50 protein-coding genes, 9 tRNA genes and 1 pseudogene are annotated in these 57,671 nt (G+C 41.6%); 15 read left to right on the top strand and 45 right to left on the bottom strand.

Annotated elements, in window-relative coordinates; genetic code table 11:
• Nucleotides 1–402 precede the first annotated feature (402 nt).
• A pseudogene (locus OTG27_RS23415) lies at nt 403–836 on the top strand (ABC transporter ATP-binding protein); the annotation flags it as partial.
• A gap of 331 nt (nt 837–1,167) precedes the next feature.
• Here the strand turns inward: OTG27_RS23415 and nagE are convergent.
• The gene (gene nagE / locus OTG27_RS23410; RefSeq protein ID WP_048688745.1) at nt 1,168–3,078 is read right to left on the bottom strand and encodes an N-acetylglucosamine-specific PTS transporter subunit IIBC; all 1,911 of its coding nucleotides are present in this window, start codon (nt 3,076–3,078) and stop codon (nt 1,168–1,170) included.
• A 305-nt stretch (nt 3,079–3,383) separates the two neighbouring features.
• Between nagE and nagA the strand changes: the two genes are divergently transcribed.
• The 4 genes from nagA to OTG27_RS23390 all read left to right on the top strand — a co-directional run bounded on the left by nagA (nt 3,384) and on the right by OTG27_RS23390 (nt 6,819).
• Nucleotides 3,384–4,562 carry an N-acetylglucosamine-6-phosphate deacetylase gene (gene nagA / locus OTG27_RS23405; RefSeq protein WP_268938288.1) on the top strand — a complete coding sequence of 393 codons (1,179 nt, stop codon included), beginning with the start codon at nt 3,384–3,386 and terminating at the stop codon, nt 4,560–4,562.
• The gene (gene nagB / locus OTG27_RS23400) at nt 4,562–5,296 is read left to right on the top strand and encodes a glucosamine-6-phosphate deaminase (protein WP_034304857.1); all 735 of its coding nucleotides are present in this window, start codon (nt 4,562–4,564) and stop codon (nt 5,294–5,296) included. Before nagA ends, nagB begins: the two co-directional genes overlap by 1 nt.
• A 14-nt stretch (nt 5,297–5,310) precedes the next feature.
• Nucleotides 5,311–6,033 (top strand): GntR family transcriptional regulator, encoded by a 723-nt coding sequence (locus tag OTG27_RS23395; RefSeq protein WP_034304859.1) that lies wholly within the window; start codon nt 5,311–5,313, stop codon nt 6,031–6,033.
• A 63-nt stretch (nt 6,034–6,096) separates the two neighbouring features.
• Nucleotides 6,097–6,819 (top strand): SIS domain-containing protein, encoded by a 723-nt coding sequence (locus tag OTG27_RS23390; protein ID WP_063574513.1) that lies wholly within the window; start codon nt 6,097–6,099, stop codon nt 6,817–6,819.
• A 656-nt stretch (nt 6,820–7,475) separates the two neighbouring features.
• Here the strand turns inward: OTG27_RS23390 and OTG27_RS23385 are convergent.
• Together OTG27_RS23385 and OTG27_RS23380 are read right to left on the bottom strand one after the other, a co-directional pair.
• Entirely contained in the window at nt 7,476–10,592 is a 3,117-nt protein-coding gene (locus tag OTG27_RS23385) for an MMPL family transporter (protein WP_268938287.1), read from the bottom strand.
• Nucleotides 10,589–11,056: a MarR family winged helix-turn-helix transcriptional regulator gene (locus tag OTG27_RS23380; protein ID WP_057276336.1), complete on the bottom strand. Its 468-nt coding sequence runs from the start codon at nt 11,054–11,056 to the stop codon at nt 10,589–10,591. The genes OTG27_RS23385 and OTG27_RS23380 overlap by 4 nt, the downstream gene beginning before the upstream one ends.
• 169 nt (nt 11,057–11,225) lie before the next feature.
• On the opposite strand from OTG27_RS23380, the gene OTG27_RS23375 reads away from it, so the two are divergent.
• On the top strand, nt 11,226–11,750 hold the full coding sequence (locus OTG27_RS23375) for a hypothetical protein (RefSeq protein WP_063574515.1): 525 nt from the start codon (nt 11,226–11,228) through the stop codon (nt 11,748–11,750).
• 357 nt (nt 11,751–12,107) lie between these two features.
• Here OTG27_RS23375 and OTG27_RS23370 read toward each other — a convergent pair whose 3' ends face one another.
• From OTG27_RS23370 to OTG27_RS23325, 10 genes are all read right to left on the bottom strand, one after another.
• Entirely contained in the window at nt 12,108–12,998 is an 891-nt protein-coding gene (locus tag OTG27_RS23370; RefSeq protein WP_268938286.1) for a peptidylprolyl isomerase, read from the bottom strand.
• 321 nt (nt 12,999–13,319) lie between these two features.
• Complete coding sequence (locus tag OTG27_RS23365) at nt 13,320–14,393, bottom strand: ABC transporter substrate-binding protein (RefSeq protein ID WP_057276338.1); 1,074 nt, start codon at nt 14,391–14,393, stop codon at nt 13,320–13,322.
• A complete protein-coding gene (locus OTG27_RS23360) occupies nt 14,390–15,193 on the bottom strand; it encodes an ABC transporter permease (protein ID WP_034304873.1) in 804 nt (267 codons plus the stop codon). The genes OTG27_RS23365 and OTG27_RS23360 overlap by 4 nt, the downstream gene beginning before the upstream one ends.
• 1 nt (nt 15,194) lies before the next feature.
• Nucleotides 15,195–15,998 carry an ABC transporter permease gene (locus OTG27_RS23355; protein WP_268938285.1) on the bottom strand — a complete coding sequence of 268 codons (804 nt, stop codon included), beginning with the start codon at nt 15,996–15,998 and terminating at the stop codon, nt 15,195–15,197.
• Nucleotides 15,988–17,097 (bottom strand): ABC transporter ATP-binding protein, encoded by a 1,110-nt coding sequence (locus tag OTG27_RS23350; protein ID WP_063574518.1) that lies wholly within the window; start codon nt 17,095–17,097, stop codon nt 15,988–15,990. The genes OTG27_RS23355 and OTG27_RS23350 overlap by 11 nt, the downstream gene beginning before the upstream one ends.
• Nucleotides 17,098–17,160: 63 nt before the next feature.
• The gene (locus OTG27_RS23345; protein ID WP_034304877.1) at nt 17,161–17,703 is read right to left on the bottom strand and encodes a helix-turn-helix domain-containing protein; all 543 of its coding nucleotides are present in this window, start codon (nt 17,701–17,703) and stop codon (nt 17,161–17,163) included.
• A 170-nt stretch (nt 17,704–17,873) separates the two neighbouring features.
• Entirely contained in the window at nt 17,874–19,259 is a 1,386-nt protein-coding gene (locus tag OTG27_RS23340) for a protoporphyrinogen oxidase (protein WP_268938284.1), read from the bottom strand.
• A 178-nt stretch (nt 19,260–19,437) separates the two neighbouring features.
• On the bottom strand, nt 19,438–19,950 hold the full coding sequence (locus OTG27_RS23335) for a GNAT family N-acetyltransferase (protein WP_268938283.1): 513 nt from the start codon (nt 19,948–19,950) through the stop codon (nt 19,438–19,440).
• A gap of 120 nt (nt 19,951–20,070) precedes the next feature.
• Nucleotides 20,071–22,104, bottom strand: coding sequence for a Na+/H+ antiporter (locus OTG27_RS23330; protein WP_268938282.1), 2,034 nt, complete (start codon nt 22,102–22,104; stop codon nt 20,071–20,073).
• Between the two features lie 234 nt (nt 22,105–22,338).
• The gene (locus tag OTG27_RS23325) at nt 22,339–23,229 is read right to left on the bottom strand and encodes a diacylglycerol/lipid kinase family protein (RefSeq protein ID WP_268938281.1); all 891 of its coding nucleotides are present in this window, start codon (nt 23,227–23,229) and stop codon (nt 22,339–22,341) included.
• Between the two features lie 480 nt (nt 23,230–23,709).
• On the opposite strand from OTG27_RS23325, the gene yhfH (OTG27_RS23320) reads away from it, so the two are divergent.
• From yhfH (OTG27_RS23320) to yhfH (OTG27_RS23300), 5 genes are read left to right on the top strand one after another with little or no spacing between them, the layout of a single operon-like run.
• Complete coding sequence (gene yhfH, locus OTG27_RS23320) at nt 23,710–23,844, top strand: protein YhfH (protein ID WP_255294699.1); 135 nt, start codon at nt 23,710–23,712, stop codon at nt 23,842–23,844.
• 43 nt (nt 23,845–23,887) lie between these two features.
• Entirely contained in the window at nt 23,888–24,025 is a 138-nt protein-coding gene (gene yhfH, locus OTG27_RS23315; RefSeq protein WP_082162914.1) for a protein YhfH, read from the top strand.
• 30 nt (nt 24,026–24,055) lie between these two features.
• Nucleotides 24,056–24,193, top strand: a complete 138-nt coding sequence (yhfH, locus tag OTG27_RS23310) for a protein YhfH (RefSeq protein WP_082196596.1) — start codon at nt 24,056–24,058, stop codon at nt 24,191–24,193.
• A gap of 25 nt (nt 24,194–24,218) precedes the next feature.
• Nucleotides 24,219–24,356 carry a protein YhfH gene (gene yhfH, locus OTG27_RS23305; RefSeq protein WP_134784280.1) on the top strand — a complete coding sequence of 46 codons (138 nt, stop codon included), beginning with the start codon at nt 24,219–24,221 and terminating at the stop codon, nt 24,354–24,356.
• Between the two features lie 28 nt (nt 24,357–24,384).
• A complete protein-coding gene (yhfH, locus tag OTG27_RS23300; RefSeq protein ID WP_082854479.1) occupies nt 24,385–24,525 on the top strand; it encodes a protein YhfH in 141 nt (46 codons plus the stop codon).
• 126 nt (nt 24,526–24,651) lie between these two features.
• Here yhfH (OTG27_RS23300) and OTG27_RS23295 read toward each other — a convergent pair whose 3' ends face one another.
• From OTG27_RS23295 to OTG27_RS23240, 12 genes are all read right to left on the bottom strand, one after another.
• Nucleotides 24,652–26,286 carry a PucR family transcriptional regulator gene (locus OTG27_RS23295; protein WP_098866078.1) on the bottom strand — a complete coding sequence of 545 codons (1,635 nt, stop codon included), beginning with the start codon at nt 26,284–26,286 and terminating at the stop codon, nt 24,652–24,654.
• Nucleotides 26,287–26,443: 157 nt separating this feature from the next.
• Nucleotides 26,444–26,662, bottom strand: coding sequence for a hypothetical protein (locus tag OTG27_RS23290; protein ID WP_034304894.1), 219 nt, complete (start codon nt 26,660–26,662; stop codon nt 26,444–26,446).
• Nucleotides 26,663–26,678: 16 nt separating this feature from the next.
• Nucleotides 26,679–28,163, bottom strand: coding sequence for an NCS1 family transporter (locus OTG27_RS23285; protein WP_053537075.1), 1,485 nt, complete (start codon nt 28,161–28,163; stop codon nt 26,679–26,681).
• A gap of 41 nt (nt 28,164–28,204) precedes the next feature.
• Nucleotides 28,205–29,623 (bottom strand): dihydropyrimidinase, encoded by a 1,419-nt coding sequence (hydA, locus tag OTG27_RS23280; protein ID WP_034304900.1) that lies wholly within the window; start codon nt 29,621–29,623, stop codon nt 28,205–28,207.
• Nucleotides 29,624–29,637: 14 nt separating this feature from the next.
• On the bottom strand, nt 29,638–30,924 hold the full coding sequence (gene preA / locus OTG27_RS23275) for an NAD-dependent dihydropyrimidine dehydrogenase subunit PreA (RefSeq protein ID WP_034304903.1): 1,287 nt from the start codon (nt 30,922–30,924) through the stop codon (nt 29,638–29,640).
• 27 nt (nt 30,925–30,951) lie between these two features.
• Nucleotides 30,952–32,310, bottom strand: coding sequence for an NAD(P)-dependent oxidoreductase (locus OTG27_RS23270; RefSeq protein ID WP_372464603.1), 1,359 nt, complete (start codon nt 32,308–32,310; stop codon nt 30,952–30,954).
• Nucleotides 32,311–33,015: 705 nt separating this feature from the next.
• Complete coding sequence (gene hflX / locus OTG27_RS23265; RefSeq protein WP_098866076.1) at nt 33,016–34,281, bottom strand: GTPase HflX; 1,266 nt, start codon at nt 34,279–34,281, stop codon at nt 33,016–33,018.
• Between the two features lie 270 nt (nt 34,282–34,551).
• Nucleotides 34,552–36,675 carry a heavy metal translocating P-type ATPase gene (locus OTG27_RS23260; protein WP_268938280.1) on the bottom strand — a complete coding sequence of 708 codons (2,124 nt, stop codon included), beginning with the start codon at nt 36,673–36,675 and terminating at the stop codon, nt 34,552–34,554.
• Nucleotides 36,668–37,039 (bottom strand): ArsR/SmtB family transcription factor, encoded by a 372-nt coding sequence (locus OTG27_RS23255; RefSeq protein ID WP_230134312.1) that lies wholly within the window; start codon nt 37,037–37,039, stop codon nt 36,668–36,670. Before OTG27_RS23255 ends, OTG27_RS23260 begins: the two co-directional genes overlap by 8 nt.
• A 484-nt stretch (nt 37,040–37,523) precedes the next feature.
• Nucleotides 37,524–37,724 (bottom strand): cold-shock protein, encoded by a 201-nt coding sequence (locus tag OTG27_RS23250; RefSeq protein ID WP_034304915.1) that lies wholly within the window; start codon nt 37,722–37,724, stop codon nt 37,524–37,526.
• Between the two features lie 530 nt (nt 37,725–38,254).
• Nucleotides 38,255–39,949: a methyl-accepting chemotaxis protein gene (locus OTG27_RS23245; protein ID WP_268938279.1), complete on the bottom strand. Its 1,695-nt coding sequence runs from the start codon at nt 39,947–39,949 to the stop codon at nt 38,255–38,257.
• Nucleotides 39,950–39,962: 13 nt separating this feature from the next.
• Complete coding sequence (locus OTG27_RS23240) at nt 39,963–41,132, bottom strand: ATP-grasp domain-containing protein (protein WP_268938278.1); 1,170 nt, start codon at nt 41,130–41,132, stop codon at nt 39,963–39,965.
• Between the two features lie 354 nt (nt 41,133–41,486).
• Between OTG27_RS23240 and OTG27_RS23235 the strand changes: the two genes are divergently transcribed.
• Genes OTG27_RS23235 through OTG27_RS23225 form a run of 3 tightly spaced genes read left to right on the top strand, consistent with a single transcriptional unit; the run spans nt 41,487 to nt 44,973 of the window.
• Complete coding sequence (locus OTG27_RS23235; RefSeq protein WP_268938277.1) at nt 41,487–43,244, top strand: ABC transporter ATP-binding protein; 1,758 nt, start codon at nt 41,487–41,489, stop codon at nt 43,242–43,244.
• 23 nt (nt 43,245–43,267) lie between these two features.
• Complete coding sequence (locus OTG27_RS23230) at nt 43,268–43,942, top strand: response regulator transcription factor (RefSeq protein WP_057276352.1); 675 nt, start codon at nt 43,268–43,270, stop codon at nt 43,940–43,942.
• On the top strand, nt 43,939–44,973 hold the full coding sequence (locus OTG27_RS23225; RefSeq protein ID WP_268938276.1) for a sensor histidine kinase: 1,035 nt from the start codon (nt 43,939–43,941) through the stop codon (nt 44,971–44,973). Before OTG27_RS23230 ends, OTG27_RS23225 begins: the two co-directional genes overlap by 4 nt.
• A gap of 311 nt (nt 44,974–45,284) precedes the next feature.
• Here OTG27_RS23225 and OTG27_RS23220 read toward each other — a convergent pair whose 3' ends face one another.
• From OTG27_RS23220 to sigW, 10 genes are all read right to left on the bottom strand, one after another.
• On the bottom strand, nt 45,285–46,145 hold the full coding sequence (locus OTG27_RS23220; RefSeq protein WP_268938275.1) for a CPBP family intramembrane glutamic endopeptidase: 861 nt from the start codon (nt 46,143–46,145) through the stop codon (nt 45,285–45,287).
• Nucleotides 46,146–46,222: 77 nt separating this feature from the next.
• The gene (locus OTG27_RS23215) at nt 46,223–46,459 is read right to left on the bottom strand and encodes a hypothetical protein (protein ID WP_268938274.1); all 237 of its coding nucleotides are present in this window, start codon (nt 46,457–46,459) and stop codon (nt 46,223–46,225) included.
• On the bottom strand, nt 46,456–46,899 hold the full coding sequence (locus OTG27_RS23210; RefSeq protein WP_268938273.1) for a hypothetical protein: 444 nt from the start codon (nt 46,897–46,899) through the stop codon (nt 46,456–46,458). The genes OTG27_RS23215 and OTG27_RS23210 overlap by 4 nt, the downstream gene beginning before the upstream one ends.
• Before the next feature lie 229 nt (nt 46,900–47,128).
• A complete protein-coding gene (locus OTG27_RS23205) occupies nt 47,129–47,500 on the bottom strand; it encodes an iron chaperone (protein ID WP_268938272.1) in 372 nt (123 codons plus the stop codon).
• 314 nt (nt 47,501–47,814) lie between these two features.
• A complete protein-coding gene (gene glmS, locus OTG27_RS23200; RefSeq protein ID WP_034304927.1) occupies nt 47,815–49,617 on the bottom strand; it encodes a glutamine--fructose-6-phosphate transaminase (isomerizing) in 1,803 nt (600 codons plus the stop codon).
• 465 nt (nt 49,618–50,082) lie between these two features.
• Nucleotides 50,083–51,432 carry a phosphoglucosamine mutase gene (glmM, locus tag OTG27_RS23195; RefSeq protein ID WP_268938271.1) on the bottom strand — a complete coding sequence of 450 codons (1,350 nt, stop codon included), beginning with the start codon at nt 51,430–51,432 and terminating at the stop codon, nt 50,083–50,085.
• Between the two features lie 56 nt (nt 51,433–51,488).
• On the bottom strand, nt 51,489–52,856 hold the full coding sequence (locus OTG27_RS23190) for a CdaR family protein (RefSeq protein ID WP_268938270.1): 1,368 nt from the start codon (nt 52,854–52,856) through the stop codon (nt 51,489–51,491).
• The gene (gene cdaA / locus OTG27_RS23185) at nt 52,849–53,673 is read right to left on the bottom strand and encodes a diadenylate cyclase CdaA (protein WP_034304935.1); all 825 of its coding nucleotides are present in this window, start codon (nt 53,671–53,673) and stop codon (nt 52,849–52,851) included. Before cdaA ends, OTG27_RS23190 begins: the two co-directional genes overlap by 8 nt.
• A gap of 220 nt (nt 53,674–53,893) precedes the next feature.
• The gene (locus OTG27_RS23180) at nt 53,894–54,517 is read right to left on the bottom strand and encodes an anti-sigma factor family protein (RefSeq protein ID WP_048685729.1); all 624 of its coding nucleotides are present in this window, start codon (nt 54,515–54,517) and stop codon (nt 53,894–53,896) included.
• A 16-nt stretch (nt 54,518–54,533) separates the two neighbouring features.
• On the bottom strand, nt 54,534–55,097 hold the full coding sequence (gene sigW / locus OTG27_RS23175; RefSeq protein ID WP_048685727.1) for an RNA polymerase sigma factor SigW: 564 nt from the start codon (nt 55,095–55,097) through the stop codon (nt 54,534–54,536).
• Between the two features lie 172 nt (nt 55,098–55,269).
• Between sigW and OTG27_RS23170 the strand changes: the two genes are divergently transcribed.
• Entirely contained in the window at nt 55,270–55,455 is a 186-nt protein-coding gene (locus OTG27_RS23170) for an aspartyl-phosphate phosphatase Spo0E family protein (protein ID WP_268938269.1), read from the top strand.
• 137 nt (nt 55,456–55,592) lie between these two features.
• Here OTG27_RS23170 and rocF read toward each other — a convergent pair whose 3' ends face one another.
• The 10 genes from rocF to OTG27_RS23120 form a co-directional block, all read right to left on the bottom strand.
• A complete protein-coding gene (rocF, locus tag OTG27_RS23165) occupies nt 55,593–56,495 on the bottom strand; it encodes an arginase (protein ID WP_268938268.1) in 903 nt (300 codons plus the stop codon).
• 207 nt (nt 56,496–56,702) lie between these two features.
• Nucleotides 56,703–56,778: transfer RNA gene (locus OTG27_RS23160), tRNA-Ala, on the bottom strand.
• 21 nt (nt 56,779–56,799) lie between these two features.
• Nucleotides 56,800–56,871, bottom strand: a tRNA-Gly gene (locus tag OTG27_RS23155).
• 3 nt (nt 56,872–56,874) lie between these two features.
• Nucleotides 56,875–56,949: transfer RNA gene (locus tag OTG27_RS23150), tRNA-Gln, on the bottom strand.
• Between the two features lie 103 nt (nt 56,950–57,052).
• A tRNA-Tyr gene (locus OTG27_RS23145) sits at nt 57,053–57,136 on the bottom strand.
• A gap of 18 nt (nt 57,137–57,154) precedes the next feature.
• Nucleotides 57,155–57,230 (bottom strand) — tRNA-Thr (locus OTG27_RS23140).
• Between the two features lie 15 nt (nt 57,231–57,245).
• Nucleotides 57,246–57,321 (bottom strand) — tRNA-Val (locus tag OTG27_RS23135).
• Nucleotides 57,322–57,338: 17 nt separating this feature from the next.
• A tRNA-Glu gene (locus tag OTG27_RS23130) sits at nt 57,339–57,413 on the bottom strand.
• A 32-nt stretch (nt 57,414–57,445) separates the two neighbouring features.
• Nucleotides 57,446–57,518 (bottom strand) — tRNA-Thr (locus OTG27_RS23125).
• A 3-nt stretch (nt 57,519–57,521) separates the two neighbouring features.
• Nucleotides 57,522–57,596 (bottom strand) — tRNA-Asn (locus tag OTG27_RS23120).
• Nucleotides 57,597–57,671: the final 75 nt, after the last annotated feature.

Genomic DNA, 57,671 nt, shown 5'->3' with positions numbered 1-57,671 from the left:
GATAATCATTATCAATCATAATCTACAGGTAATGATATATATTTATAACTTACTGGTCAAGTGCCTTCCGTGGATTTACTGAGAAAGTCCTATTTCTTACCAGTCACATTTCTCTTCAAAGCAAAACGCAAAGCCTGTTAATCAAAGGCGGCAAAACTGAAAGATGCCCTTCCCCTTCAGACTCGTTGAATTGAACATTCACTCTGCTGTCCTTCAAGGATTATCGTTTTGATAATTCCAAAGCATTTTCATTCGTGCCGCTTTTATGGGTGCCTTCAAGCTCCCCCTCGCCAAGCAAAAAGGAAATATCACCATCCTTTCCTTGATTCAATCGGGAAAGAAACTTCTCCTCCTCCTCACGGAACCACTTTTTGTTTCAATGGAGAGATGGGCTTCCAGCCATTTCGAAACCGGCAAATCGCCAATCTATCCGGTGGTCAAAGACAAAAGGTTTGGCTGGCAATGGCTTTAGCACAGAAAACGGAGATTTTATTATTGGATGAGCCCACCACCTACCTTGATGATATGGCTCATCAACTAGAGGTTTTGCAAATAGTTGAAAAGCTTAATAAAGAACAAAAAAACAACGACTGTCATGGTATTGCATGATATTAACCATGCGTCCCGGTTTTCACATGAAATCCTAACGATGAAGGAAGGGGAAATCGTTAAAATCGGTAACCCGGGGGAAATCATCACACCTGCCGTTTTAGAGGAAGTCTTTCGTATTCATGCAAGGGTTATGATAGATCCCGGCCAATGGGGCACCCGTTTGTATTGGTTATGACAATTTATCACAGCAAGAAGTATATAAAGAAGCCGTTTTATCCAATTGAAAGGTGTGGTTCGTAAAACGTATAATTCATCAAATGATATTCCCGAATCAACTGATTCAAACCAACACCTCCAAATCCTCGGGTATGGTTTCCACCTGAATTTTATAACATAGTTGATTGGAACTCCTGCTTAGAAAAGCGTGTCTAGGGGAGACCCCGCAGGTGCAAGCCGAGGAGGCTCCCCGACCGCCCGCGGAAAGCGAGTTCCTGGATTTGGAAATCAACATCCAAATTGTACAAGTCATAAAAAAACTGCAGGCAAGCTCACTTTTCTTTGAGTTTGTCTACAGTCTAAAGGGATGTCGACAAGTCGACATCCCTTTTTACAAATTTATAGTTTTTCCAACTGGATGATATCTGGTGTATTTTGTTTCTGGATCCCTGACTTTTGCAACTTCACTGCCGTTCCTTCAGGTAAGTTAGTGAATATAATAGGAGTGACCGTTGATGGTGCATTCCGTTTAATGAAATCTAAATCAATTTCCAAAAGAGGTGTTCCCTTTGTTATTCTTTGACCTTCTTGAACAAGAGCTGTGAACCCTTCTCCATTTAATTTAACTGTATCCAAACCAACATGGATCAGAATTTCCAGACCATTATCCATTTTCAAGCCCAGTGCATGATTTGTCGGGAAGATACTTAGCACTTCCCCATCGATTGGAGATACTAGTTTTCCGTTTACTGGCTCGATAGCAAAGCCATCCCCCATCATTTTCATGGCAAACACTTGATCGGGAACTTGTTCTATCGGTAAAATGGTTCCTTCAATTGGAAGGACAAAGTCATTTGCACCCAAAGCTTGGTTTTCCTCTACTATATCCTCTGCCACTTGTGCAGATGGACTTGTTTTCACTTGGCTTGGGTCGACTCCATCCTTGACAAGCTGTTTCATTGCATTTGCAACGAATTCAACATTCGTTCCAACAATGACCTGTACACTCGATTTATTCAACTTCATGACACCGCGGGCACCATGCCGTTTTAAGGCTGCTTCATTCACATTTCCTGAATCGGCCACTTGTAAACGCAAGCGTGTTGCACAGTTATCAATTAGCTTTATATTCTCTTTACCGCCAAGATCTTGAATGAAAAGCGATCCCATATCGGTATATTTATCCCCTGTTTTCACAATAGTTTCTTCTTCCACTTCTTCCTCATCGTCTTCACGGCCAGGTGTTTTTAAATCCATGATCTTGATGACAAAATAGAAAATCACGAAGTAAACTGCCGCGTATACCAATCCAATCGGGATTAACCATAGCGGTTTTTGCGCAATACCAAAGTTCAAGAAATAATCAATGGCTCCTGCAGAGAATCCAAACCCATGATGGATATCCAATATAACAGCAAGTGCCAGAGAGACCCCGGTTAAAAGGGCATGTATTACATATAACACCGGTGCGATGAACATGAAAAGAAATTCAATCGGTTCAGTGATTCCTGTAAGGAAAGAAGTGAAAGCCAATCCAACAAGCATCCCCGTCACCAATTTACGTTTCTCTTTCTTAGCAGCTGCAATCATCGCTAATGCTGCAGCTGGAAGACCGAACATCATGATCGGGAAAAAGCCGGTCATGAAGGGCCCAGCAGTCGGGTCCCCTGCGAAGAAACGATTTATATCACCTGTCGCTCCATTGTACTCACCAAAGACGAACCAAACCATACTATTCAAGACATGATGCAATCCTACTGGAAGCAATAAGCGATTCAATACGCCGAATACGCCGGCACCCAATGCCCCTGCACCTGTAATCCAGTCACCGACACTATTTATTACATCTTGAATCGGCGGCCACACAAAACCGAATATTCCCGCAAGTATGATCATCGCAAGCGAAGTGATGATCGGGACGAATCGTTTCCCTGAAAAGAATCCAAGCCATTCAGGGAGTCTTATGTCGGAGTATCTATTATATAGAAGAGCGGCAACTATCCCCGATATAATACCGCCTAAAACAGCCATGTTGATTTCTTTATCAATCGCTTGTGTACCATTCGTTAATACAAAGTATCCAACAAGGCCTGATAATGCCGCAGCGCCACTTCCATCTTTGGATAATCCAATCGCTATTCCCAAGGCGAACAATATCGCAAGGTTATCGAATATCGCCTTTCCAGCTGCGGCAATAAAGGCAATATCAAGTAAATCCGGTTGCCCTAAACGAAGCAATAACGCGGCTGCTGGTAAAACGGCAATCGGTAACATTAAAGCTTTCCCAATCTTTTGTAAAAAATTTAACATCGAACTCATCTCCCTTGTACCTAACTTCTTTGATCAACAACAAGATGTATTAAGCGTTTTCATTTTATCAATATAATAACTTTTCTTTGGGATTATACTAGCACAGAAAATATATAGATGTCTATACCAATTTACTTGTAAATATACTATATTCTTCGAAAACTAAGTAAAAATATCATTTTTGTTCTTGATACTACTTAACTGGTCTAGACAACTTTTAATAAAAACGATAAAATGAGGGCAAAATATATGAGACCACTTCATGACTCATTCATTAAGTTTTACTTTCATAAAGGAGATTATGTATGAAAACATTCATTATTAATAATCTGATGGTTCACAGCGAAAAGGAAACATACAAAAATGGGTACATTAAAGTCGTGGATGGAAAAATTGCCGAAGTTGGTCCAGCCAGCCAATACAAACAGGACGATGATGCCAAGGTGATTACTCTTTCACCGGATTATCAGGTAATTCCCGGTGCCATCGACATTCATATTCACGGAGCATCCAATTCCGATGCAATGGATGCCACACTTGACGCATTATCCACAATGGCAAAGACCCTTCCTAAAGAAGGAACCACCAGCTTTCTGGCCACTACAATGACCCAAGCCACCCAAGCCATTGAATCAGCACTTCTTAATGCTGGTAAATATATCGAAAATCAAACTCAGGAAAATGCTGAAATAGTTGGAGTACATTTAGAAGGTCCTTTCATTTCACCGGCCCGTAAAGGAGCACAGCCTGAGGATTATATCGTTGATCCTGATGTCACTCTATTTAAAAGATGGCAGGAAATGGCCGAAAATCAAATCAAGCTTGTAACGCTTGCTCCTGAACAACCGAACGGATTAGATCTTGCCGCCCACTTAAGGGGAACTGGCGTCGTCGCCTCCATCGGCCATTCAGATGCAACATATGACCAAATAGATGAAGCAATCCAGGCAGGGACTACCCACGTTACACATCTTTATAACGGAATGCGTGGACTCCATCATCGCGAACCTGGCGTTTTGGGAGCTGCTTATCTTCGAGATGAGCTATATGTTGAACTTATTGCTGACGGCATTCACTGCAGGTCGGAAATGATCAAGCTCGCATATGACCAAATTACCAGCGAACGAATGATACTGATAACGGACTCACTTCGTGCCAAATGGCTTGAAAAGGGAACCTATGATTTAGGTGGTCAGCCTGTTAATGTTGACGAAACGAAAGCAACGCTTTCAGACGGCACACTAGCCGGCAGTATATTGAAAATGAACGATGCCATCAAGAACACAATGAAATATACCGGTTGTTCCATGACTGACATTATAAAAATGACGGCGGAAAACCCTGCCAAACAACTTCGGATTTTTGACAGAAAAGGAAGCATCCAAGTCGGCAAAGACGCGGATCTTGTAATATTGAATGACCGCTTGGACGTTGAAATGACTTTCTGCAGAGGAAATTTAGCTTTTAAAAAGGAGAATGTATAATGAATATCATACAAGTGCAGGACTACACGGAAATGAGCCGGACAGCCGCAGAAATAGTGATCGGAAAAGTCAAAGGAAATCCGAATATAAAATTGGGCCTTGCAACAGGCGGCACCCCTAAAGGAATGTACGATAATTTGATTGAAGATCACGTGCGTAATCATACTTCATATGAACATGTTACGTCTTTTAACCTTGACGAATATATCGGCTTAAAACCAAATGATCCAAACAGTTACCATTTTTATATGGATGATTCCTTATTCACTCACATCAATATAAATAAAGAGCGTACTCACCTGCCTAATGGCACAGCCGATGACACGAATGGAGAATGTCAACGGTATGACGAAATGATTGATTCCGTGGGCGGGATCGATCTTCAGATACTTGGCATTGGACAAAATGGCCATATTGGTTTTAATGAACCTGGAACTTCCTTCACATCCGGTACACATGTCGTGACACTTGAAGATTCGACGCGCCAAGCGAATGCACGTTATTTCGACTCCATAGACGAAGTTCCGACACATGCCGTTACGATGGGCATTTCAACAATCATGAAAAGCAAAGAAATTCTGCTGCTGATTTCTGGTGAAGAAAAAGCCGAAACACTGAAGAAATTGATACACGGTGACATTTCAGAGGAATTTCCTGCATCTATCCTAAAAAAACATAATAGTGTTACAATTATCGCAGACCAAAAAGCGTTATCCGGAGTGATAATACCCTAAAGGAGCGAAAGTTGATGATTGATAAAAACTCACCACTTCCGATTTATTTTCAAATCGAAGAACAAATAAAAAGAAAAATAGAAAACGGTGAGTTCCAAGCGCACGATGCCCTTCCATCTGAACGTGAATATGCCGAGCAATTCGAAATTAGCCGGATGACCGTCCGCCAAGCCATAAATAATTTGGTGAATGACGGATACTTATACCGTCAGAAAGGAAGGGGAACCTTTGTCGCCGATAAGAAATTGGAGCAGCAGCTCAATGGACTGACCAGTTTTACCGAGGACATGAAGGCCAGGGGATTAAACCCAAGCAGCAAGCTGCTGAGCTTTGAAATCATTCCGGCTGATAAGAAGATTGCCAGTGAATTGCACATTTCCCTTTATGCTCCCGTTTATGAAATAAAACGCATTCGGTTGGCTGATGATGTTCCAATGGCGCTCGAGACCGTGTACATGTCTGCCAATTTAATTAAAGGATTAACGGAAGAAATCATTAACCTTTCCCTTTACCAATATGTGGAGAACTACGTCAAACTAAAGATAGACTATGCTTCACAAACGTTGGAATCATCGATTGCTTCTGAATTGGAAGTGACCCATTTAGCAATTCCAAAGCACTCACCCATATTATTCATTCAAAGGAATACGTTCTTAATAGACGGAACTCCCCTTGAATATGTTAAATCGGCTTATCGTGCGGACAGGTATAAGTTCACTATCAACATAAGCAGATAAAATGGAATATTTTCATCACTATAGTCTTTTAATTGCCAAAGGTAATCGGAGGGTGTCACATATATGAACTCATACTTTGAAGAAGTGCAGGCTTTACTCACAATTGTGGGAGAACAGGAAAAGCAATCAATTAAGGAATCTGTGAAACGTATCTCAAAAGCAGTCATGTCGGATGGGATCATCCATTTATTCGGAAGCGGACACTCCCACATTTTGACCGAAGAGGTATTCTACCGGGCTGGTGGGTTAGCCGCAATTCGTCCAATTTTCGTTGAAGATCTAATGCTTTTTAAAGGAGCTTCAAGATCATCCCAACTTGAACGCCAAAATGACCTATCAGAGAAATTCATGAATGATGAAGATATCCGTCCTGGTGATGTTTGTATTGTCATTTCGTCATCCGGCGTAAATCCCGTTCCGATAGATGTAGCCACTATCGCAAAAGAAAAAGGGGCATTCGTTATTGGACTAACATCACCGGAGTATGCAAAAAGTTGTTCTTCACGGCATAAACAGAAGCATTATCTCCACGATGTCGTTGATTTGGTCATAGACAATCATATTGCCAAAGGTGACACATTACTGAAATCAAATAATATACCTTTTGGTTCCGGATCGACCGTGGTCGGGGCCGTTCTCCTCAATATGGTTTTCACGCAAGTCATCCAAACGATTATTGAATCAGGGGAAACCCCTCCCGTATTCCTTAGCAGTAATATCGAAGGGGCAGATGAACACAATCAAAAGATCATCGCGAAATATAAAACAAGAATCCCCCAATTATGAAATGGAATACATATTTTTTTGTTTCGGTTGTTTATTTCTTACTGTAGGCAAACTCCATCGAGTTGGTCTACAGTTTTTTTGAGAGTTTGGAAGTTGAGCGTTGAATTCCACTGCAGGCGGTCCGGGGTCCGCGGAGAGCCTCCTCGGCGTTTGCGCCTGCCTGCGGTGTCTCCCCTGCACTCGTATTCCCGCAGGAGTCTCGCACCTTCCGTTCCAGTCAACAGAGTTTTAGTAATTAGACAGAACTCCATGGGTCAACAGTCTTTCTGCAACTTTTATTCAAACGCTTTTCCATCCCCTCTTAACTAAATGTTTCATTTTAACGAATGAGTGCAGGGCATGTATTTGTTGATCCCACACATTCGTTTCATGCACCAGCAGACCATAACAAATTTGTGTTGTGGACGAGAGTAACACCGATTGAGAAAGTTGGAAAACCGGAAGCTGTTGAAGATGCAGCTTACAAAACCAGTACGCCTGATTATGTGTATGATGGAACTTATGATTGTCATTCTTCCTCCACCGGGCGAGCTTTTAAATCCATTTCCCATTTTATAATCATTCAAAAAGGGTTTCGGAATTGGAGCATTCCGAAACCCTTTTGTCTACAGTCTGGAGGCATCCGAATGGAGGCCTTCTTTATTTTATATTCCCTTTTATTCCTTATTTTTTAAAAACGGCCACCAATTCGCGTTTCCAAACGTTGCAACCATCACCGGAATAAACAATGGCAAGATGACAAACGCATATAAAGCAAGCCCCACCAATATTAATGTGGCTATCTCCAAGAGCGATAAAACTCCTGCTGGCATCATGGCAGCAAAGGTTCCGCCCAGAATGACAGCCGCCGAGATGATCACCGTTCCCATTTTTCTCATGGACAGCAACATCGCTTCCTTGACCGGCTTATCTTTCCACTCGTTGAAGCGATCCATCAAGAAAATGCTATAGTCAATGCCAAGAGCAATCAAGATGACGAAGGCAAAGAAAGGAACTGCCCAGCCAATGCCGGCATAACCGAGAATATTAACAAAAATCAACTCTGTAATGGCTGCCGCTGTATAATAAGTCAAAACGAGCGACACTATCAAATAGACAGGCATGATCAAGGATCGCAGCATGAAAAAGAGAATGATTGCAATACCCGACAGCATCAAAACGACCGTCCTTGAGAAATCCTCCCCAGACATCATGCCCAAGTCATGATGTGTACTTGTGATTCCCCCTATCGCCACCTGTGCGTTTTCAAGCTTTGTATCTTTCGTTACTCTTTCAACGGTTGCCTCAATCGAATCAATTTGCTCGATTGCATCATTGGAATAAGGATTCGCCTTGAATACCACATCCATGGTCATGGTTTTACCATCTTCAGATAAATACGCGTTTAATGCTTCCCCGAATTCTTCACTTTCCACTACTTCTTTGGGAATGTACATGCCTGTTACCGTTTTATCCGTTTTTGCCAGCCTCGATAAATAACCCTGTGCGGACGATAGTCCTTCATGGACTTCATTCAGACCATCCGCACTTTCATTTAAGCCATCAGTCAAATCAGTAAGCTGCCCGCCCAGGCTTGAAAAACCATTTAGGAGTTCTTGCTGCCCATTACTTAAGCTAGTAAGGCCTCCTTTAAATCCTGACAGATTATTTATGACTTCCCCCTGACCATTAGCCATGGTGCTTAGACCCTTTTGTAAATTGTCAACGCCTGAAATCAATTGGTTCAGGCCCTCCCCAAGAGAATTTTGACCCTTTACGATTTCTTCCATATTTTCATTCGCCGTATTCAAACCGCCGGACACTGAACCAAGATTCCTATTGAGCTCTGAAAGGCCTGCTGCCATGGGCTCCAAGCCCCTCTGTGCCCCTTGCACTGTTTGCTTGATCGTTTGATAGGACTGATCAGCCTGTAATTCTGGATGAGTGGCTTCCATTTGCTCAAAAGAAGGATTTAAACCGGCAAGGCTTTGTGATACACCCGTAAGGTTAGTTTGAATTTCTTTATATTGACCTGTGAGCTCACTTAACCCATTAGCTGATTGTTTATAGCCTTCGAGAAGCTGTCCGCTTCCGGTGGCGAGCTTATCCAAGTTAGCCTTGACCTCATTCAATCCGTTTTTTATGTCCCCGGTTCCTGAGGACCCATCACGAATGCCTGCTTCAATGCTTGTTAACGCCTTCTCCACCTGACCTACGCCGCTCTTTAATTCATTGGTCCCGGATATGAGTCCCCCTATTCCGTCCGTCGCTTGCTTCAATCGCGGTCCTGAATCGGAAAGCTCACTGCCTGCCGTTTTCAATCCATCGCTGATTTGTTTAATGCCTTCATTTCCTTCCCCGATTCCCTTTTCCAAGGTTTCGGCCTGGTTCGCTACAAATAAATCCTTAATCGGTTCACCTGTCGGGCGGGTCATGGATCGAACTACATCGACTACATCCACCTTGACTACTTCCTGGCTGATTTTTTCAGCAAGTGCGACGTACTCTTCCGAATCCATGCGTTCGTCATTCTTTATGACAATCTGTGTTGGCATCGATTGTCCCGGTCCGAATTCATCGGAAATGATATTAAATGCCATGATGGAAGGAACATCATCACCCGCTTCTTCAAGGGAGTTATATGAAATCTTCCCATCATACATAAACAAAAAGGGAACACAGACGATTGCGACGATCATAAGCGCCAATAATGGGCGGTTCAAGGAGAAGTTACCGAGAACTCCCCATAGTTTACTTTCACTATGCTCAAGTTTCCCTTTTGCTGGCCAGAATAGCTTTTTGCCAAGAACCGCCATGAAAAATGGAACGATCGTATAAAGGGCGATCATTAAAATGAAGACCCCTATGGCAACGGCCGCCGCAGATTGATAGAGCTTAAAAGTAGAAAAACCAATTGCCGCAAAGCCAATCATTACGGTCAGCCCGCTGAAGAAGACAGTCTTACCGGCAGTTCGGTACGTCTCAACGATCGCTTCAGGCAAGGACTCCTGTGACGTTAGCTCTTCCTTGAAACGACTAAGCAGCAGGATGCAATAATCAGTCCCTATTCCAAATAAAATACCTACCAGGAATATTTGGGTGTAAGACGAAATCGGAAAGTCCCATTTATCCACCAGGAATGAGACGATGGATTGGGAGCATAAATAAGTGAAACCTACCGTTACCAACGGAATGACCGGTGCCACCACTGAACGGAAGACTATCAGCAATACAGCCAGAATGAAGACAACCGTGATGCCTTCAGTTTTCTTCAGCCCTTCTTGGGAATTGGCATTAAGATCTTCATCGATCATCCAGCTGCTTGTGTAATAATGCTCGACATCCACTTGCTCCAGCTCTTTATAAAGGGCATCGATCACTTCCTTAGCTTCTCGGTCCCCCTTAACCATCGTGATGGATGTCAAAACCGTTGTTTCGTTCTCCGAGACCAACTGACCTTTTAGCGAGGGCTCTTTAAAATGGGTCATGACCTCTTTGATGCCAAGCTCCGCTTTATTCTTTTCAAGGTTTTGGATCGCTACCTCGATCTCTTTCAATTCCGGGGAAGAAAGCTTCTTATCACCATGAAATACGAGAGCCACTTGTGACTCATCCTTATCCTGGATCTCTTTCATTAGCTCATTGGCCATCCCAGAGGAATACTCTGCCGGTACATCCAGCTGGCCCTTATTCCGGACAAGCTCCGCCATATTCGGTGCCGCAAACAATAAACCTGCCGTAATGGCAACCCATACGATAATGACCAGCCATCTTCCCTTTATGATCCCCCTCATTTATACTCCTCCCATTCCTCATTCTTCATTTGAATGAAAATTTGTGAAAGCTTCTCATATGTATCAAGGAATTTAACAATCTCTTCATAATCGAATTTCGTCATGATGCTCTCTACCAATTTATGAATCTTATTTTCCGTTTCCTGTAACAACGCTTCCCCCTCTTTGGAAAGCTTCAAATGGAAGACCCTTCGGTCAACCTGGTCCTGTTCCCGTTCTATCAATCCTTTGCCTTCCAGCCTGTTGATGTTGGACGTGACGGCACTCTTATTAATATAAAAGGCATCACTGATTTCCGTCGATGTACACAACCGCTGTTGTTGAATGAACCGTAAAGTATAGTATTGTTCGTTCGTCAGCACATCACAAATCTGATCTTTTATTAAAAGCTCCCCCATCTTATTGACATAGAAAGAAACCTTCATATATCGATCAATCAATCCAGAAACTTTTTCATTCGTCATCGTTGCACCTCTCAAAAAGTAGTTCAGTCATTTAACTATATGTAGAGTACTATTGTTTTATTTATCATGTCAATCCCATGATAGTTTATTATTTCCAGTTTAACTTATGGTAAATAAGGGAAAACCCAAAATAAGCAAACAATCTACCATTCTAAAGGAGGAAATATAAATGACTCAAACAACTATCGAAACTCAAACGAATAGCAAACTTTTAAAAGGGATTCTAATCGGGGGGCTTGTCGGCGGTGCATTGACCTTGCTCGACTCCAACACGAGAAATAAAGTAAAGCGATCTGCCGTCCTTTTAAAAGACAACTCCATGAATATGATTGAACAGGTCAAGGAAAATCCCGGCGAAATGAAGGAACAGATGGTATCAGGAGTCAAAGGGGCAACGGAGACGATTAAAGAGGCAATCAATGACGTTGAAACACTATATGAAACCGTCAATGAAGACGTGGTGGGTAAAGTATCCGAAGTAAAGGATATCTCCACTGATGCCCTTGGTACAGCGAAGGACGCAACAAGTGAATTAAAAGACATCAGTTCAAAAGTGGTCGTTGCCGGTAAACAGCTGAAAGAAACGCCAGCACAATCATTGAAATCCAATAATGATAAAGGTGAAAAAGAGAGTGATGAAATCGTTAAAAAATCAGGATTATCCAATCAAAAATCTATCTCATCCAACTTCTAATATATAAAAAAGCTGAGGCATAATGCCTCAGCTTTTTTTGTAGAGAAAATGGCCCGGAAAATGTGCGTTTCATCAAATGAAGTTCCCGAGCAACCAAAACAACACCTTCAACTAAATAAGGATGGTTTTATCTAAATTTAAAAACAGAGTTGATTGGAGTGAAAGGTACGAGACTCCTGCTTAGAAAAGCGCGTCTAGGGGAGACCCCGCAGGCGCAAGCCGAGGAGGCTCCACGACCGCCCGCGGAGAAAGCGAGTGCCTGAAGCGGAAATCAACATCCAAATCGTACAAGCCATAATAAAAGCTGAGGCATTTTGCCTCAGCTTCTTTGTTTCGGAATATCCTTCACTTGATACCTTAGTTAGAGTCCTCCAATTTATTCGTTATATCATGGTCTTTTTTCACTTCGGCTAACCAAACTGGATATTCCTCTTGTAATCTTTCAGAAAGAAGCGTTTCTTTAATTACTTCTTTACTGTCTTCTAAATTAGCTTTTTTTGCTTCCTTCTTACCGGTTACTTTTATGATATGGTACCCATATTCGGTTTTGACTGGATCACTGACTTTATTTATATCAAGATCAAAGGCAACATCTTCAAACTCTTCCACCATATCACCTTTTCCAAAATACCCCAGACTCCCACCGTTATCCGCCGTTTCAGTATCAGTGGAATATTCAGATGCCAACTTAGCGAAATCACCGCCTGCCGCAAGTTCTTTCGCAACCTTTTTAGCCGTTTTTTCGTCTTCGACTAAAATATGACTAGCTTCCACTTGTTCCGCTTGAGCAAATGTATCTTTATTATCTTCAAAATACGTACTGATTTCATCGTCCGTTACGGTAATTCTCGGTTCGACCAATTTTTTCGTTTGCAGGTAAACCACGATGTCCTTTTTTAAAGCATCCATTGAGGAACCGCTTGCTTCCAATTGTTCTTTTAACGACTTTTCATCACCATAGGACTCAACCATAACATCGATTTCTTTCTGGATTTCTTCATCCTTAATTTTGATTCCTGCTTTTTCCGCTTCCAATTCCACCAATTTATTCGTAATTAGCAGGTCTAAAGTATCTGCTCCGTACCCTGCAACAAGCGCGTCATACAGCTCATCCTCATTGATTTTCTTGCCATCGATACTCGCAATTGTCTTATCCATGGACGAAATCATCGCAAATGCCATGATCCCGGCAATGATTAAAATGCTCCCTGCCCATATATATGCCTTCGTGCTTTTTAATAGTTTCATGAATAGTCTCCCTTAAGTTTTCTATTATGATAGCTTGTAAATATTAATTAATCCTTAAGACTTTAACTTAACCTTCCATATGTATGAACTCTATCATTATACTAACATACTTATATCTCTGCAGATATTTTAGAGCGTTTCATTCTGTTATGGATTTACATTAAATTTTGGATGATTATAACCAAAAACGGTATTATACCGTTATATCAACTCTTGATATATAGGTAACAGAGTGTAATTCGGCTTTCACTCGTAAGTTTCGAGCAAACGAAAAAGCATGGTGTACGGAGGGAATGCCTACACCATGCTTTATTTATTTTGTTATTTACGATGCATCTTGAATTCAAGGAAGAGTTCATTGTAACGGGCCAAGTTTTTCTTCCCAAGGTTTTCGTACACTTCCAGTTTCTTCGTCAGTTCAGGTGATGGATAGAAACGTTCATCCTTAACCACTTCTTCAGGCATATATTTAAGTGCTTCTTTATTAGGTGTCGAGTAACTTACATATTCAGCATTTTGAGCTGCAACTTTCGGGTCCAGCATGAAGTTGATGAACTGGTGGGCCGCATCGACATTTTTCGTTGTTTTCGGGATGACCATATTATCAAACCATAAATTGGACCCCTCTTTTGGAACAACGTATTCGAGATCTTCATTTTCAGCCATGATTTCAGAAGCAACTCCCGACCAAACAAGGCCAATCGCCGCCTCCTGGGCTTCCAATAGCATGCGGCTTTCATCTCCCACTATCGCTTTAATATTCGGGGTGAGGGCATCAAGTTTGGTTTTTGCCTCTTGAAGGTGTTCTTCATCTGTATCATTCAATGAATAATTCAAAGAGTTCAGACCCATGCCCATCACTTCTCTAGCGCCATCCGTCAAAAGGATTTCATTTTTTAAATCTTTATCCCATAAATCCGCCCAGGCCGTTATTTCTTTGCCACCGAGCATCTTGGAGTTGTAAACAATTCCAACCGTTCCCCAGAAGTACGGGACGGAATATTTATTCTCCGGATCGAATGGCAGATCGATGAATCGCTCATCGATATTTTTCAAATTCGGAAGCTTGGAATGATCCAAGGGAACCAGTAAGTCTTCTTGCCTCATCTTATCGATCATATACTCAGACGGAATGGCAATATCATAAGTGGTACCGCCCTGTTCAATTTTAGTCATCATGGCCTCATTCGAATCGAACGTCTCATAAATGACCTTTATACCTGTTTCTTCTTCAAAACGTTCGATTAGATCCGTATCGATGTAATCGCCCCAATTATAGATGGTAAGCGTATTGCTACTCGTAAATCCCTGCGCTGAATTCAATCTTGAAATCGCATATAGCAGCAAAGCGGATACGAGGGAAATGAGCAAAAACATTTGCAGAAGCCTTTTCATCGTTTCCCCCCCATTCCCGTTTGCCTAACACGTTGAGTTATAAAGTAATAGACGACAACCAATAGCAGTGTCACGACGAACAGCAATGTCGATAGTGCATTGATATTCAATGAAATTCCACGGCGGGCCAATGAATAGATTTCCACGGAAAGAGTGGAGAAACCATTACCGGTCACAAAGAACGTTACCGCAAAATCATCAAGTGAATAAGTCAATGCCATAAAAAAACCAGCAAAGATACCTGGCAAGATGTATGGAAGGATGACTTTCGTCAATACATCCCACCGGCTGGCCCCTAAATCCCGGGCGGCATCAATTAAAGTAGGGCTCATTTCCTGAAGTTTCGGAAGGACCAGCAGCACAACGATTGGGATACTGAAGGCGATATGTGACAACAGTACCGAGTAGAATCCAAGCTTGATCCCGGCCATTGTGAATAAAATCAGGAAGGAAGCACCGATGATAACATCGGGACTGACAATCAATACATTATTCAATGACAATACCGTATTCTTAGCTTTACTGCTCGTAAAGGAGCGAATTCCAATTGCCCCTATCACTCCGATGATCGTTGCGATCAGTGCAGATAATAAAGCTATCACAAGTGTATTCAATACAATGATCAACAGCCTCGTATCTTGGAACAGCTCCTTGTACCACTCCATCGTGAACCCTTTAAAGTCATACATCGTTCCACCGCTGTTAAAAGAGTAAAAGACTAAAAAGAAAATCGGTGCATAGAGAATGAGAAAAATCAAAACGAGAAACGCTTTTGATATTGGTGATAATTTATTGCCCAATTTACACACCCTGCTTTCGGTTACCCGTTACAAACATAATCAGGAACATTATAATAATCAAAAATACCGCGATCGTGGAACCCATTCCCCAATCCTGTGTTACAAGGAAATGCTGCTCGATAGCCGTACCAAGCGTAATGACTCGGTTACCGGCAATCAATCTTGTAAGCATGAACAATGAAAGTGCCGGGATGAAGACTACTTGGCATCCCGTCTTTACCCCATCTAACGTCAATGGAAAAATGACACGGCGGAATGTCATCCATCGGGACGCTCCCAAATCATTGGCCGCATCCAAAAGGGTTGGATTCATTTCATCAAGCGCATTGAATATCGGTAAAATCATAAACGGGATGAAAATATAAACCGAAACGAATATGAAGCTGAAATCCGTAAAGAGAATCTGCTGCTTTCCGATTCCTACCGCCTCCAGAAATCCATTCGCCACACCATACGTGCCAAAAATTCCAATGAAGGCATAAGCTTTCAAAAGTAAATTGATCCAGGAAGGCACGATAATCAGCAAAAGCCACAACTGCTTATGCTTGGTTTTCGTTAACAAATAGGCTGTCGGGTAAGCGACTAAAAGGGATATTCCCGTAATCAGGAATGCATACCAAAATGAGCTCAATGTCATTTTTAAATATACTGGCGTAAAGAACTTTTGATAGTTAACCAATGATAAATTGCCTTCAATGTCAAAGAAGGAATAGTAAAGGATTAACAAAATGGGTGCGATCACGAATAAAGCAATCCATAAGACATAGGGTATGAAGTAAATATTACGGGATATTTTATTCTTCATGACTTTCCCCATCATGATACGCTTCCAGACGCTTATCGAATTCTTCTTCAGTTTCACCCAATCGCATGACATGGATCGATTCCGGTTCGAAATAAAGACCTATTTCATCTCCGACTGCCACTTTTTTCGTTGATTGGACAAGCCATTCATTTCCATCATGGTCATAACAGCTGATTTCATAATGAACACCGCGAAATAGCTGGGAGTCCACCCGAACTCGCAGTTTTCCGCGATCGACGGAAGTAATCTCTAAATCTTCCGGGCGGATGACAATATCGACAGCTTCATTACTGTTCAATCCTTGGTCAACACATTCGAACTGTCTGCCGACGAATTCCACGAGGTAATCTTCAATCATTTTTCCTTTTACAATATTGGACTCACCGATGAAATCGGCAACGAATCGATTCAGCGGTTCATCATAAATATCAGTAGGGGTCCCGCTTTGCTGGATTTTCCCTTTGTTAAGGACAAAAATCTCATCTGACATCGCTAATGCTTCCTCTTGGTCATGAGTGACGAAGATAAACGTGATTCCCAGCCTCTGTTGCAGCTCCCGCAATTCATATTGCATTTCTGTACGCAATTTCAAATCGAGGGCAGATAGCGGTTCATCCAGGAGAATGACTTCAGGTTCATTAACAATAGCCCTCGCAATCGCTACCCGTTGCCGCTGACCGCCGGACATTTCCCTAATCTCCCGTTTTTCATACCCTTCCAAATTAACAAAGCTGAGGGCTTCCTTCACCTTGATTTCCACTTCCGAATTCTTCATTTTTTTGATCCGAAGACCAAAAGCTACATTTTCAAACACATTTAAATGCGGAAACAGTGCATAATCTTGAAATACCGTATTCACTTGCCTTTTATTGGCTGGCACATCATTGATCTTTTTCCCTTCAAAATAAATATCACCTTTGGAAGCTTCCGTAAATCCGGCAATCAAACGAAGGATCGTGGTCTTCCCACACCCGGAAGGACCCAATAGCGTATAGAACTTCCCTCTCTCGATTTCAAAACTAACATTATCGAGAACCACCGTTTCATCATCAAATTGCTTCGTAACTTGATCGAAGCGTATTATATTCCCATTTGCCATAGCTTCTTCCCTCTCTCCATTCCCTTACTCATCAATCTTCAACGATTGCATTTTTTTTGAATTCTATAAGTATGATTCCGTCACCACGAGTAATAACTCGGACGGACCTTCAAAATCATTGATGATTTGATGTTCATCTGAAGCATGAAAATAAATCGATTCCCCTGCCTTGACGAAATACGTATGTGTACCCAGCTTTACAATGACTCTTCCGCTTAATACATAACCGAATGTTTCCGACAAGGATGGTTCAAATTGTTTGAACTCCCCTTTTTCCTGGAGAGTCAGGCGAATAGGTTCCATTTCCTTTTCATTCGATTCAGGCACGAGCCACTGAATTTGGTATCCCCGTTCTTCATCGATGAAAAATGTTTGTGCTTCTTCTTCATACACTACTTTTTGGACTTGATCCTCATCATCGAAGAACTGTTTCGGCTTGCAGCCGAGTACTTCTAATATATTGAAAAGAGTTTCAATTGAAGGGGAACTAAGATCCCTTTCTAACTGTGAGATATACCCTTTGCTTAAATCCGTTCTTTCGCCCAATTCTTCCTGGGTCAATCCTTTTTTCAAGCGAAGGTTCTTTATTTTTTTTCCAATTTGCATTCCATAACCCTCAATCGGTTTACTTATAGTAAACACAAAGTAGATAAAGTTTTATATAAGTAAACTTTCAGTTTAATTTTACGAATATCATTATACAGGAAATGCCGGAAACTTCAAACGGAATTTCCGGCATTCATTAAAAAAAGGACTGCCGCCTGGCAGTCCCCCTTTTACAACTTCAGAAATATCTCCTCCGCTTTCTTTTCCCCATCAGCAATACAATCCGGGATTCCGACTCCATTGTATGAACAGCCCGCAAGTAAAACATTCGGATAATTCTCGGAGATTTTCGCCTCCAGTGATTGAACGATTTGAGGATGTTTAATATGGTAGTTCGGCATATTTTCATGCCATTTCGTCACTTCACTCGTAATTGGATTCCCAGAAATGCTTAGACTGTTCATAATGTCTTGTAAAGCCACAGAGATCAATTCCTGTTTTGTAAGGGACTGTAATCGTTCATAGTCCGGACTAGAGCTTTTATAAAAAAGCCTTACCAAAAGCTGACTGTTTTCAGAAGTATGCTCCCATTTCCGGCTTGTCCAGGTGCATGCATTACAGATCAAATCACTATTATCGCCTGCAATGAAACCTGTCCCGTCTTTAGGAAGCATGCTGTCCGGGATATCGAATCCAAGATAAACGCTAATCATCGAACTATTGATCAAGCCGTTGAAATCCTCATCCAACTCCCGATCCCCCAATAATTTCTGGGCAATTGTATGCGGTGTACTCAATACGATAAAGTCCGTTTCAAGCGTTTCACCGTTTGCCAATGTAATGATGTACGCCTCATCATTTCTTCCGATTTTATCTACACTGACCCCTTTTAATATCTCGACCATATCGAGGCTTTCCTCTATTCTTTCTACCAATGTTGATAAGCCATTTTTAAACGAAAGGAACTTCTTATTTCCCTTGCTTTTATATTTCTGCTTATTTTCCGATAGACCTCGTATTATACTGCCATATTCATTTTTATAATCCAGCATCTCTGGCAGTGTTTTGGCAATGGTCAATTCATTTAATTTTCCTGAGTAAACACCTGATAGGACAGGCGATATCTGCTTTTGCACCAATTCCGTGCCTAAGAAACTTTCAAGAAATAACCCGATGGAGTCATTCTTCGTAAATGTCTCATTTTTTGTGTAGAAATCCTTTAAGGCGTCGACCTTACCTTGGGCGGAAACCAGATCACTTTTGGCCAGTGACTCCAGGCTCATTGGTATTCCGAATAGGGCATCTTCGGGGATTCCCTTCAGCATCCCATCTGTATGAATGAATGATTTTCCCGTCGCATTATAGACGACTTGGTCCTCCAGGTTCAATTCTTTAAGAAATGGCTGTATATTCTGTTTCCTGGCGACGATCGAATCGGCACCCGCTTCAATTTTAAAAGGACCATCGTGCACAGTCCTTATTTTACCGCCTAGTTCCTCATTTCCTTCTATTAATATTAATCGTACGGAGAGACCCCTCGCTTTAACTGTCTTTTGTAAATAATACATGGTTGATAAACCGGTAATGCCTCCACCTACGACTACGACTGTTTTCATTAGGACTACACCTCGATTAAGATTTTACAATAAGTAAAGTGTACCATAAGGCAGCGGCATTATTAAAAGCAGCCCTTCTAAAATCTTCGGTTACATAACAAAACCTGTAACAAATTGGACAAAAAAGACTTCCCCTTTTGGAAAAGTCCAATAGCCAATTTCATTTGTTATTCCTCCCTTATTCGATATCCTTGTTCCCCATATCCAATCTATATTCCATTATCTCCATCAACCCGCTTCTGCCTTCCTTCTGAATGCCTGTATCCTGAAACCCCGATTTCGCATAAAGCGTTTTTGCGTTCACGTTCATCACGTCCACAGCCAGAATGATCGAATCCTTGTTTGGAAAAATCCCTTTTGCGAATTCCGGAAGGATTTGCAAGGCTTTCTTTCCAATCCCTTTTCCCTGATGTTTTTGATCAACAAGGAATCCCCGGAGTAAAATCGCTTTTTTATCGCTGGTGAAAGGGTCGGTGTTTTCGCCAATGTGTAAAACGAAAAAGCCAACTGGGATACCATCGGCCAATATTACGAAAGGGTGCCTATCGCAATCTTCCCGGCAATATTTCAGTGACTCTTCCGGCAGAGCTGAAAAAGGAGTTTGTGTATTCGGTAAATAAAACTGGGAAAGCTGGTGAAGGTGTTCCGGTATATAAGCCATTAAAGTTATGGTCTCGATTTCCTTTTCCATTAAGCACACTCTCTTTCATCAATTATTGAATACAATAATGATTCGATGCCCTGTCCGATATTCCCTTCACAAACCGGAAGGAGCACTGTCGATATATTCGACAGTGCTCCTTCTGTATAATCAATGTGTATTTTCATTGATAGTGAGTGCTTCCCGTAAATTGATTTGCTGGCGGAGTATGTTGGCAACATCACGGGAGATTTGTCGTTTTTCAAACATATCCTGCACTTCGTCCCGTTCTGCCTGGATCGCTTTATAGAACAGCTCCCTTTCATACTCAACCATTTTACTCGGGGTACTTCCTCTGTTCTCACGTTTGCATTTTAAAATCAACACTTTATACTCGTCTATGATCATCGAGGATGTCTTATGATTATCGGCTGTAATTCCGGCCTGTATCTCTTGGATGGCGGCTTTATACATCCTGATTTTAAGATCCCTGACCTTTTCCAATCTCTTAAGATTGATTTTTCTTATTTCACTTTTATTAGGGAAAAATAATTTTAAAACCCTCAGCATACTTCTCCTGAACAGCGTTACTGACCTAAAAAAACGGAACTTCAGTCGATTTGTTACGGCACCTTCCATACGCTGGATATATTCCTTGCATATATACGCCGTCTCCCGGTCCACCTTTTCATCCTTAATGAGTTTATCAAGGAATCTTTGCTCTGCTTCAAGGGCTTTGAAGCGAAGATCCTTCTCTTCTTCCCTTAATGCGGCCGGTTCTTTCTCCTGTTCTACATAGGACAGTTCATTGATCTTGGTACAATACCTGGATATGATCGACAAAGCCGCTTCCCGGTTTTCATCTGTCATTTGGGACTCAATCACCCGTATAGCGGCTTGATGTGAGTGGATGGCAGCAGCTTTCGTTTTGTCAGCCTGCTTATCCACCACTTCCTCTTCTTCCGACCGTGCCACGATTGGCAGAAATACACTCGCAACAATCAGTGTCAGCAATATGACACCTGCTGCAATGAAAATGATTAATGAACGCTCAGGAAAAGGACTTCCATCTGCCAACACATATGGAATCGAGAACGAACCCGCTAACGTTACAGCTCCGCGAACTCCGGAAATGGTAATGATCCCGGCCGCTTTGAAGTCCGGTTTTTGGGCTCCCGCTTTTTTCGTCATCCAGCCAATCGACCAGGCAGCCGTTAGCCAAATGAATCGTAAAGCGAAAAGGAAAAGTGTAATGATCACGATATAAAGGATCACTTGTCCATTATTGAAGGCTGGATCTTGAAAGATCGTTTTCGCAACGCTTGGGATTTGCAAGCCAAGCAAAACGAATACAAGACCATTCAATACATATAAAATGACGGACCATGTACTCTTTGAAACGACTTGAAGTTCCACTGTTGGTGAAATTTCCCGATCTCGTTCAATGGCATGGACAATTCCCCCAGCCACGACTGCCAAAATCCCAGAAAGGTGGAAATGTTCCACAGCGAGGAAAATAATAAAAGGAGTCAGGATTTGGATAAGCATATGCATCGTGACATCTTCCATCCCTAAACGGCGAAGAAATACACGAAGCCTGATAATGATGAAAGCTAGTATCGCTCCACCTACAAACCCACCAATTGCAATCCATATGAAACTGAAGGTTGCGTCGACTAAGGAGAAAACACCAGTGACTGTAGCTGCAACGGCAAACTTAAAGGCAACTAAACCTGAGGCATCATTCATCAGCCCTTCGCCTTCAAGAAGGTGCATGATGCTCTTCGGCAATTTGACACGACTCGCCAAAGCGCTTACTGCCACTACATCCGTAGGTGACAGAATGGCCGCCAAAGCGAATGCTGCAGGCAATGGTATCGAAGGGATCATCCAATTAATTAAATACCCGCCTGCCCAAACCGTTATGAATACGAGGCCCAGTGCAAGCATCAGAATGGGTGCTCTCAACTTCCATAGTGCTGTTCGGGGTACATTTTTGCCATCATTGAACAATAGGGGTGCGATGAATAATAGCAAAAATAATTCCGTCTCCATCTCAACATGCATGCCCAGGGGTAAAAGTGCCAATATGACACCGAGTGATATTTGTATTAATGGTACAGGTATAAAGGGTATAAAATGGTTAATTACATTAGACACTCCTATCAATATAAGAAGGGCTAATATAACAAGAAAAAACTCCATACGAACATCAAACTTCCTCTCTCATCTATAATCATAAATATAAGCGTAACATATTTATACCCAGTCAATCATGCATTAACTATTCTAACCTGGAATCCTTCTGAATAATGATACCTTTTATAAAATGCGAAGGAGCTTACGTTGTGTACGATGAACACCCGCAAAGAAAAAAGCTGATTGGCTAAACCATGATCAGCTTTCCCCACATGTTGAAAGAAATGGGAACTAAACGACTCATTTAGTTCCCGGGACGAATAGACGAAGATGTTTATGCAGTACATTTGCCTGGAAAGGAAGAAGAATGCCTTCATCGCCATCGATATTGACTGCAAGTTCCTCTGACGTGGTTAAATGGAGCTTGGATGTTTTAATATATTCGACTTCGTCATTCCCCATGATCTCCCCCCTGATCAAACTGGGAATGATCTTGACGATGAGAGGAAGAGATAAATCCTTAATGATGAATGTGTGCAGCTTTCCATCATTCACTTCCGCCTCTGGTGCAAGTTGTTCAAAACCGCCGACAGAGTTAGTCATGGTTGCAATCAGTAAATGAGCCTCCCCCATCCACTTCCCGTGATCATGTTCAACCGTTAAAGGAAACGGAGTCTTTTTAATGATCGCTTTTGCTCCTTCAATGAAATATGCAAAAGACCCAAGACGGGTTTTTTGTTCAACGGAAACATTATAGGTGGCCTCCGCGATTGCCCCTACCGCCAACACATTCATGAAGTAACGGTCATTGATCTTCCCTATGTCCGATTCCTTAATATGCATATCCTTCAATATCTCGATGGCTGCATTGGGATTCAGTGGTATTCCCAAAGACCTGGCGAAATCATTGATGGTTCCTAGTGGAATGATCCCGAAGATAGGTCGATGCTGCTGCTCGCCCAAGCCATTCACTATCTCGTTCACCGTTCCATCACCACCCATGGAAATGACAGCATCGAATCTTTCTGCACAGGCCTCCTTTGCAAAACCCGTCGCATCCCCCTCTCCTTCCGTTTTACGAACGCATACCTCATCAAAAAGTTCCCCTAGTGCCTTTTCCGCTTTCGGCAAAATCTTCCCTGCCTTTTCCTTGCCTGAAGATGGATTGACGATAATCATCGCTTTCGACATATACTACCTCCCATTATTGTACTTCTACTAGCAAGTTACCTCTTTACTGAAGTATTAAAACCATCCAGACAGGAACTTACATATAAATCGCTGCCGTTTGGATTTTGCTGACATTTTGGAACAAGTTCTTTTATGTTACATCGACTGTGAAACAGGCATTCAATGATCACCCAACCTCCTGTTTCCCATCTGTTATATTAATGCCCCACTCAACACATTGAAAATTGTTTGTCCGTTTCACTCCCTGATTGTTTTTTCGTTTTATAAAAAGCATTATTTCTTTCATTTCCTACTTGACGTGGAGAAAAATAAAAAAATATACAGATGATAAATCCCTTTCCAATAGGGTTTTCACACTATGGGTGAAAAAAATTTCAAATTTTCTGTAAAATACCTATACATTTTCCAGATTCGGGTATATACTGTATTATAACAACAAGCAAACAACAAAAACTGTACTATAAAGAGGGGGAGCGAGACATGCAAGCAAATCAATCAGATTTAGTCATAATCGATTCATTTAAACATTGCCCGGAATGTGGTGAAACACATGTGGACCATTCAAATTCCTATCTGATGGAATGCGATCGCTGCCTTTCCAAACGTGAAGAATAAAGCGACCGGAAAATATATCTAACATTAAAAGGAGGAAATCATCATGCAAATGAAAAAATCCATTGAGTTTTTTAACAATATCCCTGCTAAACATTGCCCTGAGTGCGGTGACCATATTATCGAGCATGCTGAATCCTACTTAATGGAATGTGACCGCTGCCTTTCCAGACGCGAAGACTGATTAAACCAAAATCAAAAAGGAGGAACCATCATGCAAACTATAAATCCACTGGAATTCTTCAGGACACTGCCGCCTAAACAATGTACGGAGTGCGGAACCCATATCACTGAACAAGCTGAATCTTACTTGATGGAATGTGACCACTGCCTTTCCAAACGCGAAGACTGAAACCAAATCATAAGGAGGAATCATCATGCAAACCAAAAACCCACTGGAATTCTTCAGGACACTGCCGCCTAAACAATGTACGGAGTGCGGAACTCATATCACTGAACAAGCTGAATCTTACTTGATGGAATGTGACCACTGCCTTTCCAAACGCGAAGACTGATTAAACCGAATCATAAGGAGGAATCATCATGCAAACCAAAAATCCATTGGAATTCTTCAGGACACTGCCGCCTAAACAATGTACGGAATGCGGGAGCCATATCATTGAACAAGCTGAATCCTACCTCTTGGAATGTGACCGCTGCCTTTCCAAAAAAGATGAATATTAATAAAAGATGCTGACATCAAGGACCTATATAGGCCATGTTGATGTCAGCATTAACCTTGTTATCTGCCTCCCTTCCTTGAATTCAAAAAAGGATGTCCCCTGGACACCCTTCAGTCTTACTATCTTTTCATCTCCCAATATATTTATCTACATACTTCCCGCTGATCTTCCTGCTGCTGTATTGTAAGAAGTCCAATGCAAAAATCATGAATTCAAGGCCCAGACGCTTATCGGAGCGCATAAAATCAGAACCTAGCAGTTTCTCCAATTTTTCAAGCCTATGATATAACGTTTGCCGGACAATGAATAATTGTTTTGATGTTTCCTGTTTAGAACCGTTACAGGCAAGGTATGTCTTCAGGGTAGGCATTAGCTCTCCATTGTTTTGCTTGTCGTATTCAATGACAGGACCTAAATATTCATATACCGTTTCCTCCAGATTGCCATGTTTATTTATGAGTGAAATCATGCGATGCATATGTAAGTCCTGATAAAAGAAGCTCCTGTCATCCTCTGGCAATGTATCCTGAAGCAGCAACGTTTCTCGGGCCGTTTCATAACTCTTATAAATCTCACTTAACCTTTGAACATGCTTACCAAAACCAATGGAAAGCAGCCCCATACGATTACGCCCGCTTACATCCATTTTCATGATTCGATCCAGCGCGCTTGTAACCCTTGATTTCCAATCTTCGGATGAACGATTATCACCTAAAATAAAAACAAGATGTTGTTGTATTTCCATGGAAAATATCTGAAAGCCGTACTGTTCAAAAACAGTTCTAAACATTATCTTAAAATAGGTTCCATCTAATTTTGCGGAATTTTTATTATACTTTGGGTGTTGTTTGCAAATGCAGACAATTCCGCCATCCAACTGCATTTTTGGATCAATATAGGAAAGCCTCTCCCGGATCGCTTCGTCACTATATTCACCTTCAATCCAATTTGTAAGCCATATACTTTCTTCCGACATTTTCTTTTCTTCTATATACAACTCCCTTAATAGATGCTGTGCCAATGCGGTAGCCGTTCGATCCAAGATCAATGAATCAAAATCAGTCAACTCCCTGCCGTTGCTGCAAATGAGCAGTTCAGCATAATTTTCGCCAAGCACTTGAATCGGCTGTCCAAGAACGGTTTTATCCAACTTCCGCTTCTCTTCATATATGTCCGCTACCATTTGATAGGTTGATTTTTTCTTTATTTTTGGAATACTGGCTATTTCATTTTCATTAAAGATAAGAATAACCTGTACATGTAAATAGCTGTGGAGAAATTTTAGAATTGGTTCATAATGGTCAATTTCGAGGAGATTTTTATTTAACTGCTGTGAGTAGTTTTCTAAGTTGGAGATCATCTGATATTGTTTATTGATGATAAGGGAATGTATATCCTGCGTGATTTCCACGAAAGGGACTTCTTCATGAAATAGGATGATAGGGAATTGCCGTTCATTTGCGAGATCGATGGCACATTGCGGCACTGCCATGGTGTTGGCGCCCATCTCTATACAGAGTCCAGCTGCATCGCATTCTATTAACTGTCTTAAGTAGGATAGAAATGTGTCATCGCAGTCTTTCCACCCTAAACCGGTAGTCAGTATCAGTTCGTTTCCATTTAACAAATGGCTGATTTGGGTGACTTCCATGCAGTGGACCCACTTCACTTGACGCTTTATCCCACTGCTTCCTGCAATTATATCCGTCAGATTAAAATGCTTGCGTGTTAGAATTTCCTCGATTGTAATCGATGTATTCATCCAGCCACATCCTTTTATAAAACCGCTTTAAAATCTATTATAAACGGACAACCCTTAAATCTCCAGACACTTGTCAGAAAATCTAACGTCAAAATTCTACAAAAAACTCGAACAAAAAGGACCCATTCGTGAGGAATAGGCCCGGTCCATGACTATTTCAATTCAATTTTTTTTTAAAAAGCAATGTAGAGAAGTATTTCCTTCCTTCCGGGGTTTTGATGTTCAATTGCTTCCATTCCTGCTTCGTTCCTTCAATCAGTTCAAAATCGAGAAAGGCTCCACTTAAACTTTCGGAAACCCGGGTGATTCGATATCCTCTTTCAAGCAAAAAATCGATTTGTTCCCTTTCTAAGCGATACTCTTGATATTCGGACATTTACATTCCCCCTTTTTCAAACGTTCTCCTTGCCGGTCGAAGCCGTAAAAACCATCTCTTCCTCAAGTTCTGGACCTTTTCCGATTATCCAATCCCTTCCAACTGAAATGCCTAAATATTTCTCATCGCTCGGATCGATGATTTCAGCTTGTTCATATCGCTTGAACCACCAATACTTAGCCAATATAAAATAACTAGCACCGCCGAGAAGGAAACCGATAATAAACGAATAATTCGAAAAAATCGTGGCACCGATTCCTCCAATCACCCAAGAAATGATTCCTGCCCAATTCACTCCATTCAAGTACTTATACTGGCCTTCACTTTCATAGAGTTCTTGTACATTGACTCTCCGTTTACGAAGGAAATAGTAATCCGCTACCAGGATGCCGACAATGGACGCCAGGATTCCACCTATTATTAATAAAACTTCTATGATGATGCCGAACAGGCTCCATGGCTGAACTACTATCCCAATAACCCCCGCTACAACGACTCCCGCCCAAAATGGCATTTTAGGACCCATGACATTGGAGAAAATGGTAGCTGCGGGAATGACATTGGCCGTAGTATTCGTCGACCATTGAGCAAATACGATCATGATCAAAAGGACGCCGAGGGCAATTCCACTTGCTGATCCCTGTATGGCAACTACAGGGTCATAATTGGAAACAGCCATATAAGAAACCGCTCCGATAATCACCATGAACGTCTGGGTGATGGGATAGGTGATAATATTCCCAATTATTTGCCCCTTATTGCGTTTGAACCAATTTTTTTCATTTTTTGGTGCCTTTATATAGCGGGAAAGCGTCGGCATATCTGCAGTCAATGTGCCCCAAAATCCCATATTTGCCATAATGACGACCATGAAAGCCGTTGCGGCGGCCCCGCCAGTGACCGGACTTTCAATCCAGGACCATACCTCCCTTCCTTGGGCCACAGCCTGATCGGATAGGGTGAAATACATCCATCCAGAAATTAGAATGATGACGGGCGCCGCCAAGTCGGCGAATCGTTCAATCGACTTTATTCCCATTGCCGTGTTGACTAATTGTAAAACGGCAAAAATGAGGAAGCAGATAAACCAATTATCAAAGTCAAAAAGAGTTGTAAAGATAGCGTTCATTGCAGTGGCTCCAAAGTAAGTATTGAGGCCGAACCAGCATGACGCTACAAAACCGCGCACAACCGAAGGGATGTGGGTGCCAATCGTACCGAACGGCGCCCTCATATAGACTGGAAATGATATTCCATGTTCAACACCGATATCCCCTGTCATTGTCATCAAAAAGCCGAGAACCACACAGGCAATGACCGTTGCAAGAACGACCCAGCCTAAGGATAAACTTTGAACACCGTTCCCACCGATCGCGAAGGCAGCCAATACTACAGCCATGCCCACCCAAATGAAACCAAATCCGGCTGCACTTATGTTTTTCTCACTATGAGGTATAGGCAGCAAATCGGGAGACTTTAAATAATCTTTCTTCTCACTCATAAAAATCCCCCTAATTTAATTTGCAAGATTCCTTACCGAAGTCAGACTGTAAGCTTCTTCCCGGTATCCGGCTTCAACGCCGAATTATATTTTGCCCGTTTCAAGAATTGTCCTTTTCCAGCTTCGCCCACAAATTGTTTGTCTTTAATGACGAATTGACCTCTCGATAAAACGGAAACCGGCTCACCCGTAATTTCCATACCCTCAAACGCATTATAATCCACCGCCATGTGATGAGTATCTGCAGAAATGGCCCTTTCAACCTTCGGGTCAAAAATGACAATATCAGCATCCGAGCCTACGGCAATCGTCCCTTTCTTAGGGAATAATCCAAATAGTTTGGCAGCACGTGTAGAGGTCATGTCGACGAATTGATTCAAGGTAATGCGCTCTTTCATGACCCCTTCAGAAAAGAGGATACTCATGCGGTCCTCTATCGTTGGGCCGCCGTTCGGTATTTTCGTGAAATCTTCACGTCCAAGTTCCTTCTGTCCCTTAAAGTCAAAAGAGCATTGATCGGAGCCGATCGTTTGCAGCTGCCCCGTTTTCAAAGCATTCCATAGCACTTCCTGGTTTTTCTTCTCCCTTAACGGCGGGGACCATACATACTTAGATCCTTCAAAATGGGGCTTTTCAAGATAAGACTGGTCAAGAACCAAATATTGCGGACAAGTCTCACCCCAAATATCCACCCCTTTATTCCTTGCCTCAGTGATCTTTTCAACCGCATCTTCACAGGTGACATGAACGACATAGAGCTGGCCATTTGCCATTTCCGTCAGTTTAGCTGCACGTCCAGTTGCTTCCCCTTCAAGCTCCGGAGGTCTTGTTAATGCATGGTAAATTGGATCGGTGTTCCCTTCGGCAAGGGCCTGCTTTGTAAGATAATCGATGACATCACCATTTTCAGCATGAACCATAACAAGTGCGCCAAGTTCCTTTGCTTGCAACAAAGTGCGGTATAGCGTGGCATCATCAGCTTGAAAAACATTCTTGTAAGCCATGAATACTTTAAAGGACGAAATCCCTTCATTATCGATGATACTTGGCAACTCAGCCAATACTTCATCATTAATCTCACTGATCATTAAATGAAAACCATAATCTATGGCCGCCTTTTCATTGGCCTTTTCATGCCATGTTTCAATTGCTTTCTTTAAAGGCACCCCTTTTTCGGTCAGGCAAAAATCGATGATCGTTGTCGTGCCTCCATATGCAGCAGCGATTGTACCTGTTTCATAATCATCCTTTGTCGTTGTCCCGCCAAACGGCATATCGAGATGGGTATGCGGATCTATGCCCCCCGGAAAAATATATGCGCCTTTTGCATCAATGATTTCAGCCCCCTCAGCCGACAGGTCCTTGCCAATCATTGCAATCTTCTCATTTTCAATCAATATATCCGCTTGATACGTATCTGCAGCCGTTGCAATCGTTCCATTTTTAATGATTTTCTTCATATTCGACCCCTCCATTATTTTACGAAATCAACACTTTCACTGCTTATGCCCCCAAGGAACGATTGGCGTTCATTCCACGTCATTGGCGGCAATTCATTTGTCAATTCGATCATATCAATCGCCCCATCGGCCGGACAGACGATCGAGCAAAGATTACAGCCTACGCAATCCTCTTCGCGCACTCTCAAGAATGAGCTGCCTGACGTGTCCTTTAACATATCTATACATTGATGCGATGTATCTTCACACGCAATATGGCATTTATTGCAGTTAATGCACACATCATTATTAATGCGCGCAACGACCTTATAATTAAGATCTAAGTTCCCCCAGTCGGAATAGCGCGGTACGGACTTACCGACAATATCCATCACGGAGGATATCCCTTTTTCATCAAGATAATTGGACAGTCCATCGATCAAGTCTTCAACTATTCTAAAACCGTGATGCATGGCAGCTGTGCAAATTTGCACTCCAGTCGAACCCATCAGCAAAAATTCCACCGTATCCTGCCAATTTGAAATGCCGCCAATTCCCGAAATGGGAACATTGATCATTTTATTCCTTGCACACTCTGCCACCATATTCAAAGCAATCGGCTTCACAGCTGGACCGCAATACCCTCCGTGAGCCCCCTTGCCGCCTACATGGGGAATCGTATTCCATGAATGGATATCCACTCCTGCCAAGCTGTTGATCGTATTGATCATGCTTATTGCATCCGCACCGCCGCGCACCGCCGCTTCAGCCGTAACCGTAATGTCGGTTATATTGGGTGTAAGCTTGACGATGACGGGCTTGGATGCAGCTTCCTTCGCCCAGTATGTTTGCTTTTCAACCAGTTCTGGAACCTGTCCCGAAGCAGCTCCCATCCCACGCTCAGCCATACCGTGCGGGCAGCCAAAGTTCAACTCGTAACCATCGACCCCTACATCTTCTATGCGCTTGATGATCTCATGCCACTTTTCCTGTTGTGGCTCCACCATCACCGATGCAATGATTGCATGATCAGGGAACCTCTTCTTCGTTTCATATATTTCCTTCAGATTCACTTCCAGCGGACGGTCCGTTATCAATTCTATATTGTTGAACCCGGCAACTCTTTGTCCATTAAAACTGACCGCTGCAAAACGTGATGAGACATTCAGGATGGGGTCACCCAATGTCTTCCAAACAGCTCCTCCCCAGCCAGCTTCAAATGCACGCTGAACTTGATAACCCGAATTAGTAGGTGGTGCTGAAGCAAGCCAAAAAGGATTGGGAGATTTAATACCTGCAAGATCAATTGATAAATCAGCCATGATAAGCCTCCTATTTTTCATAGTTATTTAAGCAATATCCACCGCTCCGCCCATCAAAATCGAATCAATTTCATAGGCTGTCTTTTTCCCTTGCTGGGCAGCTGAAACAACCATTGCCTCACCTTGGCCTTTTCCGAAGATCACGTCACCGCACGCAAAGATCTTTTCATTCGATGTCCTGTAGGAATCACCCTCCAATGTCACGACGCCATCATCATGTTGAATGCCGAACTGTTCAATCAATCCTACATACCTTGATTGGCCTATGGCACGAATGACGCCATCGACCGGAATGACGAACTCTGATCCGGAAATTTGGACTGGACGGCGCCGGCCATCTTCACCTGCCTCGCTAAGCACCATTTTTACGCACTCGATACCCGTTACCTGACCGCTTTCATCCGATAGGATCCTGGAGGGGGCAGTCAGCCAGTGAAAACCGACACCTTCTTGTTTGGCAAACTCATACTCAAAATCATAGGCAGTCATTTCCTTTTGGGTACGACGATAAATAATGCTCACCTGTTCGGCGCCCAGGCGAATAGAACAGGTCGCGGCGTCGATCGCCGTGTTTCCAGCCCCAATCACCGCCATCTTCTTCCCAATGAATTTATCAGTGATTGTCCCTGTTTTCGTTGCCTTTACGAAATCGATTGCATCATAAACTTCAGCTAAATCCTCCCCTTCAATCCCAAGCTTAGGAACATCGGACATGCCTATCGCTAAAATGACCGCATCATGGTCGGCAGTCAGCTGATTTGCGGAAACATCCACCCCGACCCGTGTATTCGTTTTAATATCAACATCCAAACTCTTTACTTGTTCGACTTCCCAATAAGAAATGCTCTGAGGTAAACGGAACGATACAATTCCGTAAGTATTTAATCCGCCTGGATTCTTTTCAGCTTCGAAAATGGTTACACTGTAGCCAAGCAAGGCTAACTCCCTTGCTGCAGACAAACCCGCCGGACCGCTTCCTACAATGGCAACTTTTTTGCCATTCTTCTTCCCGGCCTTGAATAGGGCTTGTTTATTTTGGATGGCCCAATCTGTGGAATAACGCTGGAGATTGCCGATCATGATCGGCTTTGTAGAATGGTTCAGGACACATGCCCCCTCACATAACTCTTCAGTCGGACATACCCGCGCACAGCTGGCACCGACAGGATTGGCCGTCATGATTGTCTTGGCCGACCCTTTAAAATTACCTGATGCTATCTTCTTGATAAAACCGGGAATATCTATTCCGGTCGGACAGGCTTGGATACATGGGGCATCATAGCAGTATAAACATCGATTCGATTCTTCCAAAGCTTCCCTTGGGGATAATCCCCTCTCCGCTTCCTGAAAGTTAATCTCTAGACCACCTTTTAACGGGCTTGTCATACTCATCCACTATTTCTCCTTCCAAACATTTATTTTTGAAAAATAAAAAGGGAGGAATTGCGTGCATTCTCTCTACTGTCCTCATATTTAAACGATTGAAAGCATTGCCAACATGGTTTACATCCATTTAATCACCTAACAAGTCATGGCGATTTCCCAGCCAAGAATCTCTCATTTTGTTTATTATTTTCTCTCTCATTCTCTCACTGGCCACGCCCGGTCCCTGTTTCCTTCAAAAAGCCCCCCCTACTAATCTTAAAAACTCAAATCCTGATGATAAATCAGAGAATTGAGTATTCTTTATTCTATAATGTTGAAAAGCAAGTTACATTATACAAAGTGTAAAGTATTCCCAGTCTCTAAATTTGCAATATGTAATATTCATGTTATATTTCCTAACAATAAGTGATAAGCCTCGTCATTTTTCTACATCCAAACTTACTTTTCATCATACTTACTGATATTTTTGGCTGATTTGATCCGATTACCTGCTTATCAACACTTTGTCCACATAAAAAAAAGCCCAGAAACAAAAATCTTGGTTTCCTGGGTCTTTTCACTTTTATCCACAACTTATTCACATATTATATGGCGTTATTCTCTTTGTTTTTGCGGAACAGAGGCTTTCCACCAAAAGTTATCCACATTAATGAATCGACTTTTCCACTTATCAACAAGCCATTAACAATTTATCAACAAGCAGGTTCATTCCGGACGTATAACGTATCGTTTATATTTCTCATAATCCGTTTTCTTGCACTCAAGCTTTATTCGGTATCCGATTGCCTCATATTCCGTTTCCGTTATGTGACCATTTTCATTGAAATAAGAAACCAGCTGCCCTTGATCAAATGGAATCAGCATTTCACAGTGGGTATAGTCGACAAAAATATGCTTACGAATTTGATTTATCAATTCCTCGATGCCAACTTTGTTTTTTGCTGACATATATACAGAGCCACGATTCACCTGAGGGATATCCAAATCGGTAAGGTCCGCTTTATTATACGCAAAGATCGTCGGAATCCCTTTAATGCCTATATCGTTTAAAGTCTTTTCCGTTATCTCTATTTGCTGCTCATGATTAGGATTGGAAAAATCGACAACATGGATCAACAGATCCGCTTCTACCACTTCTTCCAATGTGGATCGGAATGCCTTCACTAGATGATGCGGCAATTTAGACACAAATCCCACCGTATCCGTCAATAAGAACTCCTTTTTATCCGGCAGCGGAATGTTTCGGACGGACGTCTCAAGCGTAGCGAACAGCATATCTTTCTCCAACACCTGCTTTTCGGCAGTTGGATGGAACATCTCAATCAGTGCATTCATGATCGAAGATTTACCTGCATTGGTATAACCGACTAAGGATACGACAGGGATGGCATTCTTTTTCCGCTGTTTCCTCTGCGTTTGCCTGTGTGCAACAAGGTCTTCCAGTTCTTTATTCAAAACACTTATATTTTCCTCGATCCTCCTGCGGTCAAGCTCTAACTGCTTTTCACCTGCTCCTTTGTTTGTACCGACCCCGCCGCTCTGACGCCCTAGTGACTCCCTTAAACCAACGAGACGCGGGAGCATATACTGCAGCTTTGCCACTTCTACCTGAAGCTGTGCTTCCTTCGTTTTCGCCCGATGCGCAAAAATATCCAGAATCAAGATTGTCCGGTCAATCACCTTGCAATCCATGTCCCTCTCCAGATTACGAAGTTGCGAAGGGGAGAGCTGGTCATTAAAAATGACGACATTAGCTTCTTTATGCTCAACGAGATTTTTCACTTCCTCGATCTTCCCGGTACCGATAAAATGTGATGAGTTCACCCGATGCAAATTTTGTGTGATGGTCCCTGCAACCTCTACCTCACATGCTTCCGTTAAATTGGCCAATTCCTCCATCGAATACTCAAAATCCTTTGAACCGTTGAGATTGACTCCAACCAAAATTGCCCTCTGCTGTAATTCCATCATTTCAAATCCCTTCCGTACATACCTTACTCCCTATATTATACTTAAACAAACTGTCATGCTGCCTAAAAGCGAGCCACATTGTAGTATACCAGGCATCGCTTGCATAAAGGTTGCTGCCCTTAGCAAAGTGTTTTTATTGGACTTCCTTTTACTTTTAACAAAAAATATGACAACCGACTATTTTTTCAAAGTTTCACATGAAACAATTAGAAAGCTCAAAATAAAAGCTCCCTGGTGCACCTTAAGATGCACCAGGGAGCCCATATTATTCTATTCTTTTATTCTCAATAACCTAAGACTGTTCAATGTAACTAATAGCGTCGCACCCATGTCGGCAAAAATCGCCATCCAAAGTGTTAACCAGCCCGGCGCTATCAATAATAAGGCCAGGACTTTAATCACCAATGAAAACGTGATGTTCTGCTTAATGATTTTTAATGTTTTGCGGCTTAAGCGGATTGTATAAGGCAGCTTCGATAAGTCATCACCCATCAAGGCAATATCGGCTGTTTCAAGGGCTGTATCCGTGCCCGCCCCTCCCATTGCGATTCCTACCGTGGAAGCTGCCAAGGCCGGAGCATCATTGACACCATCGCCTACCATGGCCACTCGATCGTATTTTTGTTTCCATCGTTTGATGATGGTCAATTTATCATGCGGCAATAGCTCCGCCTCAATCTCATGAACGCCAGCTGCCGCTCCAATCGCTTTTGCCGTTCCGATATTATCGCCAGTCAGCATGATCGTTTTTTCAATCCCCAAAGCATGCAGTTTCCGAATGGCTTCCTTACTGCTTTCCCTTATTTCATCAGACACCGCGATGAGTGCATGGAGCTTCACTTGATCGCCAAGCACCATCACCGTTTTCCCTGTATTTTGATAGCCGCTGATTAATTTAAGCACATCATCAGAGAAAACGAAACCTGCCTCTTCCACAAAAAGGTGGGGTTTACCAATGTAATAGATTTCTTGATTGATTTTCCCTTTTATCCCTTTACCGGTGATTGCAGTAAAATCCTCTACCAATAAAGAATGATAGTCCACATCGTAGGTTTCCGCCTTTTGAAGAATGGCCGTGGCAAGGGGATGCTGTGATCTGCTTTCTAAAGCAGCGGCGATAGCCAGCACGTCCTGTTCATTCAACACATCAGATAACATTTTGAAATCGGTCACCTCAGGTACGCCCTTTGTTAAAGTACCCGTTTTATCAAACGCGATTGCCTTTAAGGCTCCCGCTTCCTCCAAATGGACCCCGCCTTTAATCAGCACACCATGTTTCGCAGCATTTCCGATTGCTGTCACGATGGCGATGGGCGTAGAAATGACCAAAGCACAAGGACAGCCGACAACCAGTACAGCCAATCCCCGATAAATCCATTCACTCCAATCCCCGTTCATCACGATCGGGGGTAATACCGCAATGCCCAGGGCAATGAGCATGATGGCCGGCGTATAAAATTTTGCGAATTTATCCACGAAGGCTTGGGAAGGAGCCTTTTCGGCCTGTGCTTCTTCAACAAGGTGGATGATTTTTGCAATCGTCGTATCCTCGACCCGCTTCGTGACCTCCACTTCGAGCAGCCCTTCACCATTTAGGGTTCCGGCAAATACTTCACCCTCAACCGTTTTAAAAACCGGCTCGGATTCACCAGTAATGGCTGCTTGATTAAGTGTCGAGGCGCCCTTCATGATCCGGCCATCCATTGCAAGCTTTTGACCTGGTTTAACGATCATGATGTCGCCCACTTCAACCTCATCAACAGCAACCATCATTTCATGATGCCCTCTAATGATCAAAGCTTCTTTAGGTGCGATGTTCATTAATGATTCGATGGAATTACGCGCCTTATCCATCGAATATTTTTCCAATGCTTCACTTATCGCAAATAGAATGACGACGGTCGCGCCCTCGCCCCATTCACCAAGCACGGCCGCCCCGATGATGGCAACCGTCATAAGGGTGTGCATATCAAAGCGAAGCCTTACAAGGTTTTTCAAACCATTGACAAATAATGAATATCCTCCAACTATGATTGCAGCCGCATAACCGATTACCGGCATGATGCTTCCATCAGCATATCGCTTATCCAATATCCAGCTGACCAGCAATATGATAACCGAAAACACCACTTTAATATTTTCTTTTTGCTTCCAAAATGGTTCCTTTTTAGTTGCCTGTTCCTGTTCACCGCGGATCTTCAGATTATCGAAAGCTCCCGCCTTTTCAATCTGTTCAATGGTCGCGCTGCCCTGTACCGAAATCTTCGAGGCGCCAAAGTTGATTTTGGCATCCTTTACACCCTCTAGTTCACGGACATTGTTCTCGAACTTCGCCGCACAATTCGTGCAGGATAGACCTTGGATACGATATGTTTTCATTAGGGATTCAGCCATCGACCCTTACCTCCTGCTGATGTTCTAATGCAATGAGAATCAATTGCTTAATATGGTGATCATCCAAAGAATAAAAAGCCAACTTACCTTCTTTTCGATATTTTACGATTGCATGTTTATAAAGGGTACGAAGATGATGTGACGTCGTCGCCATCGAAGCACCAATGATATTGGCCAGATCGCACACACACAATTCCTCGTCCGTACAGAGCGCATAAGCTATCTTCGCCCTATTTTCATCGCCTATAACCTTAAACAGCTTCGACATGCTGGATATATCCACCTGGGCCATTTCCCCTTGAATGCGATTGACCTTCACTTCATCATGCAGGTGAACATCACATATATCTTTCAGTTCCGTCATCTTCTCACACCTCTCATTCAAATCTTCGTTTGATTATAATATAACATAATTCCCTGAATATTCAAATCCATATTTGAATGTATAAGAATCTTTTCCCCTTCCCAAAGAAATTAATGAAAGTGCCCATATATTTTTATATGTGGGCCATCGTTTTTTTGTTTCCCCTTTTGCTAACAAAAAGGTCATGCCGCCCTCTTCCCTGATCTTCAAGCAAAAAAAGAAGGGACAAATTCCTTTACGCCCCTTCAATCAATGATTTCAGTAATTACCTATCGTACCTATCGTTACCTTGATACGTATAATATATTTAATTTAGTATTTTATAGAAAAACTATGATATACTTAGTCAAACCTTTTTAAGCGTTTTACTTTACTTGTACCATTTACCCTGCTTATCGTTTAGCAGGGTTTTTTGTTATGTATTTTCACAAAACAAAAAAAGACGGACCCTTTAAAAAGGATCCGTCTTTTTTTGTTATCGAAATTATGCTTTTTGAACGTTAGAAGCTTGAGGTCCGCGTTGACCTTGTTCTACTTCAAAAGTAACTTCTTGGCCTTCGTCTAAAGATTTGAAACCTTCGCTTTGGATAGCTGAGAAATGTACGAATACGTCGTCTCCGTTTTCGCGTTCGATGAATCCAAAACCTTTTTCTGCGTTAAACCATTTTACTTTACCTTGTTCCATTGTTGTTGCCTCCTAGTGCATCTAAGCACAATGTATTACTATCCTTGCTCTAAGTCATCATCGAAAACGAAAAGTAGTACTTTTAGTATCCTTAGTACCGAACAAAAATAATTAAGACTAAGCATAACATTAAATGGTAGCGATTGCAAATAGTTTGGGGAAACTTTTTTCCAGCAATTTTTAATACTCTCTAAATTCTATAAAAAAAAGCAGTAATGAAAGTGACTCTATCTATTACACATGAACTCTTACATACATACATTCATCCAAACAAAAACCTCTCGTTTACTAATTTAAAGAGGTTTCATAGTGTAGAAAAACTCGATATTTTCTACATTTTTTTGAGGGTGTGTAAAACGGAACGTTGATTTCCTCTCCGGGCGGTCCTCCTCGGCGCTCTTTCCCGCAGAAGTCTCATACCTTCCGTACCAATCAACTATGTTTAAAAACTCAGATAGAACTCATTTTGTCTCCAAAAACCTCCCGTAAACAAAATAAGAAAGGTCTTTGTAGCTGTTTACATCAAATATTTATTTTTCCGTAATGAACTTTTCCACCATTTCTTCTAAAATCGCCGATTCTTTTGCTAAATCTTCATTTTGTTCCTTCAATCCAGCCATTATGGTACTTTGTTGAATGGCAGCTGCCGAGATTTGCTCCGTTGTTGCGACTCCTTCTTCGGAAATCGCCGCAATTTCCTGTATGGATGCCAGGCTTTCATCCGAAGACTCATTGATTTTTTTCGAATGGGCGGCCAATTGTTCTGTGCCTTTCAGCAATTTCTCTACGGATTCGAATATCTTATTGAAAATCTCGCCATTGTTTTCCACTAAGGAAACACCATTAAGTATATCCTGAAAACTCTCATCATTATTTTGGATGACTTTGGCTGTTTGTTCATTAATCCGCATGATCGATTCTGAAATGATATCGATGGATTCATCGGTTTGCACAGCCAATTTTTGCACCTCTTGAGCGACTACGGCAAAACCTCTGCCAGCTTCACCCGCCCGTGCCGCTTCTATGGATGCATTCAGGGACAGCAGGTTCGTTTGGGATGCAATCACCCTTATTAAGCCAATCACTTCATTTATCTTCACTACATCCTCTTCCAGGCTCACCAAATTGGCTTTATTCGCTTGGCCGTTTTCCATGATTTTATCCATCTGGCTCGTTACATCTTGCACTTGTTTACTCCCTTGTTCAGCAAGTGTATTTGCATGCATCGTAAATTCATTCATTTCATTCGTTTGCTCGTTCATTAAACGGATCGTATCCGTTAAGTCACTGACCATATTGGAAATCCGGTCAATATGATGGGCACGTTCTTCCGAAGCCCTTGCTTCTTCCGTTGTCCCCGTCACTATCTGGCCATAGGATTCCACCATCTCTTCAAAGGATTGCTGAATGGAAACTGTCGTTTGATTCATCGTTTGGGCATGTTCACGGACATTCTGGATAATATGGGACAAACTTAATCTCATATCTTCGAATCCATTTGACAGATCGCCAATCTCATCCTCTCTGCCAACGGGTATCGATTTACTTAAGTCCCCTTTTGCCATTTCATTCGTGTAACCAACAAGTTCATTGACGGGTCCCGAAATCTTTTTCCCGATGACAACGGCGCATAGCACACCCAATATAACGGCACTTGCAAGAAATAAGATATTATAGAATATCATTGTGCTTTTCAATTCATCAATGAAGCTTGCATCCATATCGATTCCGACAATCGCGTCCGTTCCTTCGATTGGCGTAAAGTACGACTTATGTGTTCCCCACTTATCTTTATATATTTCACTCAAGACGTCTTCGCTTCGATTTATCGATTTTGCCTGTTCCGGCGTGAAGGGGGATTCCACCATATAGTCATCGCTGCCGCTCAAGGCTACAATCATGTCGGCATCATTCTCCCGCTTCAAAACATAAACATATTCAATTCCCTTTTTATCTTCAACAAAGGCATCCAGTTTCCGCTTAATCTCTTCGCCCCGTTCGGAAGCCTTGTTTATCAAAGTGGGATTGAGGCTCGCTGCTAAACTGTGGGCATTTTCAGAAAGGCGATCATCGAATTGCGGAAGGACATTCTCATTGATCATTTTATTAGTAATATAGGAAAAGCAAAGGCCCATGGCCCCTGCGAAAATCACGAAAGGAATAATGTAAAACAAGAATAGTTTTGCCAATAGAGATTTTTTAGGATTCAGCTTTGAAAATCTCATTTCCATGCCCCCCCTAGTTGAAAACCAGGTGTTTTATAGTCAAATATGGTATTAAATCCAAATGAAGCAATTGGAGATTTTCATTCAAATCCTCACTTCTATAAAAGATGATGGCCACGCTCCGGTCATTTTGAAAAGGAAGCTGCCTATATTCCAAAACATGTTCGAATTCATGACAAAGTCCATCATGATCAATACGTGCAACATCTTCCGGATTTATTTCAAGCGGAACCTCTGCAAAGAAAAAGCTATATATTCGATCGTCCATCTCTTCCAATATCCGATTCCAATCGGGTTTCGTTCCTGAAAAATAATGTTCATACATATTCATTCCATAGGCATGGTAACCTAGATCCGTTGTACCCGCCCCAGCAAAACGCAGGGGATTGATTTCGATGGGTATCACCCGGCTTCCCTTTTTGCGGATTTCAAAGTGTACAGGATAATTCCTAAGCGGAAGGACCGTTTGGATATTCTTCATGAACTTCAATGCATCATGATAGATTTCATCAATGGCCAACTTCGAAGTATAATAAATTCGATCGGAAGTATCGTAATCATCCTTGAATGATCGTTTGAACACATTCAAAATGACCGGTTCACCATCTTGATTGTAATAACCATCAATGGCATACTCTTCACCCTGAATCCACTCTTCTATCAAAACGGTCTGGGATCCGACCACTTCTGAATCATATAATCCACCCGAATGAAGTAAATCGGCTTTAAGCTGGTTCACGGCTATATACCAATCCTGTTCATTCTTGACTTTGTGCACACCTACACTGGAATAGCCAATATTGGGTTTGATAACTACCGGAAACGGTATTTGATTTATATCCAGCTCACTTATCATGGATAAATCGATATCTTGGAAATAGAAATCAGGATATAAAGATTTCGTCAAATTTCGCACCTGGCTCTTATCCTTCAATAACTTTGACCAAATGTATTCATTGCTATCCGGTTGAAAATGCCCTAGTAGTGTTATGCCATTTTCAGAGTTTGTAAGAATTCTTTTGTCCTTTTCCATGGACTTGAAAAATTCTGTATCCTTTTGAATGTTTAGCTTTTCTGATGTTAATGTGTCTCCCCACTGACCTTGTTCCAATACTGGGATTTGCTGTTCCTCTAACACCTTTAGAAGAATTGGCGACACAATCGACTCATTCAAAATAATCATTTTTTCCACCTAACTTGTACTGTTTTTTGTATCTCCATATTTAATCGGTTAAAACCGGTAAGTTTTTAGCTTATATAGGTATTTATTATTTAAAATCAAGATATCACTATATCTTTTTACCCATCAGTCATAAACTTGAGATCCTTACACATATTCCTTACCGTTAACCATCGAATATTTAATTTCCTTGTATCTTCATGAAAAAAAGCAAACACTATTTTAAGTGTCTTCCATATTTTTGCAAATTTATCATTCAGAAAAGGTTCACCAAAATTTTCGTGGAATAACTAAGACTCGTTCATATTCAATTCATAACTTCTTTATATACTTCTCTGTAATGAAAATCGAGAAAGGATGTATTTACATATGTCAGAAACAAAAAAACAAAAAGGATGGCGCCAGTTCATTCGATTGGTTCAACAAACGAAGCCTTCCAAACTAATGATAGGGATTGCATTAGCATTAAGCCTAGGCACAACAGGTGTAGCTTTATTAGTCCCATTATTCACAAAAAATCTAATCAATGATTTTTCAGTCAGTTCACTAAACGCTGAAAGAATCACACTTCTCGTTGTTGCCATCATTGTTCAAGCATTGGCCAGTGGATTTTCCATCTATTTATTAAATCGGATCGGTCAATCCGTAGTGGCAGGTATCCGCGATCAACTATGGAAAAAATTACTTGTATTACCCGTGAGTTATTTTGATGATCATCCATCGGGGGAAACAGTCAGCCGAATGACAAATGATACAACTGTAGTGAAGGGATTAATCTCTGAACATCTCTCTAATTTTGTTACAGGAATCATTTCCATCGTAGGATCCATGATCGTGTTATTCGTACTGGATTGGAAAATGACATTATTGATGTTCACTGCAATTCCGCTCTCCGTTTTAATATTAATGCCGCTAGGGAAAAAAATGCACAAAATATCAAAAGGGATGCAGGACGAGACAGCAAGCTTCACCGCAGTCCTTCAGCAGGTTCTAACGGAAATACGTCTTGTTAAAGCATCAAATGCAGAAGCTTTGGAATATCAAAATGGCCAAAAAGGAATCCAGAAATTATTTCAATTCGGATTGAAAGAGGCAAAAATCCAAGCGTTGATTGCGCCGCTAATGAGTTTTGTCATGATGGCATTACTCGTCCTGATTTTAGGTTATGGGGGAATGCGTGTTTCTTCAGGAGCACTGACTGCTGGGGCTTTAGTTGCTTTCATCATGTATCTTTTCCAAATAATCATGCCAATGGCTCAATTGGCCAGTTTCTTTACACAATTCCAAAAAGCAACGGGTGCAACAGAGCGCATCATTTCCATTCTGGATTCTGTGGAGGAAGAAGATGCGAAGCAGCCCGTTCAAAATATGAGTCAATCCATCAGCGTGGATCACCTGAACTATAGTTACAATAATGGAGAACAGGTACTTAAAGATATAAGCTTTAACGTTGAGGCCGGTAAGGTCACTGCAATAGTCGGCCCAAGCGGCAGCGGAAAAACGACCCTTTTTTCATTATTCGAGCGTTTCTACAAACCACAGGAAGGATCCATATCCATAGGCGGGACATCCATAAATGATTTCACACTGCTTTCATGGAGAAGCCAGATTGGATATGTTTCACAGGAAAGCCCGATTGTATCCGGTACAATTCGAGATAATATTTGTTATGGCATCAATCGGGATATAACAGATGATGAATTAAATCAAGTGGCTAAAATGGCGTATGCAGATCAATTCATTTCTGAGCTTCCGAACGGATATGATACAGAGGTCGGTGAAAGGGGCATGAAATTATCAGGCGGTCAAAGACAAAGAATTGCAATCGCCCGTGCATTTTTAAGAAACCCGAAAATATTAATGCTGGATGAGGCTACCTCCAGCCTGGACAGCAAATCAGAAAAAGTGGTTCAACAGGCATTAAATCACTTAATGAAAGGAAGAACAACAATAGTCATCGCCCACCGCCTATCGACCGTTATCGGTTCGGATCAAATCATCTTCCTTGAAAAAGGGAAAATAACAGGCAGCGGAACACATAAAGAGCTATATAATACGCACTCATTATATCGCGAATTTGCTGAACAGCAGTTGCACAAGCTTGAACTGGCCTAATTCGCCGAAAGGAAAGAAGAAGGATGACAAAAATATTGATAGTCGATGATGATGCACATATTCGCGAACTTATAAACCTGTTGTTAAGAAAAGAAGGCTTTGATCTATATGAAGCGTCAGATGGAATGCAAGCATTGAAAGTAATGGAAAAAGTGAAAATCGATTTGGCAGTCATCGATATTATGATGCCTAACATGGATGGATGGCAATTATGCAAAGAGTTACGGGAATTTAGTGATATCCCCATTTTAATGCTGACTGCAAAAGGGGAAACAACACAAAAAGTAAAAGGATTCGGGCTTGGGGCAGATGATTATCTTGTAAAGCCATTTGAACCGATCGAATTGGTTGTTAGAATAAAGGCATTATTAAAACGGTATAAAATCACTATTTCACAAACATTAAATATCGGCGAATTAAAGATGAATCGTAACACGCATGAAATGTCATTCAAAGAACAGGAATATACGATTCCATTAAAAGAATTCGAATTGCTGTTTAAATTAGCAAGCTATCCCGGAAAAACTTTTTCCAGGGAAGATCTTATCGAAGACATTTGGGGCTATGATTATGAAGGTGATGAACGAACTGTCGATGTTCATATAAAAAGAGTGAGGGAACGGTTTCCTGAATCGGAATTCCCCTTCCGGATTAAAACGATTTGGGGATTGGGCTACCGTTTGGAGATAACGAGATGAGGGGCAATCGATTTTTCAAACAAATGCTTGGCATGCTGTTTTTTGTAACGTTTATTTCAATTTCCTTTTCCGCCGGGTACTATATCATTGAGCTTTTGCCCTTAAGGTTAACCAATTATGTTCGGTATCTGGCTACAATCGTGACAAGCATCGCAATCATGATATTAATTGGTCGCCTTATCCATGCTATCCATCATAATAAACGGGTAAATATATACCTCGAAATCATAGATGCCTTAAGGAAAATAGCAAATGGCGATTATAATGTACAACTGGATTTTAATATGGACAAGAGAAACGAAATGACCGATATCATTAACCATTTCAATCACATGGCCAAACAATTGAAGCAAATGGAAGAAATGCGGCAGGAGTTCATCTCTAACGTCTCACATGAAATACAGTCGCCCCTTACCTCCATTGTAGGATTTGCCCAAGCACTTCAATTTAATAAGCTGACAATCGAAGAACGAAATCATTATCTTCATATAATAGAGACAGAGAGCAGGAGATTATCCAAATTAAGTGATAACCTTCTAAAGCTTACATCCCTTGAATCCGAGCATCATCCTTTTGAAAGGACAGATTTCCGGCTGGATCAGCAAATACGGACCATTATTTTGGCTTGTGAACCCGCTTGGTTGGAAAAAGAACTCGAATTGGACATAGCCTTGGAAAAGATTCCAATAGTGGCAGACCAGGATTTGATGAGCCAAGTATGGACAAATTTAATACACAATAGCATCAAATTCACCCGCCACCGCGGAAAGATCACGATTCGATTACAACAGATTGATAGCCAGGCATCCATAACGATATCCGACAATGGAATCGGCATTTCCGAAACCGACCAGTTCCATATATTCGAGCGATTCTATAAAGCCGACCTTGCAAGGGAACGCTCAAAAAGCGGCAGCGGTTTAGGACTATCCATCGTGAAAAAGATTATAGAGATGCATGAAGGGAACATATCCGTGAAAAGCGAACTCGAAAAGGGAACGACCTTCACCATTCTGCTACCTATTTCGTGAGGGTTTTGTGATTGTTAAAAACCTTTTTTAAATCATTCATGCTGCTGCTATTTTTAAAAACACTGCCCGTTCGTTGATGATTATATTGTAATATCGACACTTCTACTAAAAGCAGGCGATTGTGTGAAACTTTGCGGAAACTTCTATAAAAGATTGAAACAGGAATTGATAATTATATTATAAACGTTGGGTACAAAAAGCAAATTTGATACCCAACGTTTAACAAGCCGGAAAAATTGTTGGTGGCAATAAATATGGACACCCCTTATAAATGAAATCGTTATAATACCTATATTATCTTTGATTAAACTTTATTTTATTGTTAGGAAAAGAACATACATCAAAAACAACAAAATAATATATCCATCAAAGAATATAACTTTTTCACTTTGAAATTGATTATTTTTTCTTACCTTTATAAATAAAAAAGTTAATATAGATAGAAAGAATATTAAACCTGTTATAGTAGTAATTGGCGACACCATTATCTGATAATAAGTTTCTGTAACCTTTTCTGGGAAATGCATGATGGTCCTCATTATTTCATTCACCAAAAAGTGAAAAAAGATAGCCGGAACGATGCTCCCAGTATAGATGGTTAATAGTGCAAGAGAAATACCCATTACAAATGCAAAAATAAAATTTCCTACCGTCATATGATAAATGCTAAAAATAAAAGCACTTAAAATTATGGCCGATTTTATGTTCATTCTCTGATATTGTTTTAATAATATACCCCTAAAAAGAATTTCTTCACTAATCGCCACTGAAAAGCCAATCATCATAATACTGTAAAAACTTATGTTTTTACTACTTTCCATAAGTGTACAAACAATTTTTTCAGCAGTAAGCCATTCGCCCGTTAGTAGATAATGTTGGGTCCTACCAAAAAACACAGTCAGCATGTGAGCTATACTACCCATTAACATACCAAAAAGAATATATTTTATATGTACCTTATTAAGCCTAATGCTCGATAAGGTTATTTTTTTCTTTTTTAAGAAAAGAAAAAGAACATAGATAATAACCAGTTTACTTATAAAGAAAAATAATTGTTTGTTTATTTGCAAAAAAAGTTCTTGTAAAGTAAGTTGGGCAAAAGGAAAAATAATCATAATTAGTATCGTTATATATAATATAAAGCGATGTGTTTGCTTAATATCAGTATCCATTCTTACCCCTTTACTATACAATAATTTCAATGAAGTCATTTTTTAGAATAAGAGTTTGTATTTGCACTCTTTTCAACTTATTTTATTGCCATTTTTTTATATTTAATGTAAGTTGCATTTCTTTGCTCTGTTTTTATCAAATTACCAGTTGGACTATATGTTTTTAGAGTGCCAGTCAATTTCCATGTTTCTTTGTATTGGTTCCATTTTTTCGTTGCCGAATATACCTTTTCTCCGCCACCAGAAATAACTAATTTACCAGCTATCTCTACCTTGAAGGTAAGGTTAAGACTCCAGTTTGTAGTATCAGTCACTTTTTTGTGAAAGACACTTGATTGTCGTTTATCTGTGGCTGTTTTCCAAGTATACCGATTACAAGTAGCACACACTGGAGATATACCAATTCTATTATTCGTGATTTCTCCTGTTTTTTCATCACAAGTATAGGTATTTCTTGACCTAAAAGTACATCAGAGCCTGATAGAGTTGTATATTCTGTCAGAAACTCACCTGATTGGCTTTCCTCTTTTAATTCAGTTGGAGAACTTGCAAAAGTTGATATTGGACTAAATCCAAACCAAAATACAGGAATTATTAATATAAAAAGGTATAATAACTTCTTCATTTCTTCACCCCACCTAATATTTTTTCCTTGGATACCCCTTATGAATTTTTGATTTAATATCTTAAGTAGTTTGGTTGTAATATTTGTTCTCTCGATTTTATCAAAAAACAAAAGCACAAGTAGTTCCAAATTTGGAACTCCCTGTGCTTTTTTTGAACTTAAACTATTTATGGAGTCGCAACCGTAAAGGTAAGGTCATTAAGGATGGAGAATCTGCCTTTTTGCCTATGGTGCTAGATCAGGCGGCATATCTGGAGAGCTTATATCCTCAGAACCACATCGTTTCACTTCTAATATTGAACAGAACCCCGAATAATGGACACTTTAATAGAGATTCAGCCCACCCTCCGATTTTTACTTATTTCCGCCAAAAAGTTGAACAGTCTGCCTTATCAAAAATATTATACTCAATCATTTTCTCAAGTAATGAGTAATCAACCGTACTGTCCCACTTGATACGTACCAACTGCTTGGTGTGATCATAGCCAGCCTGCACGATTTCATCAGAGAAGTGATCGATCCCTGCCTTTTCAGGAGCAACAGCCAAATGATGTTTGGCTACACTAAAGCCAATAATATATGTGTCATGATCGGTAAACATAGGCTGATTCCACGCAATCTTCGGCATTAGATTTGGAAATTTCTTAGTTACCCAAGCCAGGACTTCTTCCGTTCGTTCCCTATGTTGCGGGTTATCAATATTCGCTAAAAATTCTGCAAAGACTTCCATGCTATTCTCTCCTAAATAAAAAAAATTTTATGAAGACTTCATTTTCAACATCACCTAAATTTAATGCCAATATGGGTTTCTTTCAACAATGCATATAGGAAGATCATTAACATTGCTCTAATGGATGCCATGACTACCTACTGATGGATTTGATAGATTATATTACACTGCACACCGATTCATATTAACTCGGTCTTCTAATCAACTTGAGAGGTTCTCGTTGTTTTAAACATAAAAATACCCCTTTGGCTAATCATAGCCAAAGGGGTAAAGCTTCGCAACTTTTTTATAATCTACATTGCATTCATTCCAACTTACTCAACCGTTACACTTTTCGCGAGATTACGCGGTTTATCCACGTCACATTCGCGGTGCAAGGCTGCGTAGTAGGCAATGAGCTGCAGCGGGATAACAGAGATAAGGGGTGTTAATAGTTCATTCACTTCCGGGATGACGAAACGGTCATCCTCTTCTTCCAGACCCTTCATGGAAATGATGCAAGGGTTGGCGCCACGGGCAACCACTTCCTTCACATTACCACGGATGCTTAGGTTGACGCCTGCTTGAGTAGCAAGGGCTATGACAGGTGTACCTTCTTCAATCAAGGCAATCGTTCCATGTTTAAGCTCTCCGCCAGCAAAGCCTTCCGCCTGGATGTAAGAGATCTCCTTCAGCTTAAGTGCCCCTTCAAGTACAACATAGTAGTCAAGGGAACGGCCGATGAAGAAGCAGTTTCTCGTAACGGACAAATATTCACGGGCGATGTCTTCCATCTCTTCTTTCGAATCACATAGTGCTTCCATAGCCGTCGCAACGATTCCAAGCTCTTTTACAAGGTCGAAACCGTACTCCATGTTACGGAATTGGCCAGTTACATTCGCCAAGATGGATAAGACTGCCACTTGGGCTGTGTAGGCCTTTGTAGAGGCTACGGCAATTTCAGGACCAGCATGCAGCAAGAGCGTATAATCCGCTTCACGTGACAATGTAGAGCCAGGTACGTTCGTGATGGTCAGGGCTTTATGACCAAGCGCTTTGATGGACACTAACACGGCACGGCTATCTGCAGTTTCACCACTTTGTGAAATGAAGATGAATAGCGGTTTTTTCGATAATAACGGCATATTGTAAGTGAATTCCGATGCCACATGGACCTCAACCGGAATTTCAGTCATTTTTTCGATGAATTGCTTACCAATCAACCCTGCATGATAGCTGGTTCCGCAAGCGATGATATAAATACGGTCAGCCTCACTTACGGCTTCAGTAATGTTATAGTCGATTGCAAGTTTACCTTCTTCATTTTGGTATGCTTGAATGATTTTACGTATTACGGCTGGCTGCTCGTCGACTTCCTTGAGCATATAGTGAGGATACGTACCTTTTTCAATATCACTTGCATCCAGTTCAGCCGTGTAAGGAGCACGCATGACTTCTTCGTTGGAAAGGTTCTTGATCGTTACCTTTTCATTTGTCACGATAACCATTTCCTTATCCATCAGTTCAAGGAATTGATCTGTGACTTGAAGCATCGCCATTGCATCCGAAGCGACAACGTTAAAGTCTTTTCCGACACCGATCAGCAGCGGGCTTTTATTTTTGGCGACTAAGATGGTTTCATCATTTTCAGCATCCAATAGGGCAATGGCATATGAACCCTCTAATAGAGTGAGTGTTTGACGGAACGCCTCTTCCACTTCCATACCCTCGTTCACGAACTTCTCAATGAGTTGAACGATGACTTCCGTATCCGTTTCACTTTTAAAGGCAACATCCTTCAAATATTCACGTTTTAGAATCGCATAGTTTTCAATGACACCATTATGAACTAAAGTCAATCGACCTGAATTACTTTGGTGAGGATGGGCATTTTCACGGCTTGGCACACCATGTGTAGCCCAGCGCGTATGTCCAATTCCGGTATGCGCCATAGTATTTTCATCCACGGCTGCTCGTAAGTCCGCTATTCTTCCCTTTTCCTTAAAGATTGTCACTCCTGCTTCATTTCTCACAGCAATCCCTGAAGAGTCATAACCGCGGTATTCAAGTTTTTCAAGACCTTTTAATAAAATTTCCTTTGCATCGTTAAGTCCAATATATCCAACAATTCCACACATAATTTCTGTTCCTCCAACCGATTCGAGGGAACAGGAATGCACGGGGGCATCCCTGCCCCCTCATCTCTGATATATATTTTTATAAAGGAAATGCCCTAAAGCACTTTTTCCCATTGTGCATTTCCGACCCTTTGTGCAGTAAGTTGCCCTACTGTTTTAAGATTGGAATTATTGCGGCTGTGCACTTCAGCCGGGAGGTATCCGCCGATCATTCGATAAACCTCCTCCTCGTCAACTAAGTCATTTCTCGTCCAGACTTAGTTCAGGCGCTTTTGTGAATCCATTCTCTCCTTGCCTACCCTCCTTTTTAAAACAACCATTTTTAGAAAGTGAGTTGTAAATCAGGATAATCATACCTTAAACAAGGGACATAGGTCAATTCTTAATTACCTTTACCAACAAAAAAGACTTCTTTATAAAAATATGCATAAAAGGAAATTTCGTTCCTTTTATGCATAGGATTAGTTATTCGTTCATTCCCATTTCCGCTCTTACAACTGCGACGATGCGCTCTACATAATTAGTGCATTCCTCAGCTGTCGGTGCTTCAGCCATAACACGGACTAGAGGTTCAGTACCGGATGGTCTCACCAAAATGCGGCCGTTTCCGTTCATTTCCCCTTCGACTGCATTGATGACTTCCTGTACCTTTTCATTATCTGTTACAGCGTGTTTATCGGTAACTCTGACATTGATCAGCGTTTGTGGATATTTCTTCATCTCGCCAGCGAGCTCGGATAAGGTTTTTTGGGTGTCGCTCATGATGTTCACAAGCTGCAAGCCCGTCAATAATCCATCTCCTGTCGTGTTATAGTCCAGGAAGATGATATGTCCGGATTGCTCTCCGCCAAGGTTATAGCCGCCTTTACGCATCTCCTCGACCACATAGCGATCCCCCACTGCCGTCTGGGCGCTTTGTATACCATGCTCTTCAAGACCTTTATAAAAACCAAGGTTGCTCATGATCGTAGAAACCACTGTTCCCTGTTTCAAACGGTTATTATCTTTCAAGTATTTCGCACAGATATACATGATTTGGTCGCCGTCCACTATATTTCCTTTTTCGTCTATTGCAATGACGCGGTCTCCGTCGCCATCAAATGCAAGCCCAACATCCGCACCTTTTTCTTTTAAGAATTCAGCAAGTGCCTCAGGGTGGGTGGAACCTACCTTATCATTAATGTTCAAGCCATTGGGCGATGCCCCCATTGTAGAGATGTCTGCATCAAGATCCGCAAACAAATGCATGGCCAAGGCAGATGTAGCCCCATGTGCACAATCAAGAGCAACATGAATGCCTGTAAAATCTTCATCCACTGATTGTTTCAAATACTGGAGATACTTTTGCCCTCCTTCGAAATAATCGTTCAAATGGCCTAAATCTCCGCCAACCGGGCGTGGAAGCTCATCCTTTTCCTTATCTAATAGTGCTTCAATTTCCGCTTCTTGATCATCGGATAACTTAAATCCATCCGGTCCAAAGAATTTAATGCCATTATCCGCTACCGGATTATGCGAAGCGGAGATCATGACACCTGCTTCAGCACTTAAGGCCTTTGTTAAATAGGCTACTCCCGGTGTCGAAATGACACCAAGGCGCATCACTTCAGCCCCAATGGATAAAAGACCTGCAACAAGCGCACCTTCCAGCATTTCACCTGAAATACGAGTATCGCGCCCTATAAGCACTTTGGGTTTTTCTGTATTTCTAGTAAGAACGTAGCCACCAAAACGGCCTAGTTTAAATGCCAACTCCGGTGTTAACTCGCTATTCGCTATACCCCTTACTCCGTCTGTTCCAAAATATTTACCCATCTTTATCGCTCCTTCTTCGAATCGTTACTGAATTTAATGATGATGTTAAAGGAAGGTCATGTCTCTTCGTCTTTTTGTGTGATGGTGACCGAAACCGTTTTAGAATCCAGTTCCCATTCCACTCCCTCAGGCACTGTTACCGCCAGATCCACATCATGCGTACCTTCATCTAAATTACTCACATCTACTGTAAGATTAATGTCGTCTTTAGTTATTTTCTTCAAATCATCCGCCTCACCAAGCAAAGTGATGCTGGTTACATCGGATTCCAATTCGGCATCTTGGTCATCCCGTATGCCCACAGGAACTATTTGTATATCATTGAAAGTTTTGGACTCAATGGCAGCCGGTTCATCTTCTTCTTCTGGTTCTGGTTTTTCTTCGACTACTTGTTCTTCTTGTTTTTGTTCGGTTTCTGGTTCTTCCTCTTCCACGACTGGCTCTGCATTCTCTTCATCTACATCAACTTTTTCTGTACGAATCTTGACCTGCGCCTTACCCAAGGACATTTTTTGTACACTATCCGGTTTATTAAGATCGAGTTCCAGTTCTGTATCACCATCAATTTTCGAGATGTTTACAGGAAGATTTATTTCATCTATTTTCTCCAGGCTCGTTTCCGAACCAAATAATGTGACCTCTTTTGGATCGACACTTATACTCGTGATCCTGATTCCATCCTTTGCCTTGCCGGTTTGCTTCGGTGCTATCGACACCGTCTTGGAAGGAATGCTCACTTTTAAGGAAACGGCAACAGAAGATGGCTCGATCGTCACATCCAGCTTATTCAAATCCCTGTCCAAGGCCTTAACGGTTGCCTTGCTGTTCACCGTTTCGTTAAGTCCCTTACTTATTTCAAGGTTTGCCTTTACATAGGAAATTTGTTCAATTGCATCTTTAGCACCCGTTATTTTAACAGTTTGCGGGCTGACTGTTGGCTGACCAGCTGTATACCCCTCTTCAAGTAAAGAGCTGTTATACTCGGCCTCAACGGAGAATTCCTTCGTCACCCGTTCCTGAACGTTGACTTCCGCATATTCCGGATCGATCGTCGCCACTAACTTTTCATTCAAATCACTTATTTTAAATGTGACAGTTCTGTCCCCCATTGAGATCGCAGGATCAGAAAGGTCAACATACACTTTAAAATCCCTTTGGTTTTTCGCATTAATCAATAGGCTTTTTGCTCCCTTTAGAGTAACATCAACTGTTTCAGGCACCCCGCTCACCACTAGATTCTCACGGTCATAGTACACTTCAACCGGTACATTTTCGATGGTCTCCGTACTGATTTCAGGGGCAGTCGATAAACCAAGGGATTTTTTATCCGACTCCATCTCAAAGTTAATGGAAATGAACAAAAGTGCTGCCAAGGCAAAAGCTACGATTCTCATAAACCAAGCGCTATTGGTGAATTTATCCATTCTTTTTCCCCCTCCAGTTAAAGATGCTTGAGGAAGTTGATTTGATATTTTCCACTACCAGTTCACTTGTAAGCATGGCCCTAAATGATTCTTGATTCAAATCCCGGTAAAGTTCCCCGTTTTTAGTGACGGATATTCCTCCCGTTTCTTCTGATACGACAATCGTCAGACTATCCGTAACTTCACTCATGCCTATGGCTGCCCTATGCCGTGTGCCAAGTTCCTTTGATATGAATGGACTCTCCGATAATGGCAAATAGCAAGCGGCAGCTGCCACCTGGTTATTTTGTAAAATAACTGCACCATCATGGAGCGGCGTATTAGGGATGAAGATATTAATGAGCAGTTCTGAAGAAATATAGGATTTCAGGGGTATCCCCGTTTCAACATAATCTCCCAGCTCCGTACCTTTTTCTATCGTAATCAAGGCACCAATCCGCCTTTTTGCCATATAGGTGGACGCCTTTAGGATTTCCTCGACTAAACGCTCTTGCTGATTCTCTTCTGGAACGGTGCCCCTTGCAAAGAGCTTCCCGCGTCCTAATTGTTCAAGTGCCCTTCTCAGTTCAGGTTGAAAAATGACGAGAATTGCCAATACTCCCCAATTCATGACTTGTGCCATTAACCATCCGAGTGTATTGAAACCAAACAGGTTGCTTAAGCTTTTTACAATGACAATTACAAAAATTCCTTTTAGCAGCTGAATAGCCTTCGTGCCTCGAATAATAGTTAACAATTTATATATCACAAACCATACAAGGAGAATATCAATGAAATTTACTACATAGTCCCAAACAGTCAAATTGGTTAAAGACATGTTGTTTCCTCCAGTCAGTATTACTCCAAATACCAATAACAATCTTTATTTACAATAACCTTAATAGTATACCATTTTTTAAATGATTCATCTAAAAACTAGTGTGAGAAATTTACACAGGAAAAAAGAACCATTAAAAATGGTTCCGCTTCCTTTAAAAAATAAAGCTGGGCGAAGTCATCGCAAATCAAAAACGATGCCCCTGCCCAGCTTCTATTCCTTATTCCTTTTTCTCCTCTTTGGCAGGAACCAACGAGGTTGCAGTGTCCTTCACTTTATACCACATCCACTCAAAAGCTTGGTCAATAACATGGATGCTTCCGGTCACATTACCTGCTTTAGACATATACTTATGCCCATTTATGACTGTCACATCTCCCTCTACTTCACCATCTATTTGAATATTACCATTTTGAACTACCACATTTCCCTTGATTGTCTCACCCTCAGGCACAATAACCGTTTCACCTTCGACCACTAAGTTAGGCTGCTTTGAAACTGAAAAATGTTCGTCCTGATTATAAGTGGAAAAAACAGATCCTGTCATCAATATGATGAACATCGCTGCCGCTGTCATGAAAGGATGGCTTTTGAACCAACGTTTGGCACCTGTTGTTTTCGTTTCCTTTGGCAATTGAGCCATAACCTTCGCTGTAAAATCATCCGGGGCCTTTATATGGGAAGTGCTTTGTACAAGAGCGACCGCCTTTTTCATTTCATGAAAGTAATCCCGGCATTCAGCACAGTCATGCAAGTGCTCCCGTAAAACTTCTTTATGCTCCGGTTTGATGTCCTCATCTAAATAATCATGCATATATTCAATGATTTCCTCATGGCAGTTCATTTTTCTCACCTTCTTTTTATAAATGGCGTAGTTGTTTACGCAAGGCTTCGCGACCGCGATGTATCCTCGTCTTAACCGTACCGACCGGCAAATCGAGTATCTCACTGATTTCCTTTAGAGATAACTCTTCAATATACTTCAATACGATTACCGATCGGTATTTCTCGGGCAATTTCATTATTTCCACTTGAATGGTTTCCTGCAGTTCTAATGATTCAACCTCTTCCTCGGGTTTCGCCATATCCGATGCAATTTGGGAATACATATTCAATCCCTCTGTTCCTGCCACCTCTGCATCCAGATAGTAGTCCGGTTTTTTCTTGCGAAGCCGGTCAATACAAAGATTGGTCGCAATCCGATATAACCATGTAGAAAATTTCATTGTTATATTGAAACTTCGAATGTTCACGTAGGCCCTTACAAAGGCCTCTTGAGCCAAATCTTCTGCTTCTTGCCTGTTTCCGAGCATCCTGAAACATATTTGGAAAACTTTGTCCTTGTAAATTTCGACAATTTCACCAAAGGCATTATGGTCTCCTTTTAATACTTGATTAATTCTCTCTTTAATGAGTGCATCCATTTTCCGGTATTACCCCCGCTCATGCGGCTATACGATTACTACGAATCGTAAGCTGAAAGGTTTCAAAAATTTAATACATTAATTTTAACAAAGTTTTACATTTTATGTTTAAGAAAAAAAAAACAGGGCTATATAGTAAGAAATTGTAAAATCCAAAGGAGTGATTCTCTATATGAGTACTGAACAAATTTTAGACCATATTGAACAATGCAGACAGAAAATGATGTTTTTGGCTTCCCGTTCTTCCATGGTGGATAATGAAGTTATTGAAGTTAGCAGCAAACTGGATTCTTTAATCATTCAATACATCCATTTGACTAAAAATGAAAATCTCATGGACAGACGTGCTCTCAAGTGAGCATGGATAGAAAATTGCAACCATTTATCTATAGATATGTTTCTGTTACATACACCCTGGTAAATAAACCTACGTCTTCTAGCATATAAAAAACAGTAACCCATTACAAGCCGGTTACTGTTTCTTTTAATTATTAGTTATAATAATTTTTCACCAAATAGCGAACCCATTAAGGCCACGGCAACGATTGCCGTTTTATTTCGCTCATCTAAAATGGGATTCACTTCAACGAATTCAGCGGATGTAATCAAGTTGGATTCCGCAAGCATTTCCATGGCCAAATGACTTTCCCGATAACTTATACCACCAATCACCGGGGTCCCGACTCCGGGTGCATCTGCTGGGTCCACTCCATCCAAATCCAGTGAAAGGTGGACGCCATCCGTTCTTTCCCTTAAATAATCAATGCATTCTTCCATGACCCGTGTCATTCCCAACCGGTCGATCTCATGCATCGTGAATACTTTAATACCTTTGTCACGGATAAGTTCCTTTTCCCCTTCATCCAATGACCTCGCTCCAATGATTACGATGTTTTCCGGTTTCACTTTTGGAGCAAAACCATGTATATTGATCAGGTCCGGATGGCCAATCCCAATACTGACAGCCAAGGGCATCCCGTGAATATTTCCTGATGGTGAAGTATCTTCCGTATTTAAATCGCCATGTGCATCGTACCAAATCACACCTAGATTCTCATAGTGCTTTGCGACTCCTGCCAGTGTGCCTATCGCTATTGAATGGTCTCCTCCCAATACAAGAGGAAAGGAACCTTCTTCTATTATTTCATCAACTCTTGTAGCTAACTGGGTATTACCTTTTGCTACAAGCTGTAAGTTTTTTAAATTTGTCCCGGGCTCATCTGCATTTTCAGGACGCCCTACAATTATATCCCCTAAATCCTCTACTTCTATATCCAACTTTTCAAGACGCTCGACAATCTCTGCGCAGCGGATGGCACTAGGTCCCATATCCACCCCTCGCCTTGCTTGACCAAGGTCCATGGGCAATCCGATGACGGAAATTTTCTGAATAGACATACAATTCCCCCTTTCCACCATTTTATATCGTATATGCCAATTGGTTCAACTCGACATTTCCATGTATAAAGATGCACGTTTTCCGATAACATATGTTTTTTGTGAAAAATATCTTTCTGGGGATTAGTTTACCCAACTATGCCTTAAACAAAAAAAAGTCTTAAACCATTTTTGGCTTAAGACGTAAGTTTTGGTGTATGTAGTTGATGGTGGAGCCTAGCGGGATCGAACCGCTGACCTCCTGCGTGCAAGGCAGGCGCTCTCCCAGCTGAGCTAAGGCCCCTAAGGAATTTAAAATATATTAAGCGGAAGACGGGATTCGAACCCGCGACCCCAACCTTGGCAAGGTTGTATTCTACCACTGAACTACTTCCGCAAATGGCTGGGCTAGAAGGGATCGAACCTTCGCATGACGGAATCAAAATCCGTTGCCTTACCGCTTGGCTATAGCCCAATATATGATATGAATGATTAATGTACAACAAAATAAAAAGGTGGTAATCATATATTTCCCCAATACAGAGAATATATAACTGATCCACAGGATTTTATTAAAATGGTGGAGGGGGGCAGATTCGAACTGCCGAACCCGAAGGAGCGGATTTACAGTCCGCCGCGTTTAGCCACTTCGCTACCCCTCCGCAATATATGGTTGTAAATGGTGCCGGCAAGAGGACTTGAACCCCCAACCTACTGATTACAAGTCAGTTGCTCTACCAGTTGAGCTACACCGGCAAGTAAAGAATAATATGGTGGAGGATGACGGGATCGAACCGCCGACCCTCTGCTTGTAAGGCAGATGCTCTCCCAGCTGAGCTAATCCTCCGGATTAATGATTTAAAATGGTGACCCGTACGGGATTCGAACCCGTGTTACCGCCGTGAAAGGGCGGTGTCTTAACCGCTTGACCAACGGGCCGAACTGTTTTTTTGTTCATAGATAGATTGGGAAGCTCCCAAGCGGATTCGAACCGCTGACCTCTTCCTTACCATGGAAGTGCTCTACCTACTGAGCTATGGAAGCATATGGCTCCGCAGGTAGGACTCGAACCTACGACCGTTCGGTTAACAGCCGAATGCTCTACCACTGAGCTACTGCGGAATAATATAATGTTTCCTAAAACCCATTAAAGATTTAAATGAACAGCTTGGCGGCGTCCTACTCTCACAGGGGGAA

Source organism: Peribacillus sp. AS_2, assembly GCF_026891895.1.
In the GTDB taxonomy this organism is placed as follows: domain Bacteria; phylum Bacillota; class Bacilli; order Bacillales; family DSM-1321; genus Peribacillus; species Peribacillus frigoritolerans.
This window is presented reverse-complemented; position numbering and strand designations above follow the sequence as displayed.

What these genes read in the sequence shown, in the direction of transcription:
- nagE (WP_048688745.1), bottom strand. Translation starts at nt 3,078, where the DNA reads ATGTTAAATTTTTTACAAAAGATTGGGAAAGCTTTAATGTTACCGATT.
- nagA (WP_268938288.1), top strand. Translation starts at nt 3,384, where the DNA reads ATGAAAACATTCATTATTAATAATCTGATGGTTCACAGCGAAAAGGAA.
- nagB (WP_034304857.1), top strand. Translation starts at nt 4,562, where the DNA reads ATGAATATCATACAAGTGCAGGACTACACGGAAATGAGCCGGACAGCC.
- OTG27_RS23395 (WP_034304859.1), top strand. Translation starts at nt 5,311, where the DNA reads ATGATTGATAAAAACTCACCACTTCCGATTTATTTTCAAATCGAAGAA.
- OTG27_RS23390 (WP_063574513.1), top strand. Translation starts at nt 6,097, where the DNA reads ATGAACTCATACTTTGAAGAAGTGCAGGCTTTACTCACAATTGTGGGA.
- OTG27_RS23385 (WP_268938287.1), bottom strand. Translation starts at nt 10,592, where the DNA reads ATGAGGGGGATCATAAAGGGAAGATGGCTGGTCATTATCGTATGGGTT.
- OTG27_RS23380 (WP_057276336.1), bottom strand. Translation starts at nt 11,056, where the DNA reads ATGACGAATGAAAAAGTTTCTGGATTGATTGATCGATATATGAAGGTT.
- OTG27_RS23375 (WP_063574515.1), top strand. Translation starts at nt 11,226, where the DNA reads ATGACTCAAACAACTATCGAAACTCAAACGAATAGCAAACTTTTAAAA.
- OTG27_RS23370 (WP_268938286.1), bottom strand. Translation starts at nt 12,998, where the DNA reads ATGAAACTATTAAAAAGCACGAAGGCATATATATGGGCAGGGAGCATT.
- OTG27_RS23365 (WP_057276338.1), bottom strand. Translation starts at nt 14,393, where the DNA reads ATGAAAAGGCTTCTGCAAATGTTTTTGCTCATTTCCCTCGTATCCGCT.
- OTG27_RS23355 (WP_268938285.1), bottom strand. Translation starts at nt 15,998, where the DNA reads ATGAAGAATAAAATATCCCGTAATATTTACTTCATACCCTATGTCTTA.
- OTG27_RS23350 (WP_063574518.1), bottom strand. Translation starts at nt 17,097, where the DNA reads ATGGCAAATGGGAATATAATACGCTTCGATCAAGTTACGAAGCAATTT.
- OTG27_RS23345 (WP_034304877.1), bottom strand. Translation starts at nt 17,703, where the DNA reads ATGCAAATTGGAAAAAAAATAAAGAACCTTCGCTTGAAAAAAGGATTG.
- OTG27_RS23340 (WP_268938284.1), bottom strand. Translation starts at nt 19,259, where the DNA reads ATGAAAACAGTCGTAGTCGTAGGTGGAGGCATTACCGGTTTATCAACC.
- OTG27_RS23335 (WP_268938283.1), bottom strand. Translation starts at nt 19,950, where the DNA reads ATGGAAAAGGAAATCGAGACCATAACTTTAATGGCTTATATACCGGAA.
- OTG27_RS23330 (WP_268938282.1), bottom strand. Translation starts at nt 22,104, where the DNA reads ATGGAGTTTTTTCTTGTTATATTAGCCCTTCTTATATTGATAGGAGTG.
- OTG27_RS23325 (WP_268938281.1), bottom strand. Translation starts at nt 23,229, where the DNA reads ATGTCGAAAGCGATGATTATCGTCAATCCATCTTCAGGCAAGGAAAAG.
- yhfH (WP_255294699.1), top strand. Translation starts at nt 23,710, where the DNA reads ATGCAAGCAAATCAATCAGATTTAGTCATAATCGATTCATTTAAACAT.
- yhfH (WP_082162914.1), top strand. Translation starts at nt 23,888, where the DNA reads ATGCAAATGAAAAAATCCATTGAGTTTTTTAACAATATCCCTGCTAAA.
- yhfH (WP_082196596.1), top strand. Translation starts at nt 24,056, where the DNA reads ATGCAAACTATAAATCCACTGGAATTCTTCAGGACACTGCCGCCTAAA.
- yhfH (WP_134784280.1), top strand. Translation starts at nt 24,219, where the DNA reads ATGCAAACCAAAAACCCACTGGAATTCTTCAGGACACTGCCGCCTAAA.
- yhfH (WP_082854479.1), top strand. Translation starts at nt 24,385, where the DNA reads ATGCAAACCAAAAATCCATTGGAATTCTTCAGGACACTGCCGCCTAAA.
- OTG27_RS23295 (WP_098866078.1), bottom strand. Translation starts at nt 26,286, where the DNA reads ATGAATACATCGATTACAATCGAGGAAATTCTAACACGCAAGCATTTT.
- OTG27_RS23290 (WP_034304894.1), bottom strand. Translation starts at nt 26,662, where the DNA reads ATGTCCGAATATCAAGAGTATCGCTTAGAAAGGGAACAAATCGATTTT.
- OTG27_RS23285 (WP_053537075.1), bottom strand. Translation starts at nt 28,163, where the DNA reads ATGAGTGAGAAGAAAGATTATTTAAAGTCTCCCGATTTGCTGCCTATA.
- hydA (WP_034304900.1), bottom strand. Translation starts at nt 29,623, where the DNA reads ATGAAGAAAATCATTAAAAATGGAACGATTGCAACGGCTGCAGATACG.
- preA (WP_034304903.1), bottom strand. Translation starts at nt 30,924, where the DNA reads ATGGCTGATTTATCAATTGATCTTGCAGGTATTAAATCTCCCAATCCT.
- OTG27_RS23270 (WP_372464603.1), bottom strand. Translation starts at nt 32,310, where the DNA reads ATGACAAGCCCGTTAAAAGGTGGTCTAGAGATTAACTTTCAGGAAGCG.
- hflX (WP_098866076.1), bottom strand. Translation starts at nt 34,281, where the DNA reads ATGATGGAATTACAGCAGAGGGCAATTTTGGTTGGAGTCAATCTCAAC.
- OTG27_RS23260 (WP_268938280.1), bottom strand. Translation starts at nt 36,675, where the DNA reads ATGGCTGAATCCCTAATGAAAACATATCGTATCCAAGGTCTATCCTGC.
- OTG27_RS23255 (WP_230134312.1), bottom strand. Translation starts at nt 37,039, where the DNA reads ATGACGGAACTGAAAGATATATGTGATGTTCACCTGCATGATGAAGTG.
- OTG27_RS23250 (WP_034304915.1), bottom strand. Translation starts at nt 37,724, where the DNA reads ATGGAACAAGGTAAAGTAAAATGGTTTAACGCAGAAAAAGGTTTTGGA.
- OTG27_RS23245 (WP_268938279.1), bottom strand. Translation starts at nt 39,949, where the DNA reads ATGAGATTTTCAAAGCTGAATCCTAAAAAATCTCTATTGGCAAAACTA.
- OTG27_RS23240 (WP_268938278.1), bottom strand. Translation starts at nt 41,132, where the DNA reads ATGATTATTTTGAATGAGTCGATTGTGTCGCCAATTCTTCTAAAGGTG.
- OTG27_RS23235 (WP_268938277.1), top strand. Translation starts at nt 41,487, where the DNA reads ATGTATTTACATATGTCAGAAACAAAAAAACAAAAAGGATGGCGCCAG.
- OTG27_RS23230 (WP_057276352.1), top strand. Translation starts at nt 43,268, where the DNA reads ATGACAAAAATATTGATAGTCGATGATGATGCACATATTCGCGAACTT.
- OTG27_RS23225 (WP_268938276.1), top strand. Translation starts at nt 43,939, where the DNA reads ATGAGGGGCAATCGATTTTTCAAACAAATGCTTGGCATGCTGTTTTTT.
- OTG27_RS23220 (WP_268938275.1), bottom strand. Translation starts at nt 46,145, where the DNA reads ATGGATACTGATATTAAGCAAACACATCGCTTTATATTATATATAACG.
- OTG27_RS23205 (WP_268938272.1), bottom strand. Translation starts at nt 47,500, where the DNA reads ATGGAAGTCTTTGCAGAATTTTTAGCGAATATTGATAACCCGCAACAT.
- glmS (WP_034304927.1), bottom strand. Translation starts at nt 49,617, where the DNA reads ATGTGTGGAATTGTTGGATATATTGGACTTAACGATGCAAAGGAAATT.
- glmM (WP_268938271.1), bottom strand. Translation starts at nt 51,432, where the DNA reads ATGGGTAAATATTTTGGAACAGACGGAGTAAGGGGTATAGCGAATAGC.
- OTG27_RS23190 (WP_268938270.1), bottom strand. Translation starts at nt 52,856, where the DNA reads ATGGATAAATTCACCAATAGCGCTTGGTTTATGAGAATCGTAGCTTTT.
- cdaA (WP_034304935.1), bottom strand. Translation starts at nt 53,673, where the DNA reads ATGTCTTTAACCAATTTGACTGTTTGGGACTATGTAGTAAATTTCATT.
- OTG27_RS23180 (WP_048685729.1), bottom strand. Translation starts at nt 54,517, where the DNA reads ATGAACTGCCATGAGGAAATCATTGAATATATGCATGATTATTTAGAT.
- sigW (WP_048685727.1), bottom strand. Translation starts at nt 55,097, where the DNA reads ATGGATGCACTCATTAAAGAGAGAATTAATCAAGTATTAAAAGGAGAC.
- OTG27_RS23170 (WP_268938269.1), top strand. Translation starts at nt 55,270, where the DNA reads ATGAGTACTGAACAAATTTTAGACCATATTGAACAATGCAGACAGAAA.
- rocF (WP_268938268.1), bottom strand. Translation starts at nt 56,495, where the DNA reads ATGTCTATTCAGAAAATTTCCGTCATCGGATTGCCCATGGACCTTGGT.